Here is a 57,671-nt window from a genome sequence, read left to right as displayed (position 1 = left end):
CGTTATCGCCATCGACACCATGACCACCACCGCCGATTGACGGCACCGACCACATTCAAAATACTGACAAAATTCGCGACGAAAGGTGCCGCACTTGCAAATTCGATCGGGCTTGGGGAAGCAATTATGATCAAACTGACACGACGGACGCTGCTCGTCGGCACGTCGGCGCTTGTGGCTGCCGGTACGGTTTCGTTCCGCGCTCTCGCCGCCTCGCGCACCTATCACGCGCTGCTGGTTGCCTGCACCGACTATCCGAACCTGCCGCAGAAGAACTGGCTGATCGGGCCGAAGAACGATGCCGGCCTGGTGCGCGACTATCTCCTGAAGAACACGCCCGATCCGGTGAAGTTCTCGGCCGAGAATGTGATCCTGCTCGCCAAGGACGTCGAAGGCGCCAACGGCCCGCCGACGCATGCGGCGATCAAGGCCGCCCTTGCCGACCTCGCCGGCAAGGTGCAACGCGACGATTTCGTCTATCTGCATCTGTCGGGCCACGGCGCCCAGCAGCCGCAAGCCAAGGCCGGTGACGAGACCGACGGCCTCGACGAGATTTTCCTGCCGTCCGATATCGACAAATGGATCAACCGCGAAGAGGGCGTGCCGAACGCGCTGGTCGACAACGAGGTCGGCGCCGCACTCGACGCCATCCGCGACAAGGGCGCCTTTGTCTGGGTGGTGTTCGACTGCTGCCATTCGGGCACCGCGACGCGCGCCGCGGAAGTCGATGACGAACTGGAGCGCAAGGTCGAGTTCGCCGACCTCGTCGGCGGCGACAACGCGGCGAGAGCAGCGGCGGTGAAGGCCTATGACGACATCTCGGCAAGCGCATCGCGCGGTTTCGACGAGAATGGCGGCCGCAAGCCGGCCTTCAACCTGACGCCGACCGGCGCAGAGCCGATCGCCAGGGGCAAGCTGGTCGCCTTCTATGCCGCGCAGACGGTCGAGACGACGCCGGAAATGCCGCTGCCCAAGGGCACGCCCGACGCGCCGCGCTTCGGCCTGTTCACCTTCACCATCCTGTCGAAATTGGCCGAGAACCCCAACGTCACCTATCGCCAGCTCGGCCAGGCCGTGCTGCAGCAATATTCGGCCGACGGCCGCACAAGGCCGACGCCCCTGTTCGAGGGCGAACTGGACGCCCGCGTGTTCGGCACCGACAAGACCGACGCCGTCATGCAATGGCCGATTGCCGTCAAGGACGGCGATGTCGCGATCGGCGCCGGGCTGCTGCAGGGTCTGACCCCCGGCAGCAAGCTCGCCATTTTGCCTTCGGCGCTGTCGAAGCTCTCCGACGCCGTCGGCTATCTCGAAGTGAAATTGGCAAAAAACCTCGAAAGCCAGCTCGCACCGGTCGAATTCGACGGCAAGCCGGCGCTTGCGCCGACGGCGGTGCCCGCCGGCGCCTATGCGCGCGTTGCCGAACTCGCAGTCGACTACAAGCTGCTGGTGGCAAAGCCGGCGCCGACCGCAGGGCTCGATAAAGAAACCGAGCTGGTCAATTCGGTTCTGGACGAATTGGTGGCGAAGCCGAAGTCCGGCTTCCACATCGCGCTGGTCGAGCCCGGCAAGAGCGCCGATCTGCGGCTTGCGGTGCTGCGCGAAAAATCCATGGACGGCGCTGCCGCCAACGCCAGCGACGAACCGGCGCTGTGGTTCCTGCCGGCGTCCGGCGACATCAGCTTGAAGGACGGCAGCAAGCCGCCGCGCATCGTCATCCATCAGGATGGCCGCGACAAGCTTGCGGAAAACACAGCCAAGAACCTGACCACGATCTTCCGCGCCACCGGCCTGTCGCGGCTCGCCGCGGCGTCCGACTACCGGCCGGACGAGGTCAGCGTCCAGTTCCTGATCAAGCGCCAGGACAGCGATGTGCTGGAGCCGATCGAATCCTCGACGGTGCCGCGCGTTTCGCCGGGCGATCAGGTACACATTGCGGCCAAGAACGGGTCCGACGAGTTCGTCGACATCAACGTGCTCTACATCGGCAGCGACTATTCGATCACCCATATCGTCGCCGAGCGGCTGGCGCCGATCAACCAGCAGGCCGATCAGGGCCTGAAGGAAGGGCTGCTCGCCTTCACCGACACCAGCTTCGGCATGGAGCGCATGATTGCCGTGCTGACCGAGGCGCCGCCGCAGAGCGAGAAAGAGGATCTGAGCTTTCTTGCCCAGGAAGGCGTGCGCGCCGTGACGCGTGCCGCATCGGGAACGCCTGGTTTTTCCGACATGCTGGCCGACATCGGCATGGCGCCGGCGACGCGCTCGGTGATGCGGCTTGCCGACGAGAGCGGTCCCAAAGGCGCGGTGATGATCTTCCCGATGGAGACGGTGCCCCGCGCCTGACCTGACATCGCTTCGCCGGCTCTTGCCGGCGTGATATATGAACATTCCCGGCTCGCGACACTTCTATGCGCCGCGGCTGAATGCAACAGATGAGGACATCAGTGACTATCCCCGTGCTCTCCTGGCGTGCAGCGACGGCCGGCCTTGCCGGAAGCCTGTTGCTGGTTGCCAGCGCCTCGGCGGACGAGAATTGCGGCCTGTGCGCCAAGCAGATCGTCACCAACTCCGAGCTCGCCACCTGCTTTCTCGACCAGTACGACCAGATCGCCAAGACCGGCAACACGGCCGTTGTCGTCGATCTCTCCAGCTGCGCCTCGCGCGGCGTGGTCGAGCCCTTGCCGTCACCCAGCAAGGCGGCTGCCGAACCGGACGTGCAGTTCATGATTTCGCGCACGCAGCTCGATTGCCTGAAAAAGAAGCTGGAGACACCCGGCATCGTGCTCGATCCCACCGCCATTATCCGACTGGACAGCTGCGGATGAAAAAGCCGGGGGGCACTGCAACGCAAAAATCGCCAGCCACATCGGCGCCGGCACCGGCCAAGAAGCCGGCGACCTTGCCCGAAACCACCGAAGGCTTTCCGTGGCCGAGCAGTCACGAGATCAAGAAGGAAGCCAACCCGTTCACCGACCGCGACTGGCGCATGCTGATCTATGCCTGGTCGGGTCTCGCCGTGCGCCTGGCGATCGTCTTCACCTTGGGCTTCTCGGTCTTCCAGTTTCTGGCAAACCAGGAACAGAAGCGCGTCGAGCAGACGATGTCGCTGGTCGAGCTTTGGGAAAGCAAGGATTTTCAGCAGGCGCAGCGCGCGCTCAAGGAGCGCCTCTCGTCGCTCAACGCCAAATACGACAATCTGCTCAGCGCCACGCCGTCGCCGACCGAGGAACGGGTCTTCCGGCAACGCATTGGCATTGAGGCGATGACTGCCGGCGGCGGCACCATGCCGATCGCCGATTTCAACGACAATTTTGATCGCATCGTCTATTTCCTCAATCGTCTCTCCATCTGCGTTGAGGGCAAGCTCTGTTCGCGCGATGTCGCCGATGCCTATTTCCGCGACTATGCGGTGTCGTTCTGGAGCTATTTTGCCGGCTACATCGAAAAAGAGCGCAAGGCCGGTTCCGCCAGTTATGCCCAGGCGATCGAGAATTATGTGCGTCACGGGTCGGCGCCGCCCGCCGACTCCAAATAGCGGCGCAACAAGGTGCCGGGCAGCTCCCATCCCTTGCGTGCTATCCGGTGGCTAATCCTGGTCGGTCTTCTGGCGTTAACGTCAACCGCCGGTGCCGAGGACCTCGATTTCCACCTCGATCTCAACACCGGCGGCCACAGCGCCAGGGTCACCGACCTTGCCTTCACGCCGGACGGCGAGGAACTGGTCTCCGCATCTGACGACAAGACCATCCGCATCTGGGACTGGCAGAGCGGGGTGACGCTGCGCACCATTCGCGGCTATCTTGGCAATGGCAATGACGGCAAGGTCTTTGCGATTGCCGTGTCGCCGGATGGCAAGACGATCGCCGCCGGCGGTTATTTCGGCGCCGGCATCGGCGACAAGCCCCCTTATGGCGATATCAGGCTGTTCGATTTCGCCACCGGCAGGATCAAAACCGTGCTCAAGGCCGCCGACTATGCCATCTATGATGTCGCCTTTTCACCCGACGGAAACACGCTCGCCGCCGGCGGTGGCGATGGTTTCGTCTACCTCTGGCGGGCGGACGACAAATCCGCGTCGGGCTGGACGCTGGCGGAAAAATTCGATGCCGATTCCTGGCGTGTGGAAAAGCTCGCCTTCGCCGCTGCGGGAACCCGGCTGGCAGCGACGACCACCGACAATGGCATCCGGCTCTGGGACGTCGCCAAGTCAGAGGAAATCGCTTTGCCCGCCGAGGCCGAACCGCTGCGCGATGTCGGCGTCGCCGCACTCGCCGTGTCATTGGATGGCAGCCTGTTCGCCACCGGCAGCAAGGACGGCGACGTCCAGCTCTGGCAGGCCAGCACCGGCAAATTCGTCCGCGCCATGCCGAAGCAGGATTTCCAGATCGGCGCTCTGAGCTTCGCGACGGGTTCGCGGCTTGTGGCGTCATGCAGCTATCGCTGCGCCGACAAGCATCGCTCGGTGGTCTGGAATACCGACAGCGGCGAGCAACTGCTCGACTATAACGGCCATGACGGCACGGTCTTTGCTGGCGCCGGCAATGCCGACGGCTCGCTGGTGGCGACAGCCGGCGGCACCCGCAACGCCATCCAGGTCTGGAACCCCATGACCGGCGAGCGCAAGGCGCTGCTGCAAGGGGTCGGCGAACCGGTGACGGCGATCGGGATCGATGCGGCGAGCAGCTCCATCGCTTGGGGCAACACCAACCCCTGCCCTGAACGCGTGTCCTGTCCCGAGCTGCAGGGCACGCTGGACAAGGTGCTGGCGCTACCGACGGCCGAGCGGTTCTTCGAGGACCCGGTGGCGTTTGCGGAACAGGGCGCCTATGCCCGCGCGGCACTCGCAGAGGGTGAGTGGTCGCTCCGTGCTGCCCCCGGCGGCAAGGACGGCCTGGAGAATGCCGTGCTCGAAATCGCGAGCGGCGGAAAGGTGATGCACAGCATCGAGAATGCCGCCACCAATGGCTTCGTCCATTCGGCTTACACGCTGATCGGCAATGGGCTTGGCCTGATCACCGGCGGCAGCGACGGCACGCTGTTGGAATACAAAACCGCGACCGCCGAGCTATCGGGTGAATTCACCGGCCACACCGGCGAGATCAACGCCATGGTTGCCGCCGAGAAGGAAGGGCTGTTGGTCACCGGCAGCGCCGACCAGACCGTGCGGCTGTGGAATTTGAAGACACACAAACTGATAGTGTCGATGTTCTTCGCCGGCTCCGAATGGATCGCCTGGATGCCGCAGGGCTACTATTATTCCTCCGCCGACGGCGACAAGTTGATAGGCTGGCACGTCAATCAGGGTCGCGACCACGAAGGGCGTTTCATCAGCGCCGGCCAGCTGAAAAAATATCTCTGGAGCCCGGAAATGGTGCGCCGGGCCATCATCCTGCGCAGCGCCGAACAGGCGGTTCAGGAAATGCGCCCCGGCGTCGACCGCCAGCTGGAAAAGCTGCTCGAGCGCAAACCGCCGGAATTCGGCATCAAGCTTGCCGCCGACCAGAGCAACGTCCGCGAGGGCTATGTCGCCGTCGAGATTTCGGGCGCGCAGGAAGCCGGCGCCGATGTCGCCGGATTTTCGATCCTGTCGAACAGCCGCAATGTCGGCAATGTCACGGCGCGCTCGGCCGATGGCGGCAAGAGCACCATCGTCGAAGTGCCGGTCGAGAATGGCGAAAATACCATTCGCATCACCGGCACCAACGAGTTCGGCTATCTGACCGAGCGCAGTGTCACAGCACTTGGCAGGAAAACCGAAAAGCCCGCCAACAAGGGCAAGCTCTACGTCGCCGTGATCGGCGTCGACAAATATCCTTTCCTCACCGATGCATGCGCCGGCCACGCCTGCGATCTGCGCTATCCCGTCGATGACGCCACCGAATTCCTCAAGGTGATCTCGCAGAAATCCGCGCCCTTGTTTTCGGCGATGGAGACCCTGGTTCTGGTCAACCGCGAAGCGCTGGATGAGGCGCCCGATTCCGGCAAGGACGTGTTCAAGGTCGCCAGCGCCGACACCGTCCTGGAACCGGATTCCGACACGATCAACGACCAGCTCGCCGACTTTCTCGACAGACCCGGCGAGAACGACACCACCATCATTTTCGTCGCCGGTCACGGCATCAACATCGACGAAGATTATTATTTCATCCCCACGGACGGCCGCAAACAGGATGCCGACCGCTGGAAGCGCTCCTCGCTGGTCGACTGGGGCGACATCCAGAAATCGGTTGAGCGGGCCAAGGGCATGCGCTTCATGCTGCTCGACACCTGCCACGCCGCCAACGCCTTCAACCCGCGCCTGGAAAAAGACGCGCAGGACGCACGCATCGTCGTCTTCTCGGCCACCGCTGCCAACAACACCGCCGCCGAACTGCCCGAGCTCGGCCATGGCGTCTTCACCTATTCGATCCTCGAAGGCCTGCGCGGCCGGGCCAAGACCTCCGACGGCGGCGTGACGCTGTTCGGCCTCGCCGACTACATCTCGCGCGAAGTGCTGCGGCTGACCGCGTCCAAGCAGAAGCCGTTCTACTATGTCGGCGGCGTGGAGAACATTGTGCTGGCTGAGCCGTGAGAGGTCGGCACCCAGGCACCCGCCTCTGGCCTGCCGGCCATCTCCCCCGCAAGGGGGGAGATCAGTCTCTTCATTGCTGGAGATCTATTTTCAAGGTTGGTGATTGGCGAAAGTCGAGGCGACATCCAATCTCCCCCCTTGCGGGGGAGATGTCCGGCAGGACAGCGGGGGGTGCCTGGGCACGGACCAGCATTCTGATCTTTGCCACCGCCTTGCTTATCCTCTCAGTGCTTCAAGCGTCTGCCGCCCCCATCACCTGCCCGCCCGGCGACACAAACTTCCCGTCCTTCTACTCCGACCCCACACTCTTCACCGACGCCATCGCCGCCGTCGCCAGAATCGAGCCGTCCAACCAACGCCTCACCGGCATCACAGTCCCCCACCACCTGCTCGTCGCAGATCTCGTCGCACTCGGTTTCCACGCCGCGTCCGGCTTCCGCTACAAGCGCATCGTCATCCTGTCGCCGGACCATTTCCATAAGACGCAGAAACTCTTCGCCACCACGACGCGCGGCTTCGACACTGTGCTTGGCCCGGTCCTGGCCGACACGGCAGCCCTGCGCCTTATCCAGGCGAACAGCGAGATGGTCGAGGACTCCTGCCTCTTCGCCAAGGAGCACGGCGTTCAAGCCATGCTGCCCTTCCTGCACCATTATTTTCCCGAGGCAACCATCGTGCCGGTGGCGATGTCGGTCAAGGCGAAGCGCGGCGACTGGGACCGGCTGGCGCAGGCGCTGAAAGCGATCGTCGACAAGGACACGCTGATCGTCGAATCCACCGATTTCTCACATTATCTGCCGCAGCACGAAGCCAGGCGTTTCGACCAGCAGACGCTGAACATGCTCGCCGCCGGTTCGCTCGACGGCATCACGGCGCTGCGCCAGCCGGATCACGCCGATTCGGTCGGTGCGCTCTATATCCAGACCAGGCTGCAGCGCGAACTGTTCGGTGCTGCGCCGCTGGTCGTCGCCAACGAGAACTCGCAGGCGCATTCAAGCGACTATGTCGAGCGCACCACCAGCTATGTCGTGGCGCTGTTCGGCGCCTTCGGCCCCGGCATCAACAATCCTGCCCGTCCCGACGACAAGCTCTACTATTTCGCGGGCGACGTGAATTTCGGCCGCGCCATGAAGAAGATCCTGGTCCGCGACGGTGTTGCCGAGAAGATCGTCGAAAGCGTGCTGGCCCTGACCCGCTCGCGGCCGCTGATCGTCAATCTCGAAGGCGTGATCCTGCCCAACGTCCCTGAGGCGATCGACGACATGACGCTGGCCATGCCCGCAGACCTCGCCATCGACATGCTCAAGAAATTGCATGTCGCCGCTGTCAGCCTCGCCAACAATCACGCCTACGACCTCGGCCCGTCAGGCTATGCCGAGACGCTGGCCGCACTCGATGCGGCCGGCATCGCCCATTTCGGCCAGGGCGAGACGCTGGCGCTTGCCGATCTCGACTTGGTCGGGCTGACCGACATCGATACCAACGGCTCCAGGAACACCGACCTTCTGACGCCTGCTTTGCTCGACCGGCTGCTGCACGACAATGCCGAGCGGCCGGTGATTGCCTTCGTCCATTGGGGCCGCGAGTACAAGACGGAGCCGTCGCCGCACGAGGAGATGCTTGCCGACCAGATGCGGCTGCGCGGTGTCACGGCAATCGTCGGCGGTCATCCACATGTATCGAGCGAGGCGATCCTGCCGCTCGGCGGTGGCGATGTTGCGGAGATCTATTCGCTCGGCAATTTCCTGTTCGACCAGAAAGCCGAACGATCGTCCGGGTCGATGCTGGAACTCAGGGTGTTCAGCCAGGGCACGATCTTTGCCCGGCTGATCCCGCTGCCCAATTTTTTCGAGATGGGCTCGAAATGACGCGATTCCCGAAAGGACGTGACAGGACCTCAACAGCCTTGCAGATCTTCCGGCAGATAGCAGACCGCCGGCTTGGTGCTGGTTTCGAACAGCGACTGCTTCGGCCTGAAATAGAAGAACGTGGCCGGCTTGCTCTCGCGTGTGCTGCCATCGGCGAAATGGGCGGCGATGCTGAAGCGATGGATCGACGACATTGACGACCACATTTTCAGCCGTGCCGTGTAGGCGCTGAGATTCTTGTTGCCGCGCACCGGCATGGGGATGCTGTAATCGGTCTTGCCGATCGGAAATTCGATGTTCTGGTAGCGCAGCGCTTCGGGCGACGCGCCGCCGCCATCGCCGCATTCGGCGAGCGATTCTGGGACCTCGATGCTGACCAGCGAGACGATGACGCGAAACGGCTCGCTCTGCTGGTAGACAGCGCCCTGATCGTCCGCCCAGGAATAATCGAGCTTGCCAATCCCGGTCACGCTCATTTTCTCGACGCTGCCGCTGATGTAATCGGCAACGTCGCCGAATTTGACCTTGTTGGCCACCTGGGCGCGGCAGACATCCAGGCTGTCCCTTGACGGGCAAGTGAAGCGCTCGGTCTCGAGCGTGGTTGTGTCGACGCCGGCTTCAATCAGCACGTTCTTGATCGAGACGTCGACGCCGTCGCCGAAAGTGCCGATGTCCTTCGTGAACGTGCGGCTCGGCTCGCCGGTCGCGTTGTCCTCCTCGTCGGTCCTGGTGAACTGGATCGACATCTTCATGTCTTTCACTTCGCCCCAGCCATTGTTGACGATCGAGAAGTCGGGGCGGAAGCCGACGCAGCCATAATGCTCGCTGATCGACAGCATCGGCTTGCGGTAGGCCTCGCTCGCGGCCACCTTCATTTCCAGGCTGTCGATCTTGACCCTCGACTGGTCGGTGGTCTTGAGGTCGACTTCGGCGAAGGCCGGCGCCGTCTCCCAGTCCATGCCTTCATAGACATTGCCGGTACGAATCTCTGCGGTGCCGTTCCAGGCATCATTGTACTGGTCCGACACCGGATAGATCGCGATGTCTTCGTCGCGCACGAGATGCTGGTACTGCATGTCGGCCTGCTGCGTCATGCGCTGGTCGACGGCAATGCCGATCTCGACCTTGTCGGCGGAACCGCCGCCGGTCTGCGCCTTGAGCAACCCGCCCACTCTGGCATCGGCCAGCACGTCGGGGCGCGCACCGCCGATCTCCTTGCCCATCGCCCATTGCGACCAGTAGACGGTGCCGCCGGGCAGCCGGGTGCGGCCCTTGCCGTCCTTCAGCCCATCGGCAAAAGAGCCGACGAATATCTCGCCTGTCTTCGTCTCCAGCCTGCCCTCGCCATTCGGCACACCGGCCCTGAATTGCCCTTCATAGCGATTGCCGTCGGCATCGACATGGATCGCATGGCCGTCGAGCTGGCCGGCGACCCAACGGCCGTCGAGAACCTCGCCTGAACGCAGCTCCAGCCGGCCTTGTCCTTCGGGGCGGCCATTCCTGATCTCGCCGAAATAGCTGGAATAGATCGTCTTGGGGTCATAGCTCGCCGAGCCGCGTACGCGCCAGACCAGCCTGCCCTTGCCGTTGACGGTGCCGTCGGCTGCGACGGTGCGGTCCGGCGACACGCCGGCTGCCGGCTCCCAGGTGAAATCAAGACCCAATTCCGGGTGGGAATCCCAGACCCGTACATTCTTGCGCAGCACCGAACGTGTTTCGCTTTTATAGAGGATTTGCACCCGCTCGGCCCAGGCGCCATCGGGTGTGGCACCGCCTTGATCGGCCATAGCGGAAAAGCATGTCAGTGCGGCCAGCATGGATGCAGCCGCCATCGCTTTGACTCCGAAGATCATTCTTGCCCGCGCCATCTTACCCAACCCCTTGGATCGCCTAGCGTAAGCACCGCTGTAACACAGTGCAAGAGAGGTGTTTCGATACAAAAAAACCGGCGGCAGGAACGTCCCGCCGCCGGTTTGGTAGTGCTGGTTATCGCCGCTGTTTGCCGGCGAAAGATCGGGCCTTATTTGTACAGGCTGTTGATCCACGCCACGTTGGCAGCGTTCAGGCGCACCGCAGTGTTGGCGTTGGGGCTTTCGGCCACGTTCACGCCGGTGACGACGCGCTGCTTGGCGCCATTGTCGTAGGCGTAGACCGAGCTGCCGCTCGACCCCGGATAGGTGTCGCAGTCGTACTGGAAATACTCCGCGCCGACGTTTTCGGCTTTCACTTCGCAGGTCGCCTTCCACATCGTTCCCATCGGCTTGTCGCCGGGATAGCCAACGATGTTTGCGGTGAAATCGCCGAGGTTCTCATAGTTGGCATAACCCAGCCAGCCGAGATTGGTGCCGACATCCTGCTTCAGCGTAATGATGCCGAGGTCCCACGGAATGACCGAGCCGTAGTAACCCTGATAATTGTCGATGAAGCCCTGCAGGATATAGACGCTCTCGTAGCTGAAAGCGCCAAACGGTGCATCGTCGGCGGTGTTGCCGTTGAGCGACGGCACGAAGATGACGTCGTCGAGCCAAGCCTTGTCTTCATTGCTGTAGAGGCAATGCGCGGCGGTGAGCACCGTGCGCGGACCGATCAGGGTTCCCGAGCAGCTGCCGTAACCGCTCTTGGCTTTGCCTTCGATATACCCGATCGCGGTGAACGGGTAGGTCTTGGTGTTCTTGATCTGCTCGCGATCGTCGGCCCCGAACACCTGGCGGCCGGCTTCGTCGCCGCCCGTCAATCCGGTCTTGTCGGCGTTCGGTGTGTTGGCGGGCGCGTTCAATTCCTTGATGACAAGGTCCTTCAGCGTCTCGCCTGCATCGATCTTGATGTCCTTGCCATCGGCGGAACGTCCGACGATGCCATAGGATTTGACCGCCGTGCCCTCGTCGGTCAGCGGCGCTGCCCGGCTGGCTTCATCTTCGGTCAGTTTCGGCGGCGCGATCGGCTTTGCACGGCCGGGCTGGTAGTCGCCCGTTCCGAGATCGCGCATGCTTTCGCCATTGCCGGCATTCGCTGAGCCGGGATCGGCGGCGAAGGCAGGCATCGTCCACAGTGCGGTGGATAGCAGTGCGGACGCAATGATAGTGCTTGTCAGTTTCGTCATGGTGAGACTCTCCCAAAAGTCAGCAAGGAGTGGAGCAAAATACAGAAATATTGTCGAGATCGTGGTGGAGTTAAAAAATTAGTTTGGTTACCCGCCCGTATCGGATCATCGGTCCGGGCGGCCTCGTTAAAGCCCTCCGCCAAACGCACCCGCGTCGATATACTGCCTAAAATAATCCAACATTGGCAATGACAAATCGCTTCCACGTAGCCCGTGGGGGGCTATAGGGTTTGGGTGGGCTCTGCCCGATGGGGCACGATTAGCAAAAGTGGTATTTCGGTTTTATGACCGCGCGGATGTCGTTCGTTCTGGCAGAAGGCGATCGAGGTACCGGTACCGCTTCTGTTGGTTATGCGTCATGGCGGCATGGCTCGGCATTTTTCATCTCAGGAGGGTTTCAAGGTGAACATTATCCATCGGTTCAGGCCGCTTGCCGCTGCATCGCTGCTGGGCATCGCGGCCGCTTTCCCCGCCGTCAACGCGCTCTATGCAGCCGACGACGCCGCCAGGCCGGAAGCGGCGGTCTCGCCGATGCAGCGCGTTGCCGAATCCCGGGACAAGGCCAAGGCCGAGAATCCCGACGGGGCCGACCGCGTCTATGGCGGCAAGGAAGCCGACAAAGGGGCCTATCCGTTCCAGGTGGCGCTGCTGACCAGCGCCCGGCTGGACCCCAGCCCGGCCTCGCAGCCGAACGCGCAATTCTGCGGCGGCAGCCTGATTGCTCCGCAATGGGTGCTGACGGCGGCGCACTGCCTCAACGACAAGGGCCGGCCGATTTCGCCCGACACGGTGACCGTGCTGACCGGCGCCACCGATCTTACCGAAGGCAAGCGCTACAAGGTGGTCGAGGTCATCGTCAACGAGGGCTACAGCGAACAGACGCTGGACAATGATCTCGGCCTGCTCCGGCTGGCGGAGCCCGCCGATGCGCCGGTCATCAAGATCACCAATGAGCCGACGCCAGACAGCGGCAAGACCACGGTCATCGGCTGGGGCAAGATGCAGGACGGCACCTTCCCGACCGCGCTGATGGTGGCCGATCTCGATCTCGAGCCGAGCGCTGCCTGCAACAGCGGCATCAAGTCGATCTATGCGCATGACCTGAAGGCGGCACTTGGCGATCTCTCGCATCGGATGCGTTATTCGGAAAAGGGCATCGATGCCGCCGCCAATGCGATCGCCGCCGATATGTCGGATCCGCTGACCAAGAACATGATCTGCGCCGGCACCGACAGCGGCGAACGCGACGCCTGCAACGGCGACAGCGGCGGTCCGCTGTTCATGACCGGCGCCAACGGTCCGGTCCAGGTCGGCGTCGTCTCCTGGGGCGAAGGTCCGTCCGACGGCACCGCCGCTTGCGGCCACAAGAATGCCTATGGCATCTACACGCGATTGGCCAACTATACGGGTTGGATCGAAGCCAAGATGAAGACCCCGGCTCCGGCAGCCGCGGCGGCGCCCAAGGCCGGTCTCGGCACGGCCAAGAAGCCCTGAACGGGCCCGAAGCTTGATAAACGCAAAACGGCGGGATCTTTCCCGCCGTTTTGATTCATGTCCGGTGCCGGCTGTTCCGCTTACTTCCGCGGCGGGCCTTTGCGCTCGGCCGACGCCGCCCACAGATTGATGTCGGACTCGCGTGCGTAAGTGTCGATTTCGGCGAGCTCGGCATCGCTGAACTCGAGCACCTTGAGCGCGCCGACGCAGTCCTCGACCTGTTCGGGCCGGCTGGCGCCGATCAGCGCCGAGGTGACCCGGCCCTTGCGCAGCACCCAGGCCAGCGCCATCTGCGCCAGCGTCTGGCCACGCTTGCCGGCGATCGCGTTCAGCGCCTGGATGTTGGCGATTGTCTTGTCGTTGATGAAGGCGGGCCGCAACGACTTGCCTTGGCTGGCGCGGCTGCCCTCGGGGATGCCGCCGAGATATTTGTCGGTCAGCATGCCTTGCGCCAGCGGCGAGAACACGATCGATCCGACACCGAGCCCTTCCAGCGTATCGAGCAGTCCGTCCTCTTCGACCCAGCGGTTGAGCATCGAATAGCTCGGCTGATGGATGATGCAAGGCGTGCCGAGCTGCTTCAATATGTCGGCCGCCTCGCGCGTGCGCTGCGAATTGTAGGACGAAATGCCGGCATAGAGCGCCTTGCCGGAACGCACCGCATGGTCGAGAGCGCCCATCGTTTCCTCAAGCGGCGTATCCGGATCGAAGCGGTGCGAATAGAAGATGTCGACATAGTCGAGCCCCATCCGCTTCAGGCTCTGGTCGAGGCTCGCCAGCACATATTTGCGGCTGCCCCATTCGCCATAAGGCCCTGCCCACATCTCATAGCCCGCCTTGGTCGAGATGATCAGCTCGTCCCGATAGCCGGCGAAGTCGGTGCGCAATATCTCGCCGAAGGCGATCTCGGCCGAGCCCGGCGGCGGACCGTAATTGTTGGCGAGATCGAAATGGGTGATGCCGAGATCGAAGGCCTTGCGCGCGATCGCCTGCTTGGTCTTGTGCGGCGTGTCGTTGCCGAAATTGTGCCACAGGCCGAGCGAGATCGCCGGCAGTTTCAGGCCGGATCGCCCACATCTGTTGTAGAGCATTTTCTCATAGCGGTGTTCAGCCGGCTGCCAGCGCATGGGTACAGATCCTGGATTGTATGGGTGTCGGCGCGAGCGCGCCGACACCCTTCTACCTCATTTCTGCTTCGCCAACAGTTCTTTTGCGTCCTTGACGCCGAGTGCAGCCGGCCGCTCGCAGCTGGTCTGCATGGCGACGAACTTGCCGGTCTCGCCCGACCGCAACAGGCCGGTCATGACGTCGACGGCATGCAGCGCGAGCTCCATCGAGCAACGATGCGGCCGGCCCTCGGCGATCGCCAGCGCCATGTCGGCAAGGCCTGCGGTGCGGTAGTTGGCCATCATGCCCTGGCCGTGCATTTCGTTGGGCACGCCGAACGGATGCTGCCATTTCGGCAGTTTCTTCACCGGTTTTGCCGCCTTGGTTATGCGCACGTCGCCACCGAAGAAATTCGGATCCGGCACGAACACCGTGCCCGTCTCACCATAGAGTTCCATCGGCGCGTGACCATGCGCCCAGACGTCCCAGCTGGTGTTGAGCGTGATCACGGCGCCGTTCTCGAACTCCAGCAGGCCGTGGATCGTTGTCGGCGTGTTGACCGGGATTTTCTCGCCCGCGCGCGGTTTCGACGAGATCGTGCGCTCCTTGGCAGGCGTTGTCGCGAAGGCCGCCACCTGCTTCACCGGCCCGATCAGCTGGATCAGGTTGGTGATGTAGTAGGGCCCGATGTCGAGCACCGGCCCGGCGCCCGGCTGGAAGAAGAAATCGGGATTGGGGTGCCAGTGCTCCATGCCGTGGCCCATCACATGACAGGTGCCGCTGGTGATCTTGCCGAGCGCGCCGGTGTCGATGAGGTTGCGCACCAGCTGGTGCGCGCCGCCGAGGAAAGTGTCCGGAGCCGAACCGATGCGCAGCCCTTTCTTCTCGGCCCGGCTCTTGAGGTCGAGCCCTTCCTTGACCGACAGCACGAACGGCTTTTCCGAATAGACGTGCTTGCCGGCATCGAGGATCTGCTTCGACACCCCGTAGTGCACCGCCGGGATGGTGAGGTTGACGATGATGTCGATCTCGTCATCCTTGAGCAGTTCTTCGACGGTCTCGGCGCGCAGCTTGAACTCCTTCGCCCGTGCCTTTGCCGCGTCCATGTTGATGTCGGCGCAGGCGCGCATCTCGATGCCGCGAAACAGAGGCGCCAGCGAGAAATACGCTTTCGAGATGTTGCCGCAGCCGATGACGCCGATACCCAGTTTCTTTGCCATGATGATTGTTCCTAGTAAGCCTTGACGGATGCGAGCGAGCGGCTGGCGAAGCGCTCGATGTCGTTGGGGTTGTCCTGTTCCATGACGTAATATTTGGCCGCGCTCTTCGCCCGAAGTGTCTTGATCAGGCCGGCCCAGTCGATGGTGCCGTGGCCGACATCCGCCCAGCCGTCCTCGTCAAGGCCTTCGCCTGACTTGGCCATGTCCTTGACATGGACGGCGCTGATGCGCTTGCCGTGCTTTTCGATCCACGGCAGCGGATCAACGCCGCCGCGGACTACCCAGGCGACGTCCATCTCCCAGCCGATGTCGGGCGCAGCCGACAGGATGTGATCCTGCGGCACCGAGCCGTCGGCGAGTGTCTTGAACTCGAAATCATGGTTGTGCCAGGCAAAGCCGTAGCCGGCTTTTTTTGCGATCTCGCCGACCTTGGCCAGACGCTCGCCAAAGCCGCGCCAGCCGGCAGCGTCGGCCGGCCGCTGCTCGGCCAGCAGATAGGGACAGATGACGAGCGTGATGCCGAGTGCGTCGGCTGTTTTGCGTACGCCGTCGAAATCATTCTCCAGCGCATCGATCGAGAAATGTCCGGTCGGCATCGAAAGCCCGTTCTTGTCGAGTTCGGCGCGGAACGCCGTGGGGTCGTCATAGACGCCGCCGAAACCTTCGACTTCCTTGTAGCCGAGCTTGCCGAGCATTTTCAGGATGCCGTCCCACGGCTGGAAATTGCGGGCGCTGTAGAGTTGGAATGACCAGTTCATCGTCTCTGTCCGTTTCTTGGGTGGTTAAGGCTTGGGGATGTTTTCGGGGGATCGTTTTCGCGAGATCGTTTTAGGGGGATCGTTCTTGGGAGGATGGTTTGCGGATGATTCTAGAGGGTCACAGGCGATTGCCGGTCGCAGCGTCGAACAGCGAGGCGCGCGCCGGATCGAAACCGAACTGGATCGGATCGCCGCTGCGCAGCGTCCGTTCCGCTTCGACGCGGAAGGAGAAGTTGCGGCCGGCAAGCTTGGTCCACACCAGCGTGTCGGAACCCATCGGCTCAACGATCTCGACCGAACCGCCGGCGGAAAACGGCATCGACTTTGCAGCGTCACCGAAAGCGATGTGTTCAGGCCGGATGCCCAGCACGCAAGCGCCGGCCGGGCGCTCCGTGCCGTCAAAGGTATAGCGGTCGAGCGGCACCGAAACACCGTCGGTCCTGAACGCCGGAGCAGCACCGGCTTCCAGCTCCCCTTCGAGGAAATTCATCGCCGGCGAGCCGAGGAAGCCCGCGACAAAACGGTTGACCGGCCGGTTGTAGATCGTCTGCGGCGCGTCGAGCTGCTGGATGACGCCGCCGCGCATGACCGCGATACGGTCGGCCAGCGTCATCGCCTCGATCTGGTCGTGGGTGACGTAGATCATGGTGTTCTGCAGCTTGCGATGCAGAAGCTTGATTTCGACGCGCAGTTCCGAGCGCAGCTTGGCGTCGAGATTGGATAGTGGCTCGTCGAACAGGAAGACGTCGACGTCGCGCACCAGCGCCCGCCCGATCGCCACGCGCTGGCGTTGGCCGCCGGACAAGGCCGCGGGCTTGCGCTGCAAAAGCGGCTCGATCTGCAGGATCTCGGCGGCGCGGGCGATGCGCTTGGCGATCTCGTCCCTGGGCACGCCGGCAACGCGCAGGCCGAACGACAGGTTCTTCTCCACCGTCATTTGCGGATAGAGCGCATAGGACTGGAACACCATGCCGATGCCGCGATCCTTGGGCTCTTCCCAGGTGACGTTCTTGCCCTTGATGAAGATGCGGCCTTCGGAAATATCGAGCAGCCCAGCGATGCAGTTGAGCAAGGTCGACTTGCCGCAGCCCGAGGGACCGAGCAGCACGATGAACTCGCCCTCTGCGACCTCGAGATTGAGGGTCTGCAGCACCGATACAGAGCCGAAATTCAGGGACAGGTCCTGGATCGAAACGCTGGTGCCGTTGGCTGCCGTCATCGCCATCACCCTTTCACCGCACCGGCGGCGATGCCGCGCACGAAAAGCTTGCCGGAAATGAAGTAGACGATGAGTGGCACAAGGCCGGTCAGGATGGTGGCGGCCATGTTGACGTTGTACTCCTTCACGCCTTGCACCGAATTGACGATGTTGTTGAGCTGCACCGTCATCGGATAGGTGTCGGGGCGGGTGTAGACGACGCCGAACAGGAAGTCGTTCCAGATGCCGGTCACCTGCAGGATGATGGCGACGACGAAGATCGGCAGCGACATCGGCGCCATGATCCGCAGGAAGATGCCCCAGAAGCCGGCGCCGTCGACCCGTGCCGCCCTGAACAGCTCTTCCGGCATCGAGGCAAAATAGTTGCGGAACAAAAGCGTGAGGATCGGCATGCCGAAGATGGAATGGACGATCACCAGGCCGCTGAGGCTGCCGTAGAGGCCGATCTCGCGCAGGATGATGACGATCGGATAGATCATCACCTGATAAGGGATGAAGGCGCCGACGATCAGGATGACGAAGAATGTGTCGGCGCCCTTGAAGCGCCAGTTGGCCAGCGCATAGCCGTTCACCGAGGCGATCGCGATCGACAGCAGCACTGACGGCACAGTGATGCGCACCGAATTCCAGAAGCCGCGCGAAAGCCCGTCGCAATTGAGGCCGGTGCAGGCCGTCGCCCACGCCTTCACCCACGGTTCGAACGTGATTTCGAGCGGCGGCGAGAAGATATTGCCCATCCGTATCTCGGGCATGCCCTTAAGCGAGGTGACCACCATCACATAGAGCGGCAGCAGATAGTAGACTGCCACCACGATCAGCGTGCCATAGAGGAAGATGTTGCGGCGCGAGAAGACATGCCGCGGCTTCGGCCCGCGCGGCCCCGAGGCTTCGCGCTCGGCGGCACCCGCGCTGGCGGGCAAAGGGACGGCCGGGTCAGCCACGCTTCCTGCCTCCGAATTCAAGGTAGGCCCACGGCACGACGACGATCACCACCGAGAGCAGCATCATGGTCGAGGCGGCAAAGCCCTGGCCAAGATTCTGTGCGAAGAACATGTAGTCATAGACATATTTGGCCGGCACTTCGGAGGCGATTCCGGGGCCGCCGCTGGTCTGGGCGACAACGAGGTCGTAGACCTTGACTATGCCCGACGCGATGATGACCAGCGTGGTGATGAAAACCGGCCGCATCATCGGGATGACGATGAACAGATAGGTCTTCCACATCGGGATCCCGTCTACCCGCGCCGCCTTCCAGATGTCCTCGTCGATGCCGCGCAGGCCGGCCAGCATCAAGCACATGATGAGCCCGGTGCCTTGCCACAGCGCCGCAATCGAAATGCCGTAGATGACGATGCTGGAATTGTAGAGCGGGTCGAAGTTGAAGCTCGTCCAGCCGAGGTCCCGCACCACATGCTGGATGCCGAAATCCGGATTGAGCAGCCACTGCCAGACCAGGCCGGTGACGATGAAGGAAAGCGCGAACGGATAGAGGAAGATGGTGCGGAACGTGTCCTCGAAACGGATCTTCTGGTCGAGAAGCGCTGCAAGCAGGAAGCCGATGACCAGTGAGAACACCAGCGAGATCGCGCCGTAGATCAAAAGGTTCTCGATCGAGATCAGCCAGCGCGGCGTCGCCCACAGCCGGTAATACTGGTCGAGCCCGGCGAAATTTAGCCGTGGCAGCAGCTTCGAATTGGTAAAGGAATAGAACACCGTCCAGACGGTGCCGCCGACGAAAACCACCGACGCGGTGAGGATCATCGGGATCGAAGCGACCTTCGCATTGAGGTTCCGGAACAGCGGGTTGGGGCGTTCGCTCTTGCTCATCTCGTCAGCCGGCTGGGTAAGGGCGGTGCGATCCCGGCCCTGCTTTCGCAAGGCCGGGAGCGAAGTGTATTGCCTCCAACGTCAGTCTGCCGAAGCGATGAGGTCGGCGAAGCGCTTCTGCGCGTCTTCGATGGTCAGGTCCGGCTTGGCGAAGAATTCGGCGAAGAGATCTTCCTTCTGCTTCTGGGTGTCCTGCGAAAGCAGTTGGTCAGTCCACGGAATGACGGCGCCCTTGGCGAGGATGGCCAGACCCTTCTTCATGCAGTCGTTCGCCGCATTGAGATCGACGTCACCGCGCACCGGCAGCGAGCCCTTCTTGAGATTGAAGGCGACCTGAGTCTTAGGGTCGAGCAGCGTCTCTGCCAACACCTCCTGCGCCTTGGACTTGTCGGCATCCTTGAGCAGCGGGAAATAGAAGGCGTCGCCGCCGGTGGCGATAACTTCGTTCAGACCGAGGCCCGGCAGGCAGGCATAGTCCTTGCCGGCGACCTTGCCGGCAACCTGGAACTCGCCTTGCGCCCAGTCACCCATGATCTGGCCGCCGGCCTTGCCGGTGATGACCAGATTGGTCGCCTGGTTCCAGTCCTGCACATTGGTGTTCTTCGCCATCTTGCGGGCATCGTCGGCGGCCTTGAAGACCTTGGCGATCTCGGGCCCAGCGGCGAACTTGGCGTCCTTGTCCTTGTAGACCTTGAGGAATGCATCGGTGCCGCCGACCGCCGCCAGCAGCACGTCGAAGGCGCCGGAAGATTGCCAAGCCTGTCCGCCGACAGCGAGCGGGATGATGCCCGCCTTTTCCAGGGCGGGCGCTGCCGCCACGAATTCATTCCAGTCCTTCGGCAGCGGCACGCCGGCCTTCTCGAACGCTTCGTTCGACAGCCACAACCACTGCCAGGAGTGGATGTTGACCGGCACGCAATAGATCTTGCCGTCGATGGTGCAGCTGTCGAGCAGGCTCTTCGGCCGCACGATTTCCGTCCACTTGCCCTTGGTGGCCACATCGGTGAGGTCGCGCATCAAGCCGGCCTGCACCAGTTCTTCGGCCTGCCGGCCGTGATTGAACTGGGTGGCGCCCATCGGATCGCCGCCGGTGATGCGGCTGATCATGATCGGCCGTGCCGTGCCGCCGGATCCGGCAATGGCGCCGTCGACCCAGTGATTGCCGGTCGCGTCAAAAGCCTTCGCGAATTCCGCAACCGCCGCCGCCTCGCCGCCCGATGTCCACCAATGGGTCACTTCCAGGTCGGTGGCGGCCGCCGGGCCGGCAAGCTGAAGCGCGGCCGTCGCGGCAAGGGCAGCGGTCAAAAGTCTATAGCGCATTTCGGTTCCTCCCAGAATCTGAAACGTTACAGATTTTCGATACGGCAATTATGCGGTGCGTGCAACCCCTGAGATAAACGCGCTCGAATGTTTTTTCGAGGCGCGAACAAATTCGTTGCGTGCGAACCGGCAAACTGCGCGCAAAACCGGGTGCTGCGCTGCAAAATCATGCTGCAGCGCAAGAAAACCGTCTCGAACCTGATTGTCGCGCTACGTTTCTGGCCGCCAAAACCCTGCCAAAACCATGGCTTGAGAGGCCCACGCGCTGCGATGTTGGAAATCTGTAACGTTTCAGTATATTGAGGCCTGACTGCGAAGAACCGTGCCACATCGTCATCGAAGCGATTGTCGGCTGGTCCGGCGGCTGCTATGCGCCTGACGGGGCGGGACGAATGGACAGGGACCAGACGGACAAGGACGACGAGGCGTCGGCGCATGAGCGGCCGACGCTGAAGACGCTTGCCTTCATGACCGGGCTCGGCGTCACCACCGTCTCGCGCGCGCTCAAGGATGCACCCGAGATCGGCGCCGAGACCAGGCGGCGGGTTCAACTCGTCGCGAGGCAGATCGGCTACCGGCCGAACCGCGCCGGCGTGCGCCTGCGGACCGGCAAGACCAATGTTATCAGCCTCGTGCTCAATACCGAGCGCGAGATCATGAGCTTTGTCTCGGACATCATCTACGGCGTCTCGGAGGTCATTGCCGACACACCCTATCACCTGATCGTCACGCCCTACTCGCGCTCGCAGGATCCGCTGGACCCGGTAAAGTATCTGGTCGAGTCCGGCTCGGCCGATGGCGTCATCATCTCACGCACGCAGCCCAACGATCCGCGCGCCCGCTACATGCTGGAGCGCGGCATACCCTTTGCCACGCATGGCCGCACCGACATGGGGCTTGTCCACCCCTATCACGACTTCGACAATTACGCCTTCGCCGCCGAAGCGGTGCGCCATCTGGCCGGCGTCGGCCGGCGCCGGCTGGCGCTGGTAGCGCCGCCGGTCGGGCTCACCTATTACGACCACACGGTCAATGGCTTTGCCGACGCACTGAGCGAGGTCGACGCCAGCGAAGTGCCGTTCAACGCCGTTTCGATCGACCAGTCGATCGATCAGATCAGGACGCGGACCGCGCAGTTGATGCGCCGCGACGTCAGGCCGGACGGTTTCGTCAGCAGCGCCGCCGCAGCGACGCTGGCCATTGTCGCCGGCATCGAGGATGCCGGCCTGAAACTCGGCCGCGACGTCGATGTCGTGTCCAAGCAATCGTCGGAACTGCTGCATCTGTTCCGCCGGGAGTTGCTGATCGTCAACGAAGACTTCCGCCTCGCCGGCACCGAGCTTGCCCGCGCCGTGCTGGGCTGGATAGGCGGCGCGGCACCTGGCTCTTTGCAGACTGTGGTCAAGCCAGGCGACGTCGTCGCGTATCAGGGCTGACTGGCACGACCTGAGAGGCCGCCTCACCTGACCCTAGCCGGCAGCGCCGCTGCCCCATGGGCCATGGAAAGCCCCCTGCTCGCCGATGCGCTCGAAGCCATGCGCGCCGAAGAAATCGCGCTGCGCCTGGATCAGGTTCGAGGTGCCGCGGCCCTGGCGGTAGCTGTCGAAATAGGCAAGTGCCGACGCCAGTGCAGGCACCGGCGAGCCTGCTTCTGATGCCTTGGCAACGGTGCGCCTAAGCGACGGATGCGCCTCCTGCATCATGGTGGTGAAAGCCGGCGCCATCAAAAGGTTGGTGGACGCGCCGCCCGAGCCGAAGGCTTCCGCCATGGTGTCGAGCATCTGCGAGCGGATAATACAGCCGGCACGCCAGATCTTGGCGATGGTCGGCATCGGCAAGTTCCAGTTGAACTCCTTCGAGGCGGCGCTCATCACCGCGAAACCTTGTGCATAGGCGGCGATCTTGCCGGCGAGCAGCGCCAGCTCCAGGTCTTTCAGAAGTGCCGCCTTGTCGCCAGAGATCTTGGTGACGCCGATATTGCCATAGGCTTTTTCGGCCGCCTGCCGCTCATCCTTGATCGAGGACAGCACGCGGGCCGCCACCGCCGCCTCGATCGCCGTCGCCGGAATGCCGAGCTGCTGCGCCTCGATGACAGACCATTTGCCGGTGCCCTTCTGGCCGGCACGGTCAAGGATGATGTCGACCACCGGCTTGCCGGTCTTTGCATCGTCCGCGGCCAGCACCTTGGCGGTGATCTCGATCAGATACGAATCGAGCCGGCCCTTGTTCCAGTCCTCGAAGACCTTGCCGATCTCCTTCGGCCCCATCCCGAGACCGTCACGCAGGATGCCGTAGATCTCGGCGATCATCTGCATGTCGGCATATTCGATGCCGTTGTGGATGGTTTTGACGAAATGCCCGGCGCCGTCTGTGCCAAGCCAGGCAGCGCACGGTTCATCCTTGAACTTGGCCGAGATCGCGGTCAGGACGCGTTCAACGCGCTTCCAGGAGTCTTCGGTGCCGCCGACCATGATCGACGGCCCGTGGCGCGCGCCTTCCTCGCCGCCGGATACGCCCATGCCGATGAAGGTGAGACCCGAGCCCGACAGTTCCGAAAAGCGCCGCATCGTATCGCGGAAATTGGCGTTGCCGGCATCGATGACGATGTCGTTGGCCGACAGCACGCCGCGCAGCGCTTCGATCTGCTCGTCGACCGGCTTGCCGGCCAGCACCATGATGATGACCGGGCGAGGCGGCTTGATCGCGGCTGCCAGTTCTTCCAGGCTGTAGCAGGGCACCACCATGTCCCTGAGCGAACCGGCGCCTTCGAGGAAGGCATCAGTGCGTGCCTTGGTGCGGTTGAAGACGGCGATGCGGTGCCCGTGCTCGGCAATGTTGAGCGCCAGGTTGGAGCCCATTGTGCCAAGGCCGATCAGGCCGATTTCGGCTTTTTCCATCGTTTCTTCCCTGCTTCCGGATTTTGTTGAGGCCGCGTTTTTCGGGATGCCCATTTTTCGGCGAGATGATTGACGGGCCTTTCGGGCCACGTCAACCGCCTCGCCGAATTGTGTTGCGTCGGCGTTGTGTCAGACCGAGTCAGGAAGGGTCCATTGGTGACCAGGCGACGCCTTGCCGATCGAACATATAGCGATAGGTTTGACATATGGCAGTCAAACGGATGGACAATGTCGGAATCGTCGTCGAGGACCTCGACGAGACGGTTGCTTTCTTTCGCGAGCTCGGCCTCGAACTGGAAGGGCGGGCGACGATCGAAGGCGAGTGGGCCGGACGTGTCACCGGGCTCGGCGATCAGCACGTCGAGATTGCCATGATGCGCACACCGGACGGTCATAGCCGGCTCGAGCTCTCCCGCTTCCTCACGCCGCCTGTCGTTGCCGATCACCGCAACGCCCCGGTCAATGCCTTGGGCTACCTGCGCGTCATGTTTACCGTGGACGACATCGACGACACGCTTGAAAGGCTCCGCAAGCGTGGCGCGCAGCTGGTCGGTGAAGTCGTCCGTTACGAGGACGTGTATCGGCTCTGCTACATCCGCGGGCCGGAAGGGCATCTCATCGGGTTAGCCCAGGAACTCGGCTGAGCGTCCTTCGCGGGCGGGCTGAATATCACTCGGCGCGGATATCGATCGGCGCTTCGATCTTTATCACTTCGAAATCCGAAACCAGAATATCGAGCCGCGCCGTCCAGCGGCCTGGAATCGGAATGACGATATTATCGACCCGCCAGGTGCCGTCGCCTGGCTTGGTCGCCGGACGCTTGATCAGCTCGATGCCCGAATCGGGCTTGGACAGCACCAGCGTCACTTCCTTGGCGTCGAGCGGGCCGAAATCGCCATCCATGATGACGATGGAGGCGGCGACCTCTCCGGTATGGCCGGGCGTGATGTCGATGTCGGCCATCGCCTTCATAGTGTGGATATGGGTCGACGTCGGTTGTGCCGCGGCGATTGCCAGCGCCCGTGGCGGCGGCGTGAAGCGCCAGCCGGCGGCAACGCCGAAGATCAGGAGCACGATCAGCATTTCGACTGAGATCGAGCGGCTAAGCCGTCGCCGAACTTCCGTCGCTCCGGCCTCGGCCAAGGCGGTGAGCCGCCATCGATTGACCGCCGCCAGCGTGAACAGAAACACCAGCAGCGCCAGCTTGATCAGCAGCAGCCGGCCATAGGCGGTGTTGACCAGTGCCGCCGGTGTCTGCACCTGGATGATGGCGAGCACCACACCGGCGGCGGCAAGCACTACCACCACGGGCATGATCGCGCGCGAAAACCGCCGCAGGAACGCCCCGGCTTCCACCGATTGGCTGCTCAACGCCAAGCCGAGCGGCAGCAATGCTCCAGCCCAGAAAGCGATGCCGGCGCCATGCAGGAACACCATAGGCCGCGTCAGCCATTGCGGTTCGGCTGCACTGGCATGGCCGCTGGCGGCAAGGGCTGCACCCACACCGGCCAGCCCGGCGAGCGCCAACGGCCTGGCGCCAGCACGCGATCCGACCAACGACAGCAGGCCAAGCCCGAGCGCCGCCAGCGAAATCAGCACCGTCCAGCCGAAGCTGGTGCCAAGCGCCGTCCGCCAGACCACCGGTTGCGCCAGCCGGGCGAGTGGCGCGCCCAGCGCGTCCAGCCCCTGGAACCCGAGCGACAGGGGTGCTGCGACCAGCCCGCACAGGATGGCGGCAATGACGAAGCGCTGGCCTGAGCGCTGGCCTTGCGCCAGCCATGTCAGCGCGAAGGCGCCGCCAATGCCGAGGAAAAGCCCGATGTAGAGAAGAACCTTGCCGGTCCAGATCGCTGACCGCAAATCTATATCGACAGCTTCCCCCACCGCCGGCGCCGCACTTGGCGCGCCAACGGAAAACAGCACCGAGCCGCCGACCGGATGGCCATCGGCGGAAATCACCCGCCAGCTCAAGACATGGGTGCCCGGCCCGAGCTTTTGTGGATTGTCGATCTCAACCGTTTGGTCGCTCAACCGAAACGAGGTCAAAGCGACAGGCGTACCGTCGGGCCGCACCAAGGTCAGCACCAGCGGCGACACAGGCTCGCTGAAGGTCAGCGAAAATTGCGTCGGCGCTCGCTCCAGAACCGCGCCGTCGGCAGGCTCGGCCTTGATCAGCGCCGCATGGGCAAAGGCCTGGTTTGGCGTGGCAAGGACGGCAAGCAGCAGGATCGCGGCCAGCAAGCTGAAGCACCTGCCGGCTGTCCATTCTATCCGCTGGAAACAGGCCACGTTCATGCCATCCACCAAAACAGTGGCGAGCCGCTTCGAAGCAGCGCGCCGCCAATGCATCATTTCTTCGGCAGCAGGTTGAGGCCGGGCGCCGGATCTTCCAGCGCATCCTCATCCTGACCAGCCGCCGGAATCTCTATCCAACGCGTGGTGGCGCCATCGCATTCCTGCACCACCGGAAAATAGAGTTCTTGCCCGGCCGGCAGATCGGCGGCCAACGTGCCGCGGAAGACGAACTCGTCATAAAATTCATCCGGCAGGCTGCCGCCGCTCCAGTCGACTTCCTTGACGCCCGAGGTCACCGCCTCGCCATAGAGCTGGTAGGATTTCTCGTACTTGCCTTTCTTGACCTGCAGCGTCCAGCCGGGCTTGGGCATCGGCTTCACCCCGATCACCCCTTCCGGGATCTGCACGCGCACGGCAATCGTCGCCTTGCCGTCGCAGCCATGCGGCACGCGCAGCACGGCCTTGTAGGTCGAACCGACCGCAGCCTCCTTTGTTTCGAGCGTGATATGGGCAAAGGCGGCACTTGTCCCCAGGACGAGGAATGCAGCGGCCTGCAAAAGATGCTTGTTCATGATGGGTCCCTCTCGAAAAAATTGATTGGCAATAATTGGTCAGTCGTTGTCTTCCAGGGGTGGCGCGCTGCCTATGGCTTGCACGGCAAACTCGACGGTCACGGTTCCGGCCCTCTCGAAAGTCAGCGTAGCGGCAAACATCTGGCCTTCTTTAGGGGGCTGCTTCAAATCCATGAACATCACGTGGTAGGCGCCGGGACCCAGCGTGATCTTGCCGCCCGCCGGAATGTCCAGGCCGCCACTGACCGGGCGCATGGTCATGACGCCGTCTTTGACTCCCATTTCATGCAGTTCGGCCTTGCCCGAAATGTCGGAGGCAATCGACAGCAGCCGGTCCGGCGCGCTGCCCTTGTTGACGATGGTGAAATAGCCGCCGGCGACCTTGGCGCCGGCTGGCGTGGCACGGGACCAGGGATGCTCGATCTCGATGTCACCGGCCTTGAACTCATGCGCAAGGACGGAATGGGCGCCGGCGAACAACAGTGCAAAGGCAAAGAGGGCGCTGCCGAGACGCTGCTCGATAGTGGTGAAGATAGGGGTGCTGCAGCGCAACGCGCCGGCATGACGAAAACGGGACATGGGTAGCCTCCATGAATATGAAGTCGCACCGTTGTTAGGCTGCGAACGTGTTTATCATTGGATGATTATCGCCCGCGCGGGTTACGCCAAGCGAGCGGCGGTTTTTCAGCCGGCAAGCGGCGGGGCGCGCGGATTGGCCGGAGAGCGCTCACGCGTGACGTCGTGATGCCTGACTGCCGGCGGGAGAAACGCGACTGTTTCAAAAGACAGGCTCACCGGCGCCACGCCGACGCCTACCGGCGGCGCATAGGCGACGGAGGCCATGCTGCAGCCGAGCATGCAGCATGCCGGCATGTGCGGCTGGTGCGGATCCCCGCCGGGAAACTGGACCGCCCCCTCATGTGTACAGATGACGTTGCCGAAAGCGTCGAGTTGCGAGGCGTCCGGCGCAATGCCGAAAGCAAACACGCCGAGCGTCGACTGGAGCAGCAGCACACAGGCCGCGACAAAGGCGGCCGTCATGCTCCATCTCTTACGCCGGAAGTTCAAAGACCTGCCTCTTCACGCAGCAACGCTTGGATATCTAGCACGCGGCATGCCGGCGGAAAATCGCCAAACCATAGCTGCGGCAACGCGGCGCGTTCGATGCTTGTCGCCCAAAAGTGCGCAGCGGTTTTGGGATAAGGGCATGCATAGGACCTTGTGCGCATAACCTCCCTTCGGACGTCGCAGTCAGGAAGCCGGGCGGCCGCCGATTTCCGGAATCGACGTCAACAGCGTGTGGCGCGCCGACTTCAGATGCTTGCGGCAGGCGGCGTCGACCTTGCCGAGATCGCGCGATTTGAGCGATGTGATATAGGCGAGATGCTCGCTCACCGCGACTTCGTTGCGCTCGCGCTCCTGCGCCTTGTTCCACTGGTAGTGGTAGTGAAAGATCATGGCGATGACGTCGTAGAAGTCGACGATGAAGCGATTGTGCGACGCCCGGTGGATCAGCCGGTGGAAGCGCTCGTCGAGCTCCGAGAATTCGTTGAAGCGGGTGGCGATTTCGCTTGCCAGAAGCCGGTGCTCGTCTTCCAGCCGGTCGAGATCCGCCCAGACCGGACTATCCCCAGGCAAGGCGGCAAAGGCCGCCGCCGAGCGTATCTCGAACATCTCGCGGATTTCAGTGAGTTCGAGCGCAAAGGCACGGGTAAATCCTTTCAGCACCCAGTGGCTGTTGCGCCGCTTCTCGATCAGGCCGAAGCGGGAGAAGCGGATCAGGAACTCGCGCACGCTGGTGGTGCCGACGCCGATCTCGCGCGCCAGTTCGAGCTCGTTGATCTGCATGCCGGCCTCTGCACCGCCGGCCAGCAACCTGCGCATAAACGACCGCTCGATGATCTGGGCCAGTGTGTCTGTCTCCTCCTCGGGGAAGAAATCATCCGGCTTCGGCGTCCTGAGCACTGTCTTGCTGCGTTTGTTCCACGCGATCAGCCCGGTCTCTTCCATGCGCGCCAGAATGGTGCGCACGGTGGTACGGCTGACGCCAAGCAAAGTGCCCAGCTCCGGCTCCGACGGCAGGCTCTGCGTCTCATCGAGCAGCCGCAGACCCCTATTGTAAGCGTCCTTGTAGACGTTGTTGCTCTTCGACATCCCTGCCCCGTTGCGCGCCGGCGCTTGCTGTGGCTGGCTTGAAGCGCGATATCACATACGTCCTGGCGCTCACCCGGCAAAGCAAAACGCTCTGCGTGTCAGACGCCGCTCCCCACAAGCCAAGCGTCCATCGGACGCATGGTCTCCTCCTGAAAAAACAATTGACGCACAAATGTTTTTTCACGATAAAAGACATTATATGTAAACAGACGCGTGTCAATCCGCGCATCCCAGGAACAGACCCAGGAAACTGCCCGTGAACGCCTCGAACAGCATTCTTCTGTCCCCCGCCGACAATGTCGCGGTCGCCAATGGCCGCATCGAGATCGGCACCCCTCTGCCCGGCGGCGTCGTCGCCACGGCCTTGATCGAGCCCGGCCACAAGGTGGCGATCAAGCCTATCGCCGCCGGCGAGGCGGTGGTCAAGTATGCCCAGGCCATCGGCCGCGCCACCCAGGACATCGCGCCCGGCGACCACGTCCATTCGCACAATCTGGTTTTTGAATCCGGCCGCCTGCCGGTGGTGCCGCCGAGCGAAGCGGAGCACGCCACCGAAGCTGACCGCGCCCGGAGATTCATGGGCTATCGTCGCGCGGATGGCCGTGCCGGCACGCGCAACTTCATCGGCATCATCGCCAGCGTCAATTGCTCGGCCACCGTCTGCCACGCCATTGCCGACGAGGCCAACCGCGTGCTGTTGCCGAAATATCCGGGGATCGACGGCTTCGTCCCGATCGTCCATGGCCAGGGCTGCGGCATGAGCGGCACCGGCGACGGCATGATGGTGCTGCACCGCACGCTCGCCGGCTACACCCGCCACCCGAATTTCGGCGGCGCGCTGATGGTCGGCCTCGGCTGCGAGGTCAACCAGCTCACCCTTTACGGCCAGAAGGGTGCGGCGGCGGGAAAACGCCATTTCAATATTCAGGACGCCGGCGGTTCGCGCAAATCGGTCGCAAAGGCGATGGGCGTGCTCGCCGAAATCGCCGAGGAAGTCGGCCAGTATCAGCGCGAGCCGATCCCGGTCTCGGAGATCGTCGTCGGCCTGCAATGCGGCGGTTCCGACGGCATGTCGGGCATCACCGCCAATCCCGCGCTGGGAGCGGCGGTCGACATCCTGGCCGGCGTCGGCGGCATCGGCATCCTGTCGGAGACGACGGAGATCTATGGCGCCGAACATCTGCTCGCCTATCGCGCGGCAACGCCGGAGATCGCCAAGAAGCTCGACGGTTTCGTCAAATGGTGGGAAGACCACGTCGCCAAGCACGGCGCTTCGATCGACAACAACCCCTCGCCCGGCAACAAACGCGGCGGCCTGACCACCATTCTGGAAAAGTCGCTGGGCGCCGTCGCCAAGGGCGGCCAGACTCCGCTCAACGGCGTCTTCGGTTATGCCGAAAAGGTCACCGGCAGTGGCCTGGTGTTCATGGACACGCCCGGTTACGACCCGGTCTCGGCGACCGGTCAGGTGGCGGGCGGCGCCAACATCATCGTCTTCACCACCGGCCGCGGCTCCTGCTTCGGCTGCCGGCCGACGCCGTCGATCAAGGTCGCCACCAACTCGACCATGTACCACCAGATGGAAGAGGACATGGACGTCAATTGCGGTGTCATCGCTTCGGGTGAGAAGACCATCGCCGGCATGGGCCGGGAACTCTTCGAACTCATCGTCGAGACGGCATCGGGCCGCAAGACCAAGAGCGAGGCGTTCGGCTACGGCGACAACGAGTTCGTGCCGTGGCACCTCGGCGCGACGCTGTAACCACCGACGAAAAAAACGGGCTGCAAAGACGGCTCACAAGGGGAGGCTGTGGATGGACAAACGCCGCATCGGCACGACTGCGCTCGAGGTCACCGAGATAAGCTTCGGCGGGGCGGCGATCGGCGGGCTCTACCGTGCCTGTCCGCGCGAAGCGGCGATGGAGACGCTGCAGACAGCCTGGGATGCCGGCCTGCGCTATTTCGACACCGCGCCCTTCTATGGCTTCGGCCTGTCGGAACGGCGGACCGGCGATTTCCTGCGCTACAAGCCGCGGGATTCCTATGTGCTGTCGACCAAGGTCGGACGGCTGTTCCGCCCGGTGCCGGAAGACCAGGTTCCCGATCATTCCTATGTCGACCCGCTGCCCTTCGCGCTGGACTACGACTACTCCTATGACGGCATCATGCGCTCGGTCGAGTTCTCCTATGCCCGACTCGGGCTGAACCGGATAGACATCCTGTTTGTGCACGACATCGGCACCTACACACATGGCGTCGAGAAGACGAAGCTGCACTTTCGCCAGCTGATGGACGGCGGCTTGAAGGCGCTGGACGAGCTTAAAACGTCGGGTGTAATTTCCGCCTATGGGCTCGGCGTCAACGAGGTGCAGATCTGCCTCGACGTGCTGCGCGAAGCACCGCTCGACTGCATCCTGCTGGCCAGCCGCTATTCGCTGCTCGACCGCTCGGCTGAAGCCGAGTTGCTGCCGCTGTGTCGTGAGCGACAGACTTCGCTCATCATCGGCGGCGTCTTCAACTCCGGCATCCTGACGACCGGGCCGGTGCACGGCGCGCATTTCGATTATCTGCCGGCGACGCAGGACATACTCGAGCGTGTCGGCGCGATGGAGAGAATCGCTGATGAGGGCGGATATCCGCTGGCGGCGGCTGCATTGCAGTTTCCGCTGCAGGAGCCTGTCGTGGCCAGCGTGCTGACCGGAACGGCCAAGCCCGCCAACCTCACGCGCAACCTCGACCTGTTCAACGTCCAGGTGCCGCAAGCGGAATTCGCCCGCTACGCTCCCTACACCATCGTGCAGGAGCTCGGCTGACGAAACGCCACGATCACGACCCTCAAGAAGGAATGAATATTCCATATTGACTCGACGTTGGAATTAATATTCCATGATGATCAAGGAGGATCGGGAGCGTCTGGACGTGGCACTGAGGATCGGCAGGGAGGTTTCCCCGCCGAGCCATGCGCAGGCCGATATGAAACACCGCTTGCGTCGGCCGGACCGATGCACTATCAAAAGCGGCAACTGTTTTTTATTGATAAAGTTCTGTTTGGGCCGCGCCTATCCAAATGGAGCTTCCGCAACCTTCACCGGGCGATCTAGGGAGGATTCCTAATGAAATTCGTGACCAGCATTCTCAACCGCCGTTCCCTGGTGGCACTTGCTGCCGCCTCGATGCTTGCAGGCACGCTGCACACGGCGCCGGCTTCGGCGGCGGACGTGACCATTCCGATCATCGTCAAGGACACCACGTCCTTCTACTGGCAGATCGTCCTGGCCGGCGCCCGCAAGGCCGGCAAGGATCTCGGCGTCAACGTACCCGAACTCGGCGCCCAGGCTGAAACCGACGTCAACGGCCAGGTTTCGATCCTCGAGAATGCCGTCGCCGGCAACCCGGCCGCGATCGTCATCGCGCCGACCGAATTCAAGGCGCTCGGCAAGCCGATCGATGAAGCGGCCAGCAAGGTCAAGGTCATCGGCATCGACTCCGGCGCCGACTCCAAGGCGTTCACCTCGTTCCTGACCACCGACAATGTGCAGGGCGGACGCGTCGCCGCTGACGGTCTTGCGGCAGCCATCGGCGAAGCCAATGGCGGCAAGATCGAGGGCGACGTCGCCCTGATCACCAACGCGCCGGGCGCCGGTTCGCTGGAGCAGCGCAAGCAGGGCTTCACCGAGCAGCTGGCCGCGAAATATCCGGGGCTCAAGCTCGTCGCGGACAAATATGCCGACGGCCAGGCAACGACCGGTCTCAACATCGCCACCGACCTGATCACCGCCAACCCGAACCTCAAGGGCATCTTCGCGTCCAACCTGATCATGGCGCAGGGCGTCGGTCAGGCTGTCGCCGAGAACAACCTTGGCGGCAAGCTGGCGCTGGTCGGCTTCGACAGTGACGAGAAGCTGATCAAGTTCCTCAATGACGGCGTCATTTCCGCGCTCGTCGTCCAGGATCCGTACCGGATGGGCTATGACGGCATCAAGACCGCGCTCGCCGCCTCGAAGGGCGAGAAGGTCGAGGCCAATGTCGACACCGGCGCCAACCTGGTGACCAAGGCAAACATGAAAGACCCCAAGATCGACGCCCTGCTCAACCCGAAGCTCTGAGCCCGTCAGGCAAAAATCGTTTCCGGGGCCTCGCGCCCCGGAAACACCGGATACCAGCTTGAATATCCACCGGCTTGGAATCACCTCGGCGATGTGGCTGACTGCATCGCGACGTGCCAACCGTAAGGCCAACCTGGGAGGATTGTCATGACGCCCACGGCGCAGGAACTGCACCCGGCCCCAACGCTAGCGCCCGGCAGGACGATCCTCGAACTGCACGGACTGGAAAAGCGCTATCCCGGCACGCATGCGTTGAAGCCCGTTCACCTTGCCTTCAAGGCAGGTGAGATCCACGCCATCGTCGGCGAGAACGGCGCCGGCAAATCCACCCTGATCAAGCTTCTGACCGGCGTCATGCCGCGCACTTCCGGCGATGTCATCTGGGAGGGCAAGCCGGCAGCGCTGGCAACCCCGCACGAGGCGATGGCGCTCGGCATCAACGCCGTGCATCAGGAGGTCGTGCTCTGCCGCCATCTCACCGTCGCCGCCAACATGTTCCTCGGCGAGGAGAATTCGCGCTTCGGCATCCTGCAGCAGCGCGCCATGGTCAAGGAAGCGCAGAAGATCATCGACGGTCTCGGCTTCGATCTGCCCGCGCATGTCATGCTGGGTGACCTCACCATCGGCCAGCAGCAGCTGATCGCCGCCGCCCGCGCCACCGTGCGCGGCACCAAGTTCCTGATTTTCGACGAGCCGACCGCCTATCTCACCCGCAAGGAAGCTGACCAGCTGTTCACGCTGATCCGCAGGCTCAAGGGCGAAGGCGTCACCATCATCTACATCAGCCATCGCATGGAAGAGGTGTTCGAACTCGCCGATCGCGTCTCGGTGCTGCGCGACGGCACGCTGGTCGGCACCCGCAACATTGCCGAGACCAATGACGCCGAGCTGGTCAAGATGATGATCAACCGCTCGATCGAGCAAGTCTACCACAAGGAGCATTTCACCCCCGGTGCCGTGATCGTTGAAGCGAAAAACCTGTCGGGCAAGGGTTTCGAAGACGTCTCGATGACGGTGCGCGCCGGCGAGATCGTCGGGCTCTATGGCCTGATCGGCGCCGGCCGCAGCGAGTTTGTCACCACGCTTTATGGCCGCCACAAGAAGTCGGCCGGCCAGATCCGCTGGCAAGGCAAACCGGTGCTGATCAATTCCGAGCACGACGCGATCAAGCTCGGCATGGCGCTGGCGCCGGAAAGCCGCCGCGACCAGGGCCTGTGCCTGAACCTGCCGGTCGGCCTCAACCTCAACCTGCCGATCTACAAGCGCATCTCCAACAACGTGCTGATTTCGAACACGAAGGAAAGGGCTGAAGCCGATCGCCAGATCGCCGGCCTCCGCATCAAGACGCCGACACGCGGCGCACTGGCCTCCAGCCTGTCCGGCGGCAACCAGCAGAAGATCGTCATCGGCAAATGGCTGGCGCACGGCGCCAAGCTGTTCATCTTCGATGAGCCGACCGTCGGCGTCGATGTCGGCACCAAGGCCGAGATTTACCGCCTGTTCGGGGAACTGTTGTCCAAGGGCGCCGGCATCATCCTGATCTCGTCCTATCTGCCCGAGGTTTATGAACTCGCCGATACGCTGCACGTGTTCCGGCGCGGCAAACTGGTCGCCAGCCATGGCTTTCGCGCCGCCAGCCACGAAGACGTGCTGACACAGGCGATCGGCTGACAAAACAAGAAACGGGAGGAACCATGAGCATCGAAACCATCGCGATCGAAAAACCGAAACGGAACTACAACGTCCTGTTTGGGCTGACGCTTCTGGCGTTGCTGGTTCTGCTCTGGATCGTGCTGTCGGTGGCGACGCCGAGCTTCGCCTCCTCCAACAACATCGCCAATCTTTTGCGGCAGGGCTCGATGATCGCCATCATGGCGGTCGGCCAGACCTTCGTCATCATCACCGGCGGCATCGACCTCTCGGTCGGCGCCGTGGTCGGCTTCGCCACCGTCATTGTCGCCATGATGATCAATGCCGGCTTCCCGATCTGGGTCGCCATTCTGGTGACGCTGCTGGTCGGCGTTGCCATCGGCCTGTTCCATGGCTTCGGCATCGTCAAGATGGGCCTGCCGCCCTTCATCATCACGCTGGCGACGCTGACCTCGTTGCGCGGCATCGGCCTGTTGATGACCAACGGCAACTCGATCAACATCAACAGCGACAGCTTCACCGCGTTCTCGCGCAGTTCCTTTGTCGGCATCCCCAATCTGTTCTGGATGGTGATCCTGGTCGGCATCCCGGCCTACATCTTCCTGCACCACAGCCGCTGGGGCCGCTATCTCTTCTCTGTGGGATCCAATGCCGAGGCCTCGCGCCTCTCGGGCGTCAATGTCCAGCGCACCATCTACATGGCCTACACGCTGTCGGGCCTATGCGCGGCCTTCGTCGGCGTGCTGCTGGCGGCGCGCATCGGCATCGGCAACCCGACCCAGGCCGAAGGTTGGGAGTTGCAGGCGATCGCCTCATCGGTGATCGGCGGCACTTCGCTATTCGGCGCCGTCGGCTCGGTGCATGGCCCGCTGCTCGGCGCCTTCATCCTGGCCACCATCAACAACGGTGCCAATCTGCTCAACGTCAACTCGTTCTGGCAGCGCATCATCACCGGCGCGTTGATCATCATCATCGTCTATTTCGACGGGCTGCGCCGTCGCGGCAAGTAATCCTCCCTGACCTTCCGTGTCGGTCCGCTCAACAACGGACCGGCGCCTTTTTGAACACTGGAATTGCCGAATGAAAGCTGTTGTCTGCCGCTCGCCCGGCGAGCTTGTCCTGGAAGACCGGCCGGCGCCAGGAGCGCCGCCTGCCGGCTGGGCGCTGGTCGCCGTCAGCCATGTCGGCATCTGCGGCACCGACTACCACATCTTCGAAGGCAAGCACCCGTTCCTTGCCTATCCCCGCATCATGGGCCATGAAGTGTCGGGCACCGTCGTCGAGATCGGCGAAGATGTCGACCTTGCCGTGGGCGAGCCCGTCATCATCAATCCCTATCTCGCTTGCGGAAAATGCATCGCCTGCCGGCACGGCAAGCCGAATTGCTGCGTCAGGATCGAAGTGCTTGGCGTACATCGCGACGGCGCCATGGCCGAGCAGATCCTGGTGCCGGCACGGAATCTTTATCCGGCAAACGGCTTATCGCTGGCCGATGCGGCGGCCGTGGAATTCCTCGCCATCGGCGCGCATGCCGTGCGGCGTGCCCGCGCCGAACCAGGCGCCCGCACGTTGGTCATCGGCGCCGGGCCGATCGGCCTTGGCGCAGCGCTGTTTGCCCGCATCGCCGGGCTCGATGTCAGCCTGCTCGACATGAGCACGGAGCGGCTGGATTTTGCAAAAGGCGAACTCGGCTTGGCCACGCTCGACGGTTCACAAAAAGCGGCAGCCGAACTGGTGCGCGAGGCAACCGGCGGCGAAGGGTTCGACGTCGTCTTCGACGCCACCGGCAACACCGCCTCGGTGCAGTCGGCCTTCGCCCATGTCGCGCATGGCGGCACGCTCGTGCTGGTCAGCGTCGTCAAGGATGACATCGTCTTTTCCGATCCGGAATTCCACAAGCGCGAAATGACATTGATCGGCAGCCGCAACGCGCTGAAAGTCGATTTCGACCACGTCGCCGCCTCGATACGCAACGGCGCCGTGCCTCTGGCAAAACTCGTCACCCACCGCACCACGCTGGCCGGCACGCCGGACGATCTCGCCCGCTGGGCGCATGAGAAATCGGGGTTGATCAAGGCTGTGATCGAGGTGGGGTAAGACATCCGAAAAAATCTGGTGGAGCGAAAGTGCCGAGTTAAGGCAGATCGCATACCGCGGCGATTTGCGAAAAGGACAGTCGCTTCCTCATCCATGGGCGGAGCAAGGAGCGAAGCGACGCGGCGCAGACTCGAGGATTCATTCGGTGACGTCTGCGCTAGAATCCAGCGGTGCAAAAAGAGGCGTCCATTCGCATCTCCTACCTGCACCGCTGCGGCGCGCGACAGTCGCGGCATGGGTCCTCGAGTCTCCGCGTCCGCTGCGCCCGTGGATGAGGGAAGTGAGCGGCTAAGCCGCCCGCTTCCACCCATCCCTGATATGCCTGTATCCCTCGCGATAAACTGCCTCCGGCGTCTCGGAAAAATCCCGCCACACCTTGGTCGCCGCCGCCAGATCCTTCAGCGACCTGCCAAACGCCTCGATCGTCAGCCAGTCGTCATAGCCGCTCTTGCGGATGGCCGCGAAAGTCTCTTTCCACGGAATGTTCCCGCGTCCCGGCACGCCGCGATCGTTCTCCGAAATGTGGATGTGCACGACATTCCTGCGGTGCTTCGTATAGGCGCCGATCGGGTCGGCTTCCTCGATATTGGCGTGGAAGGTGTCGTACATCGCCTTCATGTGCGGCCGGTCGATGGCATCGACGTGCTCGGACAGATCGGCCATCGTGTTCAGCAGATAGCACTCGAAACGGTTGAGCGCCTCCAACCCGATGGTAACGTTCCGCTTGCCGGCATGATCGCCAATGGCGCGCTGCGAGGCGATCGAGCGCTTCTTCTCGGCAGCGGTCGGCCCGCTGCCGGAGAAGGCGCCGAGCGTCGAATGCAGCGGCCCGCTCAGCGTACTCGCGCCGAGCGCCTGGGCGCAATCGATCGCCCATTTCATGTAGCCGATGCCGGCCTTGCGGGTCGCGGCATCCGGCGAAATCAGATTCATCGCCGGGTCGCCCATCGCCGTAACAGCCGTGCGCTCCAACCCGATGCGGTCGAGCAAATCGCCAAGCTTCTTGTAGTCCTCTGGCGTGCCTGAGAAGATCGGTATCTCGACGCCGTCGAAGCCGGTCGCCTTGATGTCGCGCAGCAACGGCTCGTGTTTCTTAGACACGGAAGTCGTCCACAAAAACATGCACATGCCGATTTTCATCGACAGCCCCTCCCCATTTGACGGCGCGCGCTGGTTTCTTTCGCACCTCGCACCATGCGCCCTCATTCGGCCGCTTCGCGGCCACCTTCTCCCCGAAGGGAGAAGAGACTTGGCGCCGGCGTTCCCTAAAGTTTCGTCCACGCCCCGTTCTTCTTCGATGACTTCACGCAGGCCTCGATGAACGCCATACCTTCGACGCCGTCCTGGATGGTCGGGAACACCACGTCCTTGCCCGGTCTGCCGCCCTTCTTGCGTGCCGCGCGGATCGCCCGCGCCGCCTCCTGGTAGATGTTGGCGAAGCCTTCGAGATAGCCTTCCGGATGGCCAGACGGAACGCGGCTGACGCGTCCCGCAACTGGCAGCGCGCCGGCGCCGTTGCGGGTGAGCAGCTGCTTGGGCTGGCCGAACGGCGTGTACCAGAGATAGTTCGGATCGGCCTGAACCCATTCCAGCCCGCCTTTCGAGCCATAGATGCGCAGCTTCAGCCCGTTCTCGTGGCCGGGCGCCACCTGGCTTGCCCAGATCATGCCCTTGGCCGGATGCACCTTGCCGACCGGCTTGAAGCGCAGCATGACATTGACATTGTCGTCGAGCAGTCGCCCCGGCACGAAAGCGTCGAGATCGGCCGACAGGGAATCGAGCTCCAGACCCGAGACGAAGCGCGCCAGATTGTAGGCATGCGTGCCGATGTCGCCGAGCGCGCCGCCCGCGCCCGCCTGCTTGGGGTCGGAGCGCCACGCCGCCTGCTTCTGGCCGGTGGCGGCAAGATCCTCGGTCAGCCAGTCCTGCGGGTACTCGGACTGAACGATGCGGATGTCGCCAAGCTGCCCCTTGGCCACCATCTCGCGCGCCTGCCGGATCATCGGATAGGCAGTGTAATTGTGCGTCAGCACGAACACCTTGCCGGTCTTTTCAACCACGGCCGCGAGCTTCTTGGCCTCGGCCAAAGTCGTCGCCAGCGGCTTGTCGCAGATGACGTGGATGCCCGCCTCGAGGAAGACCTTGGCCGCCGGCACGTGCACATTGTTGGGGGTGACGATCGCCACCGCCTCGATGCCGTCCGGGCGCTTGGCCTCGGCCTTGGCCATCTCGGCATAGGAGGCGTAGCTGCGCGCCGGGTCGAGACCGAGTTCGGCGGCGGAAGCCTTGGCGCGCTCGGGATTGGCCGACAGGGCGCCGGCCACCAGCACGAAGTCATTGTCCATGCGCGCCGCGATCCGGTGCACCGCGCCGATGAAGGCGCCTTGGCCGCCGCCGACCATACCATAGCGGATCGGGCCGCGCCCCGCTTCCGACTTCGATGCGCCGACCATGTCTTTCTCCTGCTTGTGTCAAATACCCATCATGGCGCGCAGCATCTTCTTGTCGGTGGTGCCGCCGGCGAAATCATCAAAGGCCTTTTCCGTCACCCGGATAATGTGGTGCTGGATGAAGGGCGCGCCTTCGGCCGCGCCGTCCTCCGGATGCTTGAGGCAACACTCCCACTCCAGCACCGCCCAGGAATCGTAGCCATACTGGGTAAGCTTGGAGAAGATGCCGCCGAAATCGACCTGCCCGTCGCCAAGCGAGCGGAATCGCCCCGCGCGATTGGTCCAGCTCTGATAGCCGGAATAGACGCCTTGCCGCCCCGTCGGATTGAACTCGGCATCCTTGGCATGGAAGGCCTTGATCCGCTCGTGATAGATGTCGATGAATTCGAGATAGTCGAGCTGCTGCAAAAGGAAATGCGACGGGTCGTAGTTGATGTTGCAGCGCTTGTGACCGCCAACCGCATCTAGGAACATCTCGAAGGTTGCGCCGTCGAAGATGTCCTCGCCAGGATGGATCTCGTAGCCGACATCGACGCCGTTTTCGTCATAGACGTCCAGGATCGGCTTCCAGCGTGTGCCGAGCTCGGCGAAGGCCTCCTCGATCAGCCCGGCCGGCCGCTGTGGCCAGGGATAGAGGTACGGGAAAGCTAGGGCGCCGGAAAACGTCACCGAGGCTTTCAGGCCAAGATTCTTCGAGGCCTTGGCGCCGAACTCCATCTGTTCGACCGCCCATTTCTGCCTGGCCTTGGGGTTGTTGTGCACCGCAGGCGGTGCAAAGCCGTCGAACTGGGCATCATAGGCCGGGTGCACCGCCACCAGCTGCCCTTGAAGATGCGTCGACAGTTCGGTGATCTCGACGCCGGCATCCGCGCAGATGCCTTTCACCTCGTCGCAATAGGTCTTGGAAGATGCCGCCTTCTTGAGGTCGAACAGGCGTGCATCCCAGGTCGGGATCTGCACGCCCTTGTAACCGAGACCGGCCGCCCATTTGGTGATCGAGGCCAGCGAATTGAACGGCGCGGTATCCCCCGCGAACTGCGCCAGAAACAGCCCCGGACCCTTCATTGTCGACGGCATCGGCATCCTCCCAATTCATTTTTCCAAGGACCAAGCATAGCGTCTGATGAAAGCAGGGCCAGCCTCTTTGGTCTCTCGTGATGTGCATTCTCGTATCGGCATTCTGGTATTACCAAATACCGAAAATGGGTCAAGCCATTTGACTCACGCGCAAAGCTGCCAGGGCATTCCATTTTTGGCGATATATACCAGCATAATCAATACGGTACACAGATGTCGATATCGCATGGCGGCGGTTCTTGCCGCGCGACAAAAATTGCTGTAGACCTCCATTAGGGCCCAATTGGTCGAACCAGTTGCGCAAAAACGCTGGAGCGCCTTGGGGAGGAAACACGCGACGCGCCTTGTGGGGCGCGTCGCAGGCGAACTGGCACAGACGAATTCTGGGAAGGATAGACCATGCATCTTTCGACGCACAACTGGATGCGCGCGGAACCGTTGGAGGTGACGCTGAAGCGCATCAAGAAATTCGGCTACGAGTCGATCGAGATTTCCGGCGAGCCCGAGCAATACAAGACCAAGGAGACCCGCGCGCTGCTGAAAGAATACGGCATCCGCTGCTGGGGGTCGGTGACGCTGATGCTGGGCGAACGCAACCTTGCCGCCAGGGACCAGGGCCAGCGCGAACGCTCGGTGCAGTACGTCAAGGACGTGCTGACCATGGTCAGCGAACTTGATGGCGAGATCATAACGCTGGTGCCCGCGACCGTCGGCAAAGTGGTGCCGGACGGCACCGAGGAAGAGGAATGGAAGTGGGTGGTCGACGCCACCCGCGAATGCTTCACCCATGCCAAGAAGGTCGGCGTCAAGATCGCGGTCGAGCCGCTCAACCGCTTCGAGACCTATCTGTTCAACCGCGGCGCGCAGGCGTTGGCCCTGGCCGATGCGGTCAGCCCCGAATGCGGCGTCTGCCTCGACGCCTATCACATCCATATGGAAGAATTTAACGTCCATGACGCGATCCGTCAGGTCGGCAAACGGCTGTTCGACTTCCACGTCGCCGACAACAACCGCTTTGCCGCCGGCCTTGGCCAGATCGATTGGCCACGGATCGTGCAGACGCTGAAGGAAGTCGGCTATGACGGCGCGCTGACCAACGAATTCGTCGCGCCCGTCGACCGCACACCCGCCGCGCCCTATCCCGACATGGTCGACCGGAATCCGGTCGACATTTCTCCCGAACAGCTGAAGTTCATCCAGGATCACGGCTCCAGCGTGCTGACGGAGAAATTCTACACCGACCAGATGCGCATCACGGCCGAAACGCTGCTGCCGCTGATCAAGTAGCCGATCGGGATGCGCATCAAAACGGTCCAGGCGTGGTGGGTCCGCGTGCCGATTGAGGCCGCGAAGCAGCATCGCAGCGACTTTGGCCAGGTGACGACGTTCGACGCCGCCATCCTGCGCATTGAGACTGACGACGGGCTGATCGGCTGGGGCGAGGGCAAGAACGCCGCCGGCAGCGCCGGCAGCTATGGTGCGCTGGTCTACATGCTGAATCACGAGGTCGGGCCGCAGCTGATCGGCCGCGACCCCGCCGACATCGGCATGATCTGGGAGATGCTCTACAACGGCGTGCGCCATGACAGTGCCGCGCGCGCCGGCCATGCCATGCCGCAGCTGGCGCGGCGCGGCATGAGCATTGCGGCAATCAGCGCCGTCGATATCGCGCTCTGGGATATTCTGGGGAAGTCGTTGGGACAGCCGGTGTGGCGGCTCATCGGCGGCCGCAAGCTCGACCGCATGCCGGCCTACGCCTCCGGCGGCTGGGCTGCCGCCGAGGCTATCGGCGAGCAGCTCAAATCCTACATCGCCAAAGGCGGCTTCAGGGCGCTGAAGATGCGCGTCGGCGCCATGGACGGCGCCCCGCACATTTCCGCCGCCCGCGTCCGCGCCGCACGGCAGGCGCTCGGTCCTGACGTCGAGTTGATGGTCGACGCGCACGGCACCTATACGGTGGCCGAGGCCAAGCGCTTCATCAGCCTGGCCAGCGATCTCGACCTCGCCTGGTTCGAGGAGCCTGTTATCGCCGACGACAAGGCTGGTATGGCCGAGGTGCGCGCCTCGGGCTCGATCCCGATCGCCACCGGCGAAAGCGAAGCGACGCGCTACGCTTTCCGCGATCTCGCGGTGCTGAAATCCGCCGACATCTTCCAGCCGGATCCGGCCTTTTGCGGCGGTATCAGCGAGGCGATGAAGATCGGCACCATCGCCAGTGCCTTCAATCTGCGCTTTGCCCCGCATCTGTGGGCCGGCGCGCCATGCTTCTTCGCCGGCCTGCATGTTTGTGCGGCCTCGCCTGCCAGTTTTACCGTCGAATATTCGCTCGGCGCCAACCCCATGATCCACGATCTTATCGAAGAGACTGTCGAAGCAAGGGACGGTATGATAGCGATCCCTGAAAAGCCGGGTCTGGGATTCACCATTTCGGAGCGGTTCCTGGAGGCGCACGCGCAACGCGGTTGACGATGAAAGAAAAGAACCTTCTCGCCGAACTCGCCGCCTATCTGTTCGCCCATTCGGACAAGGAGAGCGGCCGCACGCCCTCGGAGCGCGAGCTGGCGGAGCATTTCGGTGTCAGCCGCGGCCAGATCCGCGAGGCGCTGGCCATTCTGGAGGCCATGCGCATCGTCGAGCGCCGCGCCAAATCCGGCATCTATGTCGACACCAGGCAGGCCAGTGTAGAAGCCTTGGCTCTTTTCGCCCGCGCGGGCCTGCCGCTCGATCCGGTGCAGATCTACGAGACCGTCGAACTGCGCAAGATCCACGAGATCAAGGCCGCCGAACTTGCCTGTTCGCGTGCCACCGAAGAGAATTTCGAACGCCTGCGGGAGATCCTGAAAGCCTCGGAGGAGTGCATCGCCGCCGGCGAAGGCCTCGCCAAGGAAGACCGCGAATTCCACCTCGAAATCGTGCGGGCGACCAAGAACGGCGTCTTCCACAATATCTGCAGCGTCTATTACCTGATGGGCGAGCAGCGGCTGCCGATCTACTTCAACGATCCCGAGCGCTCAGTGCGCTCGCATGCCGAGCATATCCAGATCTACGAGGCGCTGCTGCGTCGCGACGGCAATCTCGCCCAGGCGCTGATGAGCGCCCACCTGCAAGGCGCGGAAAGCTACTGGAAGGGGATCATCGAGGGCCGCGAGGCGCAAGCGCAAAGCCTGGCATTTGAGAAAGCCTAGAGCAATTCCAGGAAAAGTGTGAAACGGTTTTCCCGGGAAAGCGCGCAGCGCTTTCGCTTGCGACAAACACGAGAGCCCCATGCCCAGAATCCTGTCGACGCACACGCTGCATCCGCGTGCCTCCGCAATGCTGGCGGGCGCCGGTGAACTCGTCGTCGCCTCAGCGCTCGATGCGGCAACGCTGACCGCCGAGGCGAAGCATGCCGACGTCATCATCGTTCGCGCACCGCTGCCGCCGTCGCTGTTCGAAAACGCCACGAAACTCAGAGCAGCGGTCCGCCACGGTGCCGGGCTCGACATGGTGCCCATGGAGGCCGCGGCCGTGGCCGGCGTGCTGGTCGCCAACGTGCCGGCGGTCAATGCGCGTTCGGTCGCTGAATATGTGATGTTCGCGGCCCTTGCCCTGCTTCGGCGCTTCCGTTCGGTCGACCGCGACTTGCGCGCCAAGGGCTGGAATGCCGGCCGCGACCACGCCAGCCATGCCAGCGAGCTTGCCGGCAAGACCATCGGCATCATCGGCTTCGGCGCCATCGGTCAGGCGGTCGCCCATATCGCCGCGCACGGCTTCGGCCTCGACGTCGTGGCGACGACCCGCAGCATGCAGCCGGCACCCGACAGGATCGGCTTCCTGTCGATCGATGCGCTGATCGAACAGAGCGACATCATCGTGCTCTGCTGCCCGCTGACGCCGGAAACGCGCGGCCTGATCAGCCGCGAACGCATTGCCCGCATGAAGCCGGACGCGCTTTTGATCAACATTTCGCGCGGACCGGTGATCGACGACGAGGCGCTGATCGAGGCCTTGCGCCAAGACCGGATCGGCGGCGCCGCACTCGACGTCTTTGCCACGCAGCCGCTGCCGGCAAACCATCCCTATTTCGGTTTCGACAATGTTATCGTCACCCCGCATATGGCGGGGATTACCGAGCAATCGATGATGCGCATGGGCGTGGGCGCGGCCGGCGAGACCTTGCTGGTGCTGGCCAACCGGCTGCCTGTCAATCTGCGCAATCCCGACGTGGTCGAGCATTACCGCAGACGGTTCCCGGCGGACGCGTGAACCATGTCCGGTTTTCGCTTCGCATCTCTGGTTCTCGCAGTGTCGTCGATCGTGGCCTTACCTTCGCTCGCGGCGGCACAAAGCAGCGATTATGTCTATTGCAGCAATGGGATCGTCTGCATGATGGCGCCCTGCCCGTCAGGCAATGCGCTGGATCTGACCACCGGCAATGTCGTTAAAGGCGTGGAGCTCAACACTACGGAATTGCCGCCGCTGGACAGATCGGCACCTGACCTCTCCGACAAGCTTTATGCTGGAAAACTCGTCGTCCGAGGATCGATCCAGCATCGCGGCCAGCCGAACGATCCGCCGATGCTGGTCGTTACCAAAATCGAACGCTCCTCCAAGAAAAGCGAGCGCAAGCGCTGCGCGGCACGTTGACTGCCGACCTACGGCTCGCTGCCTATCGGAGCAGCCGCTCGACTTCAGCCGCGATGCGCAGCAGATGGTGGTCGTGGCCATTGCGCGCCACCAGCATCAGTCCGGCCGGCAGCGTCATGCCGGGCATCGGCAGCGAGATCGCGCAGAGGTCGAACTGGTTGGCGACCTGGGTATTGCGCAGCAGCAGACCTTCGGTGCGTTCACGCAGAGCCGTATCCTCGGCCATCGAAACGATAGTCGGCGCTGTCACCGGCGTGGTCGGCAGAGCTAGCACATCGACCGAACCCAACCGCTCGTCCATGGCTATGCACAGTGCCGCGCGACGACGCATTGCCCTGATATAAACCGGCGTCGGTATGGCCGCCGCCCGCGACAGCAGCCCGCTGACATGGGGATCGACCGGCACCGATGCGCCCGTCGCCAGCCAGTCGGCATGGATTTCAGAACCTTCCATGGCCGCGATCGAGCCGCGTTTGGTGGCCAGGCGCAGATCGGCAATGAGGTCGTCGATCGAAATGTCCGTGAGCCACGCGCCTGCCTGCTCGATCCCGGCAAGGCTGCGATCGAACGCGGCGGCAATCTCCGTTTCCGTGTCTTCGAAAAGCAGGCCGCGCGGAATGCCGACACGAAGCCCGGCAAGCGCTAACGGCAGGTGCAGTTGCGGCATCTGCTCGCCCGTCATCGCGGCGTCAGCCAGGGCACACGCAGCAACACTCAGCGCCAGCGGCCCGATCGAATCCAGCGTCGCGGAAAGGGGATAGGCACCAGTCAGCGGCACGCGCCGCGCCGTCGGCTTGAAACCGACGACGCCGTTCAGCGATGCCGGGATGCGCACCGAACCGCCGGTGTCGGAGCCGATGGAAATGTCGCTCGTCCCCTCGCCAACGGACACGGCGGCGCCCGACGACGAACCGCCTGGAATGCGGCTGGTGTCGGCGGCATTGCCCGGTGTGCCGTAGTGCATGTTGTCGCCGATAGCGGTGAAGGCGAATTCGGTCATGTTGGTCTTGCCGATGATGACGGCGCCGGCCTGGCGCAGACGGCTGACGACCGCAGCGTCGTGCCGACGGGGCGCGGTGTCCCTCAGCATCAGCGACCCGGCCGTGGTCGGCTCGCCGGCGACATCGAACAGATCCTTGATCGACACGATGGTGCCGTCAAGCGGCCCGAGCGATACGCCGGCCTTCTTGCGCGCATCGGTGGCCTCGGCCGCTGCGCGCGCCGCCTCGGCATAGAGTTTGGTGAACACCTTCTCGCCTGCCGCGCAACTGGCAAGACGTGACAGGATGATCTCGAGACGATCGCGGATTGATTGCATGTCGATGTCGGATTCCGTCAAGGTGGAGCGTCTTTAAGGCATATGGGCCGCTAGGTCAGCGGAAGGAATAGCCCGGACAGCGTGCCTTTGCACCTGCCAGCGATAGGAAGGGACTGATGCTGTACAAAGGCAGCTGCCACTGCGGCAAGGTTGCGTTCGAATTCAAGGCGCAGCTGACCGGCGCCGTGCGGTGCAATTGTTCGATCTGCTCGCGCAAGGGCGCGCTGTTGGCCGCCATCCCGCATGACAGCCTGACGGTGCTGGCGTGGGGCGACGATCTCGGCACCTACACATTCGGCAATCATGCAATGGCGCATCGCTTCTGCCGCACCTGCGGCATCCATCCCTTTGCCGAGGATGTCAGTCAGGGCAGCGAACGCAGCGCCTACATCAACCTCAACTGCGTCGCCGATTTCGATCCCACCGGCCTGCCGGTCTTCGACTTCGACGGCCGCGCGGTCTGACCCTACGGTGGCCTCTCACCACAAAAGCAACGCCCCGAAAACCTTGATAGTTCTCGGGCCCGCTGCTTCAGCCAAGGATGGCTATCGGCTATTCGACGCGCTTAGGGCCGCGCGCGAACACAACGATCGCCGCCAGCAAGGTCGCAGCGCCACAATAGGCGAAGGCGCTGGCCACACCGGCATTGTCGACCACCAGGCCGCCGAAGACAGCGCGTTTCTGGCGCTCGCCGTTTCTTGCGTCTTTCCCGCTCGCGCCTTTGCCCTCGAGGACAGCTATCTCCCGGCCGACAAGATCCCCTATGTCGCCGAAGTGCCAGACCAGCCGCATCGCCTTGGCCCGTTGTGGGGTGACCGGGCCAAAGGCCCGGCGGGCACCTTGCTGAAAGTTCCCGGCAACTGGCGCGCGCCGGTTCATGCGCACACCGCCGACTATCGCGCGGTGGTCATCAAGGGACTGTGGGCGCATTGGCAAATGGACGGCGGCGAAGCGACGAAGGTCGAATTGCCGCCGGGATCCTACTGGACCCAGAAGGCCAACGAGATGCACGACGACGCCTGCCTCTCAGAGACGGAGTGCGTGATCCTGCTGATCAACGATACGCCTTACGAGACCTACTTCCAGAAATAGTCAGGCGGCGCCGTCGTTCGACCGCAACTAGCTGGCGTGCCGCAAGCTCACGCCGCTGCCCTTGTCGAACAGCACCACCTTGTCCTGATTCCAGGCAAAGCGCACCGGCTGCTCGATCTGGACATCGGTTCTGGCCGGCACCGTGGCGCGCAGCGTCGTGTCGCCGACCCGCAGAGTCAGGATCTTTTCCACGCCATGGTTCTCGACATCGTGGACGCGTGCCTCGACCGGCGCACCGCTTTCAAGATACACATCCTCAGGTCGAATACCGAAGACGAGCGGGCGACCGTCGGTCGCACCGCCCGCCTTGGCACCCCCAGAGAAAGGCAGTTCGAAATTTAGCGGCGCCATCACCGCGCGGCCGTTGACCAGCTTGCCATCGATCAGGTTCATCGGCGGCGAGCCGACGAAGCTGGCCACATAGGTATCGCGCGGATTGTTATAGATCTCGTGCGGCGTGCCGGTCTGGATGATGCGGCCATGGTTGAGCACGCCCACCTTGTCGCCCATCGACATCGCCTTGATCTGGTCGTGGGTGACGAACAGGAAGGTGGCGCCAAGCTGGATCTGCAGGTTCTTCAGTTCCGTGCGCAGCGCCTCGCGCAGTTTGGCGTCGAGCGCCGACAGCGGTTCGTCCATCAGGAACACGCGCGGCTTGCGCACGATGGCGCGGCCGATCGAAACGCGCTGCATCTCGCCGCCGGACAGACGATCGGTCTTGCGGTCGAGCAGATGTTCGATCCTGAGTGTTTTGGCGGCGCGGTCGACACGATCCTTGATCTCGGCGTCGGGTCCTCCGGTCAAGCCGGAGGATGACAGCGTGAGAGTTGAGAGGGCGACGCACACCGACCGTCGCGGACGGGCGCGAGCGCGACCTGCCGGATAGCGTCAGCTGCTGATCATCGCGCTGTCTTGTTGAGAGCGGTGACGATCAGCGCGAGAATCACCGCCGCGGCGGCGATTTCCCACACGAAAGCCTGCTTGTAGAAAGGCGGCGTGGCGAGCTGCGCCTTGCCGGCGAGAGTGTTGGGGTCCGGTGGATTGAGGAAGAAGACGCCGTAGAGATGCGCCGCCGTGATCGATACCAGCAGCGCAATGCAGAAGACCAGCGCCACGACCAGCGCTACGGTCACCACACTGCGCGCCTTGACGCCCGGCTGGGCCAACGGCAGCAGGTTGTTGATGAGCCCGGCAAGCACCACGAGACCGCTGCCGACCGCGTACAGGCCGATGGAAAAGGGTTGAAAGATCAGCACCAGCGCCAAGACGCCGAGGCCAATGATGAAGAGCTCGAGGCGGAACGCGCCGGCGCGGCTCATGCCGGAAGAACTGTCGCTCATGACCGCACCGCCTTTCCGGCGCCATCGAAGACATGGGTTTGCCTGGGATCGGGGCGTAGATTCAGCGCCTCGCCGACCTTGACCCACTGGCTTCTCGTCACCACGACGCGGATGTCGGCGCCTGCCGCCGTGCGGGCATGAATAAGGGTTTCGGCGCCCATGGGCTCGATGAGCTCGGCTCTGGCGGAGATGGTGCCACGGTCCCCCGTATCGGTCACGGTGAAAGCACGGGGGCGGACACCGATCGTCACCTTGCCGGGCTGCAGGCGCGCGACCGCCGCGTCCGTGCGGATCGCCAGACTAATGCCGGCCACGGTCATGTCCGCCGTGCCATCGGCGAAGGCCTTGAGGTCGGCCTCGAGAAGATTCATCTGCGGCGTGCCGATGAAGCTCGCCACGAAAGCATTGGCGGGCTTGGCAAATACCTCGTGCGGTGAGCCGACTTGCTCGATCAGGCCGTCCTTCATGATGGCGATGCGGTTGGCCATGGTGAGCGCTTCGAGCTGGTCATGGGTCACGATCACGGTCGCTTTGGAGAGGCCCTGCAGCACTTCCTTGATCTGGCCACGCATGGTTTGGCGCAGTTCGACATCGAGACGCGACAAGGGCTCGTCGAAGAGGAAGCAATTGGGGTCGCGGACGATGGCGCGGGCCATGGCGGCGCGCTGCTTTTCGCCCTCGGATATCTGGTTCGGCAGCCGGTCGAGAACGTGCTCCAAGTGAAGGATCGCGGCGACGCGGTTGACGCGGGCAGTCCGCTCAGCCCCGGAAATGCCGTCATGATAGAGCGGGAAGGCGATGTTCTCGGCGATCGATGCCGACGGGTAGAGCGCGTAGAACTGGAACACCATGGCGATGTCGCGCTTTTCGGGCGGCAGTTTGTTCATCACCTTGCCGGCGACGACGACCTCGCCGTCAGTGACGCTTTCCAGCCCGGCGATGACGCGTAAGGTCGTCGTCTTGCCACAGCCGGACGGGCCGAGAAGGCAGACGACCTCACCGGCGGCCACCGACAGGTCAACGTCCTTGACCGCGGTGAAGGAGCCGAAGCGCTTGGTGACTTTGCGGAGTTCGATGGTTGACATCTCAGCGCTTCACCGTGCCGAAGGTAACACCGCGCAACAGATGGTTTTGCAAGAAGAAGGTGACCAGGAAGACTGGGACGAGGAACAGGGTTTCGATGGCGGCAAGCAAAGTCCAGTCGGTGCCGCGTCCACCCGACGACACGGCCTGGTTCATGGCGACCGGGACCGTCCTCGTGTCGGGCCCCGAGAGCAAGAGGGCGAAGAGGAACTCGTTCCAGGTGAGGATCAGGCCGAACACGAACGTGGCGGCGAGCCCGGCAATGACCTGGGGCAGGCAAATCTTGAAGAACACCCGCATTCCGGACGATCCGTCGAGGCGGGCGGCATCCTCGACGTCTGGCGACAATTCATCGAAGAAGCTCTTCATCATCCAGATGGTGAAGGCCAGGTTGAAGGCGGTGTAGAGCATGATGATGCCGAGATACGAGCCCGACAGGCCCACTACGCGGAACATCAGGATCACCGGAATGATCACCACAATCGCCGGCAGCATGCGCGTGGTCAGGATGATGAACAGGTAGGTGTCATTGCCTTTCAGCGGATAGCGCGAGAAGCCGAAGGCCGCCAGGGTGCCGATGACCAGCGCCAGCAGCACCGAAGCCGAGGCGATGAAGATCGAGTTGAAGAAATAACGGTCGAATCCTGTCGCTTCCGGGGCACCGCCCGACGTCATCGAGCGAGAAAAGACGGACCCAAAATTTTCGAGCGTGGGCTTGAACACAAAATGATCCGGAATCAAGCCGAACAGCGACGTGGGCGACAGCGTCGGAGGCACCAGAAGCGCGTCGCCCTGCGGTTTGAAGGCGGTGAATATGATGAACAGCACCGGCAGAAAATAGATAAAGGCGACGACGGCCACGGCGAGCGTCCGCCCCCAGCCGGCCTCGTCTACTCCGCTGGCCCTGCGGAAGCCGAGCTTTCCCAATATCGATTCGGTCACGGGTTAGGCTCCCTGCGTACGGCGGTTTGCGAGGTACAGGTAGAGGTTGGTGAGAACGATCACCATGAACAGCATCAGATAGGAGATCGACGCGCCCTCACTCGTCTTGTTCTGCTCGTTGGCGATGCGGATCAAGTGATAGGAGATCGTCAGCGTGTCGTTGCCGCCCTTGGTGAGGAGGATGACGAGATCCGCCAGCTTGAATGCCTCGATGGTGCGGAAGAGAAGGGCCAACATCAGAAGGCCGCGGATGTAGGGGAAGGTGATCATCCAGAATTGCCGCCAGCTGGAAATACGGTCGATGGCAGCGGCCTCGTAAAGGTATTTCGGCACCGAGACGAGGCCCGCCAGCACAAGGAGCATGACGAAGGGCGACCACATCCATGCGTCGGCGAAAACGATTCCCGCCACGGCACCGACTTTGTTGCTCATCAGGATGAACTGGTTGCCGGAGATGGAATTGATGACGTAGCTGAGAATCCCGAATGTCGGGTCATAGTAGTAGGTGAAGAACACGCCAGAGGCGACAACCGAAAGCATCATCGGTGTCAGCACCAGGATCAACAAATACTTGCGCAGCGGAAATTGCTTGGCGAACAGGATGGCCAGCAGAAAGCCGACGATCATCTGCGCGGAGACGGTGAACACGACGAACATGGCGGTATTGATCAGCGCGCCCCAAGTCGCGTGAGCAGCGAGATCGTTGGTAAGGATCCGGATGTAGTTCCCGAGTCCGACGAAGCGGATCGTCTGCTGGTTTGCCTGGTAGGCGAAGAACGAAAGGCCCAGCGACCACAGCAGGGGGAAGATATTCATCACAAACAGAACGGCGATTGCCGGAGCGACCAGCAAGGCGCCGAAGTAGTGGCGGCGATACGCGTTGACGGTAAATGCGGCCGCGACCAACGCCACCGCGGCGCCCACCACCCAGAAGGAGACAGCCGCAGGCAAGCCCGCCATTGATATGGCCGACACGACGACAGCGACAGCGATGGCGAGTTTCCAGTTGTGGGCAACAACCGCGGTAAGGCGTGGTGTCAGCAGCGTGCTTGAAACAGCGGTCATGGGAGTCCGAAATATGGAGCGCCTGAAGTGGCAATGACGGGGAGCGGCTTTTGCCCGCTCCCCGCAGCTATGTCGGAAGGTTACTGGATAAGACCATCGTTCTTCAGGAGGTCCTCCTGGAACTTGGCGATGTTATCCAAGGTGGTCTTGGCGTCCTGCTTGCCAGTGATGGCTAGGTCGTACTGGTCCTGCTGCTGGGTGAGCAGTTCGAAGAACTGCGGCACGTGCCACATGTCCTTCTGCCAGTCGAGCGAGTTCGCCCAGGCGCGGTCCCACGGACGATAGGTCACATACTTCGGATCGCTGTAGACCGACTTGATCGCGGACTGGCCGCCGCCGGCGGCGAACTGGTGCTGGATATCAGGCGAGAGCCACCACTTCACGAAGCCAACCGCTTCCTTGATTTGCTCAGGCGTCGTCCAGGTGGTGAGAACGAAAGGCTGTCCGCCGATCTGTGACGTACGATTCACCTTGCCGTCGGCACCGCGCAGGCCTGGCGCCAATCCGAACACCAGCTTGTCGGCAACCTTCGACGTCTTGGGATCGAGCGAGGCTTCGGCGAGACCGATCCAGTCGATGTTCATGGCCACCTTGCCTTCACGGAACAACTGGTCCGAGACGAAGATGTCCATGGTGCCGGTCTTGACCACCGGCGGCATGAACTTCAGCAATTTGAGGAAATGCTCCATGCCCTCGATGGACTTCGGGGAGTTTACGACGCCTTCGGCATGTCCGGTCGGGGCCTTGGTTTCATCCCAGATGCCGCCGCCATGCTCCCAGACGAACGTGTGGACCGAGCTCGTCGAGAAGTCGTAGCCTTTGCCTGCCTGATAGGCGATGCCATAGAAATCGTCATCCAGCACCTGGCCGGCGAGCTTGTCGCCCTTCTTGCGCTGGAAGAATTCGCCAACATGCTCGAACGTGTTCCAGTCCATGGCGTCGATTTCTTCGCCGGTGCAGGGCAGCTTCTCATTGTACTTCGCCTTGTAGGCGGCCTGCTCGTCGTTGTTGCAGAGCACGTCCTTGCGGCCGTAGGTGACCAGCACGTCCGGGAACTGCGGGAAGCCGTAGTAGTTCGGCGTGCTGTTGGGATAGGTCGAGTAGGCGTTGAGCACGGCGGGATGCATCGACTCCATCGTCGCCTTGAGTTCCGGGTCGGCATCGATGAGATCGTTGATCTTGCGGAAGTAGCCGCCTTCGACGAAGGCGCCCAGCCACTGCGAGTCCGACACGATGAAGTTGTACTTCTTTTCGCCCGAGGTCAACGAGGCGTTGACGCGGGTGTAGAAATCCGGCCACGGAATGAAGTCCACATCGAGCTTCACAGTATTGCCAGACTTCGGCTTGTACTGCTCGTCGAAGAACTTCTTCATAATGCGGGTCGGGGGCCAATCCGGCACCGCCATCGTCAACGTCACTTCTTCGGCAGAGGCATAGGTCACGCCTCCCACCAGTAGTGTGGCAGCGAAGCTTGCGGCTGTCGCTAGCCCTTTCAGTTTGGTCATCGCCGTCATTCGCGTTTCCTCCCTTGGTTAACCGGATTGCTTCTCGCCGTTCGAGTCAGGTCATTGCCTGGCCGCTCGCGGCGCGGAAGACGTGGATTTTCCTGTTATCGATGGCGATCGATGCCGAATCGCCGGTCCTGATGCTGGCGGCGATCGCTTCCGGCAGCACCATGCGCAACATCTCGCCGCCGGCCTCGACCGAGACGATCGTTATGTCGCCGAGCGGTTCGACCAGATGCACCTTCGAGGCAACCCCGGCTTCGCCCTTGGCGGCGAGCCGAATGTCGCTCGGGCGAATGCCGATCAGCGCGGCCTCGTTGGCATCGGCAGTCTTTGGCGCCGTCGCCGGAACCAGAGTCCCGAGCGGCGTGTCGAAAGATCTGGTGTCGGCGCGCACCGAGGCCGTGAACAGATTCATGTGCGGCGAGCCGATCTTGCTGGCGACATAGGTATTGATCGGCTGCTCGTAAAGCTCGTCTGGCGTGCCGATCTGGACGATGCCCCCATCGCGCATGACGGCGATCGTCTCGCCCATCGAGAGAGCCTCGATCTCGTCGGGCGTGGCATAGATCACGGTCATGCCGAACTGGCGGTGCAGCCGCTTCAGCTCGGCGCGCGTCTCGTGCCGAAGCTTGGCGTCGAGATTGGTGAGCGGCTCATCGAGCAGAAGAATCTTTGGCCGGCGGATCAGGGAGCGGCCGAGCGCGACGCGCTGCTGCTCTCCGCCGGACAGGGTTGCCGGCTTGGCCTTCAGGCGGTGTGTCAGCTTCAGGATCTCGGCGGTCTCTTTCACCCGCTTGTCAATCTCGGCGCGCGCGGCTTTCTCCTCGCGCAGCGGGTAGGCGAGATTGTCATAGACCGTGAGGTGGGGGTAAAGCGCGAAAGACTGGAAGACCATCGAGATGCCTCGGCCGGCGATCGGCGCATGGGCCATGTCGCGGCCGCCGATCTCAAGCGTGCCGGAGTCGGCCTGGACGAGGCCGGCGATAGTGCGCAGCGTCGTCGTCTTGCCAACGGAGCTCGGCCCGAAGAGTACGAAGAAGCGGCCTTCGTCGACGGCGAAGCTCAGGTCGTTGATGGCGCGCACGGATCCATAGGCCTTGCTGAGCCCATCGAGGCGCAGCGCAATCCCCTTGCCGTCACTGGCGCGAGGCGACGTCTGCGTCACGATGCGCCACCTCGTGCGGACGGAACACGCGCCATCCGTATGATTCTCCTCGCCCTGCCGAAATGGACTGCGGCTGTCATTCTCGATCCGCCTTTTCTTTCCTAATCTGGTATTACCAATTTTGGATAGCCGTCAAGCTCTTTCTTGGACCACCACCGGACCTTGTATAACCGGATTCTTCATGTATCCGACTGTTTTCCCTTAATTTTCCTACTCGTTGATATAGGAGAGCCTTGTATCGGCACTGCCATCCCGGTTAACGTCAATAGTGGGCATCCAAATCTGGTCGAACCAGATTGGCGCTATTTCGCCAATGCCGCTGTCGGGGCCGCATCGATTTCAGCCGTTGATTCCGCCACCGCGGCGCGCACAAGGGCGCCCGCCGCCCATTGCGCGACCGACCGCATGCCGCGGCTATCGAGCCCCCAAATATCCTTCAGCACGATCAGCACTTCGACGCCGAACATCATCGACAGCGCCTGCGCCAGGCGCTTGAACTCGCGCGGCGGCAGCCGGCCCTTGAGCGGTGCGATGGCATCCTTCAGCAGCTGGACGCGATGTCCGCGCGTGAATTGCGGCTCGCCGCCCAGCGTGCCCGCCTGCCGCTGCGCCCATTGGTTGAGCGACAGTTTCAGCGCTGCCTTGAAAGTTGCCTCGAAAGCTTCGATGCGCGGCATGGCGGTATCGAACAGTTCGGCAACGCGCCGCCCGGCATCGGTGGACGTCGATTGCCAGGTCAGGATCGGCCCAAGCCCCTCGTCAACCACCGCCTGCACCAGGGCTGCCTGGCTGGGGAAATAGCGATAGGCGGTGGCGCGCGACACTTGCGCCGCCTCCGCGACTTCGCTGACCGACGGGGTGACGCCCGCCTGCATCAGCCGCGTCGCCGTCTTCAGCATCAGCCGTTTTGTGCGGGCTCGTGGGCCGCGTTCGGCAGCCTCGTTGGCGTCGTCGCTCCCAGCGGCTTGTTGACGTGAGACATCCATGTCAATACGATACGCGCGTCTCAAAAAATTTCAATGACCTTTGCCCACCGAAAGGCCGGCAAAGGGCGACAGGCGGTCCGGCGCCGGTCGGCCGGTGACGGGAGAAACGCGATGAAGCGCATCTACGTGGTGGGCACAGCCGACACCAAGGGCGAGGAACTTGCCTTCCTGGCCGATGCTATTGCCGCCACCGGCAGTTCGGTTGCCCGCGTCGACATCGGAACGCGCGGTGCCACGGTGCCGGTCGATATCCCGGCCAGCGAGGTCGCGGCGCATCATCCAGATGGAGCCAGTGGCGTGCTCGGCATCGATGATCGCGGCACGGCAGTGGCCCGCATGAGCGCCGCTTTCACAAGTTTCATTCGGTCGCGCGGCGACATATCGGGCGTGATCGGCATTGGCGGCGGTGGCGGCACGTCGATCATCACTGCCGGCATGCGCGCGCTGCCGCTTGGGCTGCCCAAGATCATGGTCTCGACGCTCGCCTCCGGCGACACCGCGGCCTATGTCGACGTCTCCGACATCATCATGATGCCATCGGTCACCGATATGGCGGGACTGAACCGGCTCTCCCGCACGGTGCTGCACAACGCGGCGCAAGCGATCGCCGGCATGGCCGCAAAGCCGGCGCCGACTGCCACCGGCAAGCCGGCACTCGGGCTCACCATGTTCGGCGTCACCACGCCTTGCGTGACCGCCATCGCGGATCAGTTGCGCGCCAACTATGACTGCATGGTTTTCCACGCCACCGGCACCGGCGGCCGCTCGATGGAGAAGCTCGCGGACTCGGGCCTGCTCGCCGGCGTCATCGACATCACCACGACGGAAGTCTGCGACCTGCTGCTCGGCGGCGTGCTGCCTGCGACGGAAGACCGCTTCGGCGCTATCGCCCGCACCGGGCTGCCCTATGTCGGCTCGGTCGGCGCGCTGGACATGGTCAATTTCTGGGCGCCGCCGACCATTCCCGAGAAGTTTAGGGGCCGGCTGTTTTACGAGCACAATCCCAACGTCACACTGATGCGCACCACGGCGGACGAATGCCGCAGCATCGGCGAATGGATCGGCGGTCGGCTCTCCAGCTGCGGCGGTCCCGTACATTTCCTGATACCGGAAAAAGGTGTCTCGGCACTCGATATCGAGGGCGGCGCCTTCTTCGACGCCGAAGCCGACGCCGTGCTGTTCGATGCCGTCGAGCGTACCATTAGGCCGAGCGCCACGCGCCGCGTCACACGCCTGCCGTTGCACATCAACGATCCGGAATTTGCCAAAGCCGCAACCGCGGCCTTCCTCGACATCGCCAGATAGTGAGAGCCAACAAATGCCCGCAATACCGCGCAAAGACATATTGAAGAAGTTCAAGGCGATGATCGCCGACGGCGTGCCCATCGTCGGGGGCGGCGCCGGCACCGGCCTGTCGGCCAAGGCCGAGGAAGCCGGCGGCATCGACCTCATCATCATCTACAATTCCGGCCGCTACCGCATGGCCGGGCGCGGCTCGGCTGCCGGCCTGCTCGCCTATGGCAACGCCAATGAGATCGTCAAGGAAATGGCCTATGAGGTGCTGCCGGTGGTCAAAAAGACGCCGGTGCTGGCCGGTGTCAACGGCACCGATCCCTTCGTCATCATGCCGTTGCTGCTTGCCGAGCTGAAGACGATGGGCTTTTCAGGCGTGCAGAATTTCCCGACCATCGGCCTGTTCGATGGCAGCATGCGCCAGAGTTTTGAGGAAACCGGCATGGGCTTCGGGCTGGAGGTCGACATGATCGCCGAGGCGCACAAGCTCGATCTTCTGACCACGCCCTATGTCTTCAACCCCGACGAGGCGCGCGCCATGACAAAAGCCGGCGCCGACATCGTCGTTGCCCATATGGGGGTGACGACCGGCGGCTCGATCGGAGCCACGTCGGCCAAGTCGCTCGACGACTGCGTGGTCGAGATCGACGCCATCGCCAACGCGGCGCGCTCGGTGCGCAAGGATGTCATCCTGCTTTGCCATGGCGGGCCGATCTCGATGCCGGATGATGCCCGCTACATCCTCGACCGCTGCAAGGGCCTGCACGGCTTTTATGGCGCGAGTTCGATGGAACGGCTGCCGGCTGAAGCCGCGATCGCCAGGCAGACGGCGGATTTCAAGGCCGTCATGCTGCACGACCAGAAGAAAAAGAAGGGATGAGATCATGACCGACAAGAGCAAGGTATTCGTATACCCGAAGGACGTGAGCGCCTTCGGCTTTGACTGGGGCAAGCTGTCGCTGACGGTGGCGCCTGAAGTGAATGGCGCTGAGCGCTTTTCCGGCGGTGTCGTCGACCTGCCCTCAGGCAAGGGACACACGCGCCACAACCATCCCGGCGCGGAAGAGATCATCTTCGTTATTTCGGGCAATGGCGAGCAGATGGTCGAGGACGAGGAGGGCAATCCGGTCGTCGCCAAGGTCGGCCCCGGCTGCACCATCTATGTGCCGGAAAGCCGTTTCCATTCGACACTGAACACGGGCGATGGGCCGATGCAGCTCTTCGTTGTCTATTCGCCGGCTGGACCCGAACTGGTGCTGCGGGAGTTGCCGGACTTCAGGTTGATCCCGGCGGGGAAATGATGATTTCTTCCAGGGGTAGCGCCGCCCCTCATTGTCTTGCCGGACATTTCTCCCCGTATAGTGACGGGGAGAAAGATGCTTTTGTCCGAACCGGATAGATAGGTAACAGAATGGACCGATAGCATGGGTGACAGTTTTCTTGTCCGCCGGAGGACCGGCGATGGTTT

General features: G+C 62.9%; 51 protein-coding genes. 24 read left to right on the top strand and 27 right to left on the bottom strand.

Features of this window, described 5'->3' with window-relative positions; translation table 11 throughout:
• Positions 1-126 precede the first annotated feature (126 nt).
• The 5 genes from NKJ78_RS24765 (at position 127) to amrB (ending at position 8,442) form a co-directional block, all read left to right on the top strand.
• On the top strand, positions 127-2,346 hold the full coding sequence (locus NKJ78_RS24765; RefSeq protein WP_352460452.1) for a caspase family protein: 2,220 nt from the start codon (positions 127-129) through the stop codon (positions 2,344-2,346).
• Positions 2,347-2,447: 101 nt separating this feature from the next.
• Entirely contained in the window at positions 2,448-2,828 is a 381-nt protein-coding gene (locus tag NKJ78_RS24760) for a hypothetical protein (protein WP_245261352.1), read from the top strand.
• Positions 2,825-3,538 (top strand): DUF4760 domain-containing protein, encoded by a 714-nt coding sequence (locus tag NKJ78_RS24755; protein ID WP_023700125.1) that lies wholly within the window; start codon positions 2,825-2,827, stop codon positions 3,536-3,538. The genes NKJ78_RS24760 and NKJ78_RS24755 overlap by 4 nt, the downstream gene beginning before the upstream one ends.
• A 33-nt stretch (positions 3,539-3,571) precedes the next feature.
• Positions 3,572-6,574 carry a hypothetical protein gene (locus tag NKJ78_RS24750; RefSeq protein ID WP_352562660.1) on the top strand — a complete coding sequence of 1,001 codons (3,003 nt, stop codon included), beginning with the start codon at positions 3,572-3,574 and terminating at the stop codon, positions 6,572-6,574.
• A gap of 149 nt (positions 6,575-6,723) precedes the next feature.
• On the top strand, positions 6,724-8,442 hold the full coding sequence (amrB, locus tag NKJ78_RS24745) for an AmmeMemoRadiSam system protein B (protein WP_023751424.1): 1,719 nt from the start codon (positions 6,724-6,726) through the stop codon (positions 8,440-8,442).
• Between the two features lie 29 nt (positions 8,443-8,471).
• On the opposite strand, the gene NKJ78_RS24740 is transcribed toward amrB, so the two are convergent.
• Both NKJ78_RS24740 and NKJ78_RS24735 read right to left on the bottom strand, forming a co-directional pair.
• Positions 8,472-10,274: an MORN repeat-containing protein gene (locus NKJ78_RS24740; RefSeq protein WP_352460450.1), complete on the bottom strand. Its 1,803-nt coding sequence runs from the start codon at positions 10,272-10,274 to the stop codon at positions 8,472-8,474.
• Between the two features lie 188 nt (positions 10,275-10,462).
• Complete coding sequence (locus tag NKJ78_RS24735) at positions 10,463-11,542, bottom strand: trypsin-like serine peptidase (RefSeq protein WP_023691993.1); 1,080 nt, start codon at positions 11,540-11,542, stop codon at positions 10,463-10,465.
• A gap of 402 nt (positions 11,543-11,944) precedes the next feature.
• On the opposite strand from NKJ78_RS24735, the gene NKJ78_RS24730 reads away from it, so the two are divergent.
• On the top strand, positions 11,945-13,036 hold the full coding sequence (locus NKJ78_RS24730) for a S1 family serine peptidase (protein ID WP_023713445.1): 1,092 nt from the start codon (positions 11,945-11,947) through the stop codon (positions 13,034-13,036).
• Between the two features lie 80 nt (positions 13,037-13,116).
• Here the strand turns inward: NKJ78_RS24730 and mgrA are convergent, their stop codons facing one another.
• The 7 genes from mgrA to NKJ78_RS24695 all read right to left on the bottom strand — a co-directional run bounded on the left by mgrA (position 13,117) and on the right by NKJ78_RS24695 (position 20,487).
• The gene (gene mgrA / locus NKJ78_RS24725) at positions 13,117-14,163 is read right to left on the bottom strand and encodes an L-glyceraldehyde 3-phosphate reductase (RefSeq protein ID WP_352460449.1); all 1,047 of its coding nucleotides are present in this window, start codon (positions 14,161-14,163) and stop codon (positions 13,117-13,119) included.
• Positions 14,164-14,220: 57 nt separating this feature from the next.
• A complete protein-coding gene (locus NKJ78_RS24720; protein ID WP_023683032.1) occupies positions 14,221-15,363 on the bottom strand; it encodes a Gfo/Idh/MocA family protein in 1,143 nt (380 codons plus the stop codon).
• Positions 15,364-15,374: 11 nt separating this feature from the next.
• Positions 15,375-16,121 (bottom strand): sugar phosphate isomerase/epimerase family protein, encoded by a 747-nt coding sequence (locus NKJ78_RS24715; RefSeq protein WP_023712315.1) that lies wholly within the window; start codon positions 16,119-16,121, stop codon positions 15,375-15,377.
• Between the two features lie 118 nt (positions 16,122-16,239).
• The gene (locus NKJ78_RS24710; protein WP_023686606.1) at positions 16,240-17,340 is read right to left on the bottom strand and encodes an ABC transporter ATP-binding protein; all 1,101 of its coding nucleotides are present in this window, start codon (positions 17,338-17,340) and stop codon (positions 16,240-16,242) included.
• Positions 17,341-17,345: 5 nt separating this feature from the next.
• On the bottom strand, positions 17,346-18,281 hold the full coding sequence (locus tag NKJ78_RS24705) for a carbohydrate ABC transporter permease (RefSeq protein ID WP_023669802.1): 936 nt from the start codon (positions 18,279-18,281) through the stop codon (positions 17,346-17,348).
• Positions 18,274-19,167, bottom strand: coding sequence for a carbohydrate ABC transporter permease (locus tag NKJ78_RS24700; RefSeq protein WP_023669803.1), 894 nt, complete (start codon positions 19,165-19,167; stop codon positions 18,274-18,276). Before NKJ78_RS24700 ends, NKJ78_RS24705 begins: the two co-directional genes overlap by 8 nt.
• An 81-nt stretch (positions 19,168-19,248) precedes the next feature.
• A complete protein-coding gene (locus tag NKJ78_RS24695; protein WP_023683028.1) occupies positions 19,249-20,487 on the bottom strand; it encodes an ABC transporter substrate-binding protein in 1,239 nt (412 codons plus the stop codon).
• A 392-nt stretch (positions 20,488-20,879) separates the two neighbouring features.
• Here NKJ78_RS24695 and NKJ78_RS24690 point away from each other — a divergent pair, with 392 nt between their 5' ends.
• Positions 20,880-21,923 carry a LacI family transcriptional regulator gene (locus NKJ78_RS24690; protein ID WP_023824641.1) on the top strand — a complete coding sequence of 348 codons (1,044 nt, stop codon included), beginning with the start codon at positions 20,880-20,882 and terminating at the stop codon, positions 21,921-21,923.
• 33 nt (positions 21,924-21,956) lie between these two features.
• Here the strand turns inward: NKJ78_RS24690 and gnd are convergent, their stop codons facing one another.
• Positions 21,957-23,384, bottom strand: coding sequence for an NADP-dependent phosphogluconate dehydrogenase (gene gnd / locus NKJ78_RS24685; RefSeq protein ID WP_023737520.1), 1,428 nt, complete (start codon positions 23,382-23,384; stop codon positions 21,957-21,959).
• Between the two features lie 206 nt (positions 23,385-23,590).
• Between gnd and NKJ78_RS24680 the strand changes: the two genes are divergently transcribed.
• Positions 23,591-24,028, top strand: a complete 438-nt coding sequence (locus tag NKJ78_RS24680; protein ID WP_023733615.1) for a VOC family protein — start codon at positions 23,591-23,593, stop codon at positions 24,026-24,028.
• A gap of 25 nt (positions 24,029-24,053) precedes the next feature.
• Here NKJ78_RS24680 and NKJ78_RS24675 read toward each other — a convergent pair whose 3' ends face one another.
• From NKJ78_RS24675 to NKJ78_RS24655, 5 genes are all read right to left on the bottom strand, one after another.
• Positions 24,054-25,679, bottom strand: coding sequence for a copper resistance CopC/CopD family protein (locus NKJ78_RS24675; protein ID WP_352461012.1), 1,626 nt, complete (start codon positions 25,677-25,679; stop codon positions 24,054-24,056).
• Between the two features lie 53 nt (positions 25,680-25,732).
• On the bottom strand, positions 25,733-26,251 hold the full coding sequence (locus NKJ78_RS24670; RefSeq protein WP_352461013.1) for a YcnI family copper-binding membrane protein: 519 nt from the start codon (positions 26,249-26,251) through the stop codon (positions 25,733-25,735).
• 39 nt (positions 26,252-26,290) lie between these two features.
• A complete protein-coding gene (locus tag NKJ78_RS24665; protein ID WP_031193807.1) occupies positions 26,291-26,830 on the bottom strand; it encodes a copper chaperone PCu(A)C in 540 nt (179 codons plus the stop codon).
• 105 nt (positions 26,831-26,935) lie between these two features.
• A complete protein-coding gene (locus tag NKJ78_RS24660; protein WP_352461014.1) occupies positions 26,936-27,292 on the bottom strand; it encodes a DUF2946 family protein in 357 nt (118 codons plus the stop codon).
• 210 nt (positions 27,293-27,502) lie between these two features.
• Positions 27,503-28,405, bottom strand: a complete 903-nt coding sequence (locus NKJ78_RS24655) for a GntR family transcriptional regulator (protein WP_023819623.1) — start codon at positions 28,403-28,405, stop codon at positions 27,503-27,505.
• A 256-nt stretch (positions 28,406-28,661) separates the two neighbouring features.
• On the opposite strand from NKJ78_RS24655, the gene NKJ78_RS24650 reads away from it, so the two are divergent.
• The 6 genes from NKJ78_RS24650 (at position 28,662) to NKJ78_RS24625 (ending at position 36,258) form a co-directional block, all read left to right on the top strand.
• Positions 28,662-30,167 carry a UxaA family hydrolase gene (locus tag NKJ78_RS24650; protein ID WP_352461015.1) on the top strand — a complete coding sequence of 502 codons (1,506 nt, stop codon included), beginning with the start codon at positions 28,662-28,664 and terminating at the stop codon, positions 30,165-30,167.
• Between the two features lie 52 nt (positions 30,168-30,219).
• A complete protein-coding gene (locus tag NKJ78_RS24645; RefSeq protein ID WP_352461016.1) occupies positions 30,220-31,218 on the top strand; it encodes an aldo/keto reductase in 999 nt (332 codons plus the stop codon).
• A gap of 300 nt (positions 31,219-31,518) precedes the next feature.
• Positions 31,519-32,511: an ABC transporter substrate-binding protein gene (locus NKJ78_RS24640; protein WP_023728566.1), complete on the top strand. Its 993-nt coding sequence runs from the start codon at positions 31,519-31,521 to the stop codon at positions 32,509-32,511.
• Between the two features lie 147 nt (positions 32,512-32,658).
• Entirely contained in the window at positions 32,659-34,182 is a 1,524-nt protein-coding gene (locus NKJ78_RS24635; protein WP_031253184.1) for a sugar ABC transporter ATP-binding protein, read from the top strand.
• Positions 34,183-34,205: 23 nt separating this feature from the next.
• Positions 34,206-35,171 carry an ABC transporter permease gene (locus tag NKJ78_RS24630; RefSeq protein WP_023692012.1) on the top strand — a complete coding sequence of 322 codons (966 nt, stop codon included), beginning with the start codon at positions 34,206-34,208 and terminating at the stop codon, positions 35,169-35,171.
• A gap of 70 nt (positions 35,172-35,241) precedes the next feature.
• The gene (locus NKJ78_RS24625) at positions 35,242-36,258 is read left to right on the top strand and encodes a zinc-binding alcohol dehydrogenase family protein (RefSeq protein WP_023737514.1); all 1,017 of its coding nucleotides are present in this window, start codon (positions 35,242-35,244) and stop codon (positions 36,256-36,258) included.
• A gap of 288 nt (positions 36,259-36,546) precedes the next feature.
• Here the strand turns inward: NKJ78_RS24625 and NKJ78_RS24620 are convergent, their stop codons facing one another.
• The 3 genes from NKJ78_RS24620 to NKJ78_RS24610 form a co-directional block, all read right to left on the bottom strand.
• Positions 36,547-37,398 carry a sugar phosphate isomerase/epimerase family protein gene (locus NKJ78_RS24620; RefSeq protein WP_352461017.1) on the bottom strand — a complete coding sequence of 284 codons (852 nt, stop codon included), beginning with the start codon at positions 37,396-37,398 and terminating at the stop codon, positions 36,547-36,549.
• A 125-nt stretch (positions 37,399-37,523) separates the two neighbouring features.
• A complete protein-coding gene (locus tag NKJ78_RS24615; RefSeq protein WP_023737512.1) occupies positions 37,524-38,711 on the bottom strand; it encodes a Gfo/Idh/MocA family protein in 1,188 nt (395 codons plus the stop codon).
• An 18-nt stretch (positions 38,712-38,729) separates the two neighbouring features.
• Positions 38,730-39,785: a sugar phosphate isomerase/epimerase family protein gene (locus tag NKJ78_RS24610; protein ID WP_023726430.1), complete on the bottom strand. Its 1,056-nt coding sequence runs from the start codon at positions 39,783-39,785 to the stop codon at positions 38,730-38,732.
• 399 nt (positions 39,786-40,184) lie between these two features.
• On the opposite strand from NKJ78_RS24610, the gene NKJ78_RS24605 reads away from it, so the two are divergent.
• From NKJ78_RS24605 to NKJ78_RS24585, 5 genes are all read left to right on the top strand, one after another.
• Entirely contained in the window at positions 40,185-41,072 is an 888-nt protein-coding gene (locus NKJ78_RS24605; RefSeq protein ID WP_023669836.1) for a sugar phosphate isomerase/epimerase family protein, read from the top strand.
• Between the two features lie 9 nt (positions 41,073-41,081).
• Positions 41,082-42,251: a mandelate racemase/muconate lactonizing enzyme family protein gene (locus tag NKJ78_RS24600; RefSeq protein ID WP_023700157.1), complete on the top strand. Its 1,170-nt coding sequence runs from the start codon at positions 41,082-41,084 to the stop codon at positions 42,249-42,251.
• A 2-nt stretch (positions 42,252-42,253) separates the two neighbouring features.
• Entirely contained in the window at positions 42,254-42,970 is a 717-nt protein-coding gene (locus tag NKJ78_RS24595) for a FadR/GntR family transcriptional regulator (protein WP_023683008.1), read from the top strand.
• A 79-nt stretch (positions 42,971-43,049) separates the two neighbouring features.
• On the top strand, positions 43,050-44,030 hold the full coding sequence (locus NKJ78_RS24590; protein ID WP_023737511.1) for an NAD(P)-dependent oxidoreductase: 981 nt from the start codon (positions 43,050-43,052) through the stop codon (positions 44,028-44,030).
• A gap of 3 nt (positions 44,031-44,033) precedes the next feature.
• Entirely contained in the window at positions 44,034-44,411 is a 378-nt protein-coding gene (locus NKJ78_RS24585) for a hypothetical protein (RefSeq protein ID WP_023692018.1), read from the top strand.
• 22 nt (positions 44,412-44,433) lie between these two features.
• Here NKJ78_RS24585 and NKJ78_RS24580 read toward each other — a convergent pair whose 3' ends face one another.
• Positions 44,434-45,729, bottom strand: coding sequence for an amidase (locus NKJ78_RS24580; RefSeq protein WP_023737510.1), 1,296 nt, complete (start codon positions 45,727-45,729; stop codon positions 44,434-44,436).
• Positions 45,730-45,845: 116 nt separating this feature from the next.
• Between NKJ78_RS24580 and NKJ78_RS24575 the strand changes: the two genes are divergently transcribed.
• A complete protein-coding gene (locus NKJ78_RS24575; protein ID WP_023669842.1) occupies positions 45,846-46,193 on the top strand; it encodes a GFA family protein in 348 nt (115 codons plus the stop codon).
• A gap of 217 nt (positions 46,194-46,410) precedes the next feature.
• Positions 46,411-46,821: a DUF4437 domain-containing protein gene (locus NKJ78_RS24570; RefSeq protein WP_027048960.1), complete on the top strand. Its 411-nt coding sequence runs from the start codon at positions 46,411-46,413 to the stop codon at positions 46,819-46,821.
• A 27-nt stretch (positions 46,822-46,848) separates the two neighbouring features.
• Here the strand turns inward: NKJ78_RS24570 and NKJ78_RS24565 are convergent, their stop codons facing one another.
• The 8 genes from NKJ78_RS24565 to NKJ78_RS24530 all read right to left on the bottom strand — a co-directional run bounded on the left by NKJ78_RS24565 (position 46,849) and on the right by NKJ78_RS24530 (position 54,910).
• The gene (locus tag NKJ78_RS24565) at positions 46,849-47,640 is read right to left on the bottom strand and encodes an ABC transporter ATP-binding protein (RefSeq protein ID WP_348524262.1); all 792 of its coding nucleotides are present in this window, start codon (positions 47,638-47,640) and stop codon (positions 46,849-46,851) included.
• 80 nt (positions 47,641-47,720) lie between these two features.
• A complete protein-coding gene (locus tag NKJ78_RS24560; protein ID WP_031205526.1) occupies positions 47,721-48,161 on the bottom strand; it encodes a hypothetical protein in 441 nt (146 codons plus the stop codon).
• Complete coding sequence (locus NKJ78_RS24555) at positions 48,158-49,246, bottom strand: ABC transporter ATP-binding protein (RefSeq protein ID WP_023733630.1); 1,089 nt, start codon at positions 49,244-49,246, stop codon at positions 48,158-48,160. The genes NKJ78_RS24560 and NKJ78_RS24555 overlap by 4 nt, the downstream gene beginning before the upstream one ends.
• Position 49,247: 1 nt before the next feature.
• Positions 49,248-50,186, bottom strand: a complete 939-nt coding sequence (locus tag NKJ78_RS24550) for a carbohydrate ABC transporter permease (protein WP_023728572.1) — start codon at positions 50,184-50,186, stop codon at positions 49,248-49,250.
• A gap of 3 nt (positions 50,187-50,189) precedes the next feature.
• The gene (locus NKJ78_RS24545) at positions 50,190-51,251 is read right to left on the bottom strand and encodes a carbohydrate ABC transporter permease (RefSeq protein ID WP_023835039.1); all 1,062 of its coding nucleotides are present in this window, start codon (positions 51,249-51,251) and stop codon (positions 50,190-50,192) included.
• Between the two features lie 80 nt (positions 51,252-51,331).
• Positions 51,332-52,765 carry an ABC transporter substrate-binding protein gene (locus tag NKJ78_RS24540; RefSeq protein WP_023728574.1) on the bottom strand — a complete coding sequence of 478 codons (1,434 nt, stop codon included), beginning with the start codon at positions 52,763-52,765 and terminating at the stop codon, positions 51,332-51,334.
• A gap of 46 nt (positions 52,766-52,811) precedes the next feature.
• Positions 52,812-53,924: an ABC transporter ATP-binding protein gene (locus NKJ78_RS24535; RefSeq protein WP_031205525.1), complete on the bottom strand. Its 1,113-nt coding sequence runs from the start codon at positions 53,922-53,924 to the stop codon at positions 52,812-52,814.
• A gap of 302 nt (positions 53,925-54,226) precedes the next feature.
• Positions 54,227-54,910 (bottom strand): TetR/AcrR family transcriptional regulator, encoded by a 684-nt coding sequence (locus NKJ78_RS24530; RefSeq protein ID WP_023740793.1) that lies wholly within the window; start codon positions 54,908-54,910, stop codon positions 54,227-54,229.
• 111 nt (positions 54,911-55,021) lie between these two features.
• Here NKJ78_RS24530 and NKJ78_RS24525 point away from each other — a divergent pair, with 111 nt between their 5' ends.
• The 3 genes from NKJ78_RS24525 to NKJ78_RS24515 are packed head-to-tail and all read left to right on the top strand — an operon-like array spanning position 55,022 to position 57,504.
• Positions 55,022-56,215 carry a Tm-1-like ATP-binding domain-containing protein gene (locus NKJ78_RS24525; RefSeq protein WP_023740792.1) on the top strand — a complete coding sequence of 398 codons (1,194 nt, stop codon included), beginning with the start codon at positions 55,022-55,024 and terminating at the stop codon, positions 56,213-56,215.
• Between the two features lie 13 nt (positions 56,216-56,228).
• On the top strand, positions 56,229-57,083 hold the full coding sequence (locus NKJ78_RS24520) for a phosphoenolpyruvate hydrolase family protein (protein ID WP_023669852.1): 855 nt from the start codon (positions 56,229-56,231) through the stop codon (positions 57,081-57,083).
• Between the two features lie 4 nt (positions 57,084-57,087).
• Positions 57,088-57,504: a cupin domain-containing protein gene (locus tag NKJ78_RS24515; protein WP_023669853.1), complete on the top strand. Its 417-nt coding sequence runs from the start codon at positions 57,088-57,090 to the stop codon at positions 57,502-57,504.
• The last annotated feature ends 167 nt before the right edge of the window (positions 57,505-57,671 follow it).

This window comes from Mesorhizobium sp. M0037, assembly GCF_040323635.1.
Taxonomy (GTDB): Bacteria; Pseudomonadota; Alphaproteobacteria; order Rhizobiales; family Rhizobiaceae; genus Mesorhizobium.
The sequence above is the reverse complement of the archived record's forward strand: the minus strand, read 5'-3'. Positions and strand labels throughout refer to the sequence as shown.

Excerpts from the sequence above, each read along its gene's own strand:
- NKJ78_RS24670 (WP_352461013.1), bottom strand. The coding sequence starts at position 26,251 with ATGAACAAGCATCTTTTGCAGGCCGCTGCATTCCTCGTCCTGGGGACA.
- NKJ78_RS24735 (WP_023691993.1), bottom strand. The coding sequence starts at position 11,542 with ATGACGAAACTGACAAGCACTATCATTGCGTCCGCACTGCTATCCACC.
- NKJ78_RS24655 (WP_023819623.1), bottom strand. The coding sequence starts at position 28,405 with ATGTCGAAGAGCAACAACGTCTACAAGGACGCTTACAATAGGGGTCTG.
- NKJ78_RS24620 (WP_352461017.1), bottom strand. The coding sequence starts at position 37,398 with ATGAAAATCGGCATGTGCATGTTTTTGTGGACGACTTCCGTGTCTAAG.
- mgrA (WP_352460449.1), bottom strand. The coding sequence starts at position 14,163 with ATGCGCTGGCAGCCGGCTGAACACCGCTATGAGAAAATGCTCTACAAC.
- NKJ78_RS24560 (WP_031205526.1), bottom strand. The coding sequence starts at position 48,161 with ATGAGCGACAGTTCTTCCGGCATGAGCCGCGCCGGCGCGTTCCGCCTC.
- NKJ78_RS24755 (WP_023700125.1), top strand. The coding sequence starts at position 2,825 with ATGAAAAAGCCGGGGGGCACTGCAACGCAAAAATCGCCAGCCACATCG.
- NKJ78_RS24615 (WP_023737512.1), bottom strand. The coding sequence starts at position 38,711 with ATGGTCGGCGCATCGAAGTCGGAAGCGGGGCGCGGCCCGATCCGCTAT.
- NKJ78_RS24555 (WP_023733630.1), bottom strand. The coding sequence starts at position 49,246 with ATGTCAACCATCGAACTCCGCAAAGTCACCAAGCGCTTCGGCTCCTTC.
- NKJ78_RS24625 (WP_023737514.1), top strand. The coding sequence starts at position 35,242 with ATGAAAGCTGTTGTCTGCCGCTCGCCCGGCGAGCTTGTCCTGGAAGAC.
- NKJ78_RS24665 (WP_031193807.1), bottom strand. The coding sequence starts at position 26,830 with ATGTCCCGTTTTCGTCATGCCGGCGCGTTGCGCTGCAGCACCCCTATC.
- NKJ78_RS24765 (WP_352460452.1), top strand. The coding sequence starts at position 127 with ATGATCAAACTGACACGACGGACGCTGCTCGTCGGCACGTCGGCGCTT.
- NKJ78_RS24600 (WP_023700157.1), top strand. The coding sequence starts at position 41,082 with ATGCGCATCAAAACGGTCCAGGCGTGGTGGGTCCGCGTGCCGATTGAG.
- NKJ78_RS24695 (WP_023683028.1), bottom strand. The coding sequence starts at position 20,487 with ATGCGCTATAGACTTTTGACCGCTGCCCTTGCCGCGACGGCCGCGCTT.
- NKJ78_RS24575 (WP_023669842.1), top strand. The coding sequence starts at position 45,846 with ATGCTGTACAAAGGCAGCTGCCACTGCGGCAAGGTTGCGTTCGAATTC.
- NKJ78_RS24515 (WP_023669853.1), top strand. The coding sequence starts at position 57,088 with ATGACCGACAAGAGCAAGGTATTCGTATACCCGAAGGACGTGAGCGCC.
- NKJ78_RS24610 (WP_023726430.1), bottom strand. The coding sequence starts at position 39,785 with ATGCCGTCGACAATGAAGGGTCCGGGGCTGTTTCTGGCGCAGTTCGCG.
- NKJ78_RS24595 (WP_023683008.1), top strand. The coding sequence starts at position 42,254 with ATGAAAGAAAAGAACCTTCTCGCCGAACTCGCCGCCTATCTGTTCGCC.
- NKJ78_RS24690 (WP_023824641.1), top strand. The coding sequence starts at position 20,880 with ATGGACAGGGACCAGACGGACAAGGACGACGAGGCGTCGGCGCATGAG.
- NKJ78_RS24715 (WP_023712315.1), bottom strand. The coding sequence starts at position 16,121 with ATGAACTGGTCATTCCAACTCTACAGCGCCCGCAATTTCCAGCCGTGG.
- NKJ78_RS24645 (WP_352461016.1), top strand. The coding sequence starts at position 30,220 with ATGGACAAACGCCGCATCGGCACGACTGCGCTCGAGGTCACCGAGATA.
- amrB (WP_023751424.1), top strand. The coding sequence starts at position 6,724 with ATGTCCGGCAGGACAGCGGGGGGTGCCTGGGCACGGACCAGCATTCTG.
- NKJ78_RS24545 (WP_023835039.1), bottom strand. The coding sequence starts at position 51,251 with ATGACCGCTGTTTCAAGCACGCTGCTGACACCACGCCTTACCGCGGTT.
- NKJ78_RS24530 (WP_023740793.1), bottom strand. The coding sequence starts at position 54,910 with ATGGATGTCTCACGTCAACAAGCCGCTGGGAGCGACGACGCCAACGAG.
- gnd (WP_023737520.1), bottom strand. The coding sequence starts at position 23,384 with ATGGAAAAAGCCGAAATCGGCCTGATCGGCCTTGGCACAATGGGCTCC.
- NKJ78_RS24580 (WP_023737510.1), bottom strand. The coding sequence starts at position 45,729 with ATGCAATCAATCCGCGATCGTCTCGAGATCATCCTGTCACGTCTTGCC.
- NKJ78_RS24675 (WP_352461012.1), bottom strand. The coding sequence starts at position 25,679 with ATGAACGTGGCCTGTTTCCAGCGGATAGAATGGACAGCCGGCAGGTGC.
- NKJ78_RS24700 (WP_023669803.1), bottom strand. The coding sequence starts at position 19,167 with ATGAGCAAGAGCGAACGCCCCAACCCGCTGTTCCGGAACCTCAATGCG.
- NKJ78_RS24605 (WP_023669836.1), top strand. The coding sequence starts at position 40,185 with ATGCATCTTTCGACGCACAACTGGATGCGCGCGGAACCGTTGGAGGTG.
- NKJ78_RS24525 (WP_023740792.1), top strand. The coding sequence starts at position 55,022 with ATGAAGCGCATCTACGTGGTGGGCACAGCCGACACCAAGGGCGAGGAA.
- NKJ78_RS24635 (WP_031253184.1), top strand. The coding sequence starts at position 32,659 with ATGACGCCCACGGCGCAGGAACTGCACCCGGCCCCAACGCTAGCGCCC.
- NKJ78_RS24540 (WP_023728574.1), bottom strand. The coding sequence starts at position 52,765 with ATGACGGCGATGACCAAACTGAAAGGGCTAGCGACAGCCGCAAGCTTC.
- NKJ78_RS24740 (WP_352460450.1), bottom strand. The coding sequence starts at position 10,274 with ATGGCGGCTGCATCCATGCTGGCCGCACTGACATGCTTTTCCGCTATG.
- NKJ78_RS24585 (WP_023692018.1), top strand. The coding sequence starts at position 44,034 with ATGTCCGGTTTTCGCTTCGCATCTCTGGTTCTCGCAGTGTCGTCGATC.
- NKJ78_RS24640 (WP_023728566.1), top strand. The coding sequence starts at position 31,519 with ATGAAATTCGTGACCAGCATTCTCAACCGCCGTTCCCTGGTGGCACTT.
- NKJ78_RS24720 (WP_023683032.1), bottom strand. The coding sequence starts at position 15,363 with ATGGCAAAGAAACTGGGTATCGGCGTCATCGGCTGCGGCAACATCTCG.
- NKJ78_RS24630 (WP_023692012.1), top strand. The coding sequence starts at position 34,206 with ATGAGCATCGAAACCATCGCGATCGAAAAACCGAAACGGAACTACAAC.
- NKJ78_RS24660 (WP_352461014.1), bottom strand. The coding sequence starts at position 27,292 with ATGACGGCCGCCTTTGTCGCGGCCTGTGTGCTGCTGCTCCAGTCGACG.
- NKJ78_RS24710 (WP_023686606.1), bottom strand. The coding sequence starts at position 17,340 with ATGACGGCAGCCAACGGCACCAGCGTTTCGATCCAGGACCTGTCCCTG.
- NKJ78_RS24680 (WP_023733615.1), top strand. The coding sequence starts at position 23,591 with ATGGCAGTCAAACGGATGGACAATGTCGGAATCGTCGTCGAGGACCTC.
- NKJ78_RS24590 (WP_023737511.1), top strand. The coding sequence starts at position 43,050 with ATGCCCAGAATCCTGTCGACGCACACGCTGCATCCGCGTGCCTCCGCA.
- NKJ78_RS24520 (WP_023669852.1), top strand. The coding sequence starts at position 56,229 with ATGCCCGCAATACCGCGCAAAGACATATTGAAGAAGTTCAAGGCGATG.